We start from the raw sequence: 55300 nt of genomic DNA on the forward strand, positions 1-55300 counted from the left end.
GCGCCTTGAGTTTCCCGGCCTTGAGCTGCTCGACGACCTCACCGGGGTTGAGCGACGCGACCTGGATCTGGTTGCCCAGCAGCGCCGCGAGCAGTTCGTCGCCCGACTCGAACGGGACCCGGTCGAACTTCGCGCCGGTGGCCTGCTCGGTCAGCGTGAAAACCACGTTGTCCAGGCCGGTCACACCGGAGATGCCCGCGACGACGCGTCCGGACTTGCTGGCGTTCACGAGGTCCGCGCACGTCGCCCACGGCGAGCTCGCTGGTACGACGGCGAGGGTGAAATCGTCACCGACCTTCATGATCGGGGTGAACCTGGTGTAGTCGAAGCCCACCTTCGTGTTGAGCGGGAGGGCCAGCAGCGCCGTCTCGCTCGGCAGGAGGTAGTTCGGGTCACCCGTCTTGCTCAGGAAGTAGGAGTAGCCGACGGCGCCCGAGCCGCCAACGCGGTTCTCCGTGTTGATCCGGAGGCCGGGGACCACGGCCTCCAGGCCGGCCGCGATCGAGCGGCCGGACATGTCGCTGCCGCCACCCGCCCCGTACGGAACGACCATGGTGACGTTGCCCTTGGGCTTGAAAGCCTCTCCGTGGCCTCCGGCGGACTTCTGGCCCTTGGCTTCACCGCATGCCGTCAGGATGAGAACCGACGCGGCCACGACCGCGGTGAGCAACAAGCTGTTGCGCTTCATGGCGACCCTTTCGTTGGTGGTAGTGGTTAAGCTCGGTGTTGAGGTAGATGGGTGCGGTCGTGACCATTTCCCGCGCGGGTCAGCGCGGGACGTTCGTCGCGGACACCTCGCCGGCCTCCTGGGCCACGTCCGTCGCGGTGCGCAGCAGAAACAGGTATCCGTCGACGTTCCAGGCACTGCGCCCGACGAAAAGCCCGGTGACGCCGCGGATGTGCAGCAGGTCTCTCGCGTTCGCGGTGGTGACGGAACCGCCGTACAGAAGACCGCACGCCACGCCGCCGTACTCCACGTCGAGGACCTCGGTGATCTCGGCGACCTCGTCGACTGTGGGCTCCCGACCCCTCTCCCCGATCGCCCAGACGGGTTCGTAGGCGAGCAGCACGCGCGATCCGGCGGGTACCTGATGAAGAGCGGCAGCCACCTGCGAGAGCACGTGCTGTCTCGCACCACCGGCCGCCCGCACCTCGGCGGACTCTCCCACGCAGACCAGCGCTGTCAGGCCGTGGCGAAGAGTCGCCCACACCTTTCGGTTGACGGTCCGATCGGTCTCGCCGAAGTGCTCGCGCCGCTCCGAGTGCCCGATCTCGACGAGCGTCGCCCCCGCGTCGGCGACCTGCGGCACCGACACCTCGCCGGTCCAGGCTCCGGCGTCCTCCCAATGGGCGTTCTGGGCGCCGACAACGACGGGAGAATCCGGCCCCAAGGCGTCGCGTACCACGGATATCGCGGTCGCCGGGGGGACGACGAACGGCTGCACACCGGGCCAGCCGCCGCCGGCCGCCTCGTCCCTGAGCCGGGTGGCGAACGACACGGCCTCGGCCCGGGTTTTGTTCATCTTCCAGCTGGTGCCGACCCACAGGACCACGGTCAGTCACCCTCGTACGAGCAGATCGCCGCGACCTTGGCCGCGGAGGAAGAGTCGGGGTCGAAGGAGTAGGTGAGCCACTCCCTGGCGAGGCGGCGGGCCAGCTCAAGCCCGATGACGCGCTGGCCGAAGGTGAGCACCTGGGCGTTGTTGGACAGGATGGCTCGTTCGACGGAGAACGAGTCGTGAGCCGTGACGGCCCGTATTCCGGGCACCTTGTTCGCGGCGATGGCCACGCCCAGTCCGGTGCCGCACACGAGCAGGGCGCGGTCGGCCGTCCCCTCGGCGATCAGTCGCGCGGCGGCGACCGCTATGTGCGGGTAGGCGACGTCCTCGCCCGAGGCGACGCCGACATCGATGACCTCGCGCGCCCTCGGGTTGTCGGCCAGGTCGGCCTTGAGTGCCTCCTTGTAGCTGAAGCCGGCGCTGTCGGCGCCGACGACGATCCGAAGAGTCATGGCTGCTCCCGGGGCTGGTCGGTGGCGAAGTGAACAGCAAGAGCGCTGACGATCAGGGCGAAGGAAACCGCGCCCGCGTCGGGCGTGCCGATGCTGCCGTGGCCGTGGGTGCGCGCGCGGCCGAGACGCGCGGGTATGTGCGCGGTTGCCTCTGCCGCCTGCGTCGCCGCGTGCGCGGCGGCCGACCACGCGGCATCCAGTGGCGTTCCCGCTTCGGTCCTGGCCTCGAGCACCCGCGCGAACGGCACGGCGGCGTCGACCAGCGTCTTGTCACCGGGCTCGGCGCCGCCCAGTCGCATGACGGTCGCGACGGCCGCGCCGGTCGCCCGGACGATGTCATCAGGGGTCGGCACATTCTCGTCGTCCAAAGTTCCGGCGGCGGCGGTGAGTGCCGCACCCCACAGGGCGCCCGAGGTGCCGCCGGCCCGTTCGGACCAGGCCTCGGCCGCTTGTATCAGCAGTCCCCGGACACCCGCCCGCTCATCGGCCGCCATCTCGGCCGCCTCCATGGCGGCCGCGGTGCCGCGCGCCATTCCGATGCCATGGTCTCCGTCACCGGCGACCGCGTCGATCTCACCGAGGCGAGCCTCGTGCTGGAGCACGACGTCCCGAACATGGGCCAGTCCCCGCGCGACGCGGGCGGCGCAGGCCTGCGAGGCGGGCGACCCTGGCTCGATGCGCCGCGGAGGGCCGGCGGCCGCGAGTACGCGGCGGGGCTGTTCGTCGACAGGGCCGCGGTGGAAGGCGGGGGCGTCCGCCGGCGCGACCCAGTACTTTTCGAGGTCGTCGTCCAGAAAGGTTACGGTCAGTGAGAGGCCGGACATGTTCAGGCTGGTGACCTGCTCTCCGACCGTCGGCCTGACGATGGTCAGGCCGGCCTTCCCGAGTTGATGGGCGACTCGACGGTAGACGACGAAGAGTTCCTCGTATTTGACCGAGCCGAGGCCGTTGACCAGGACCGCCACGCGGCCGCTCGACCGGCTGGCCCCGGCCCCGGCCCCGTCGAGGACCTCGCCAACCAGCAGGTCCGCCAGCTCGTCGGCGCCGAGAAGCCGCTGCTTGCCGATTCCGGGCTCGCCGTGGATACCCAGCCCGATCGCCATGTGCCCCGATTCGACGGTGAACAGGGGGTGTCCCGCGCCGGGAAGCGTGCAGCCGTCAAAGGCGACGCCGAAGGAGAAGGTGGCCTCGTTGGCGCGGCGGCCGATCGCCTCCACCGCATTCAGGTCCAGGCCGTCTTCGGCGGCACCACAAGCGATCTTGAAGACGATCATGTTGCCCGCGACGCCGCGGCGTTGATCACGTTTCTGCGGCGGGGCGGAGACGATGTCATCCGTCACGGCGAGCGTGCGGACGTCGATGCCCTCGGCGCGCAGCCGTTCCGCGGCCTGACCGAAGTGCAGGACGTCGCCGGCGTAGTTCCCGAAGCCGAGGATCATGCCACCGCCGGCGTCGGCGACGCGGGCGACCGAGTACACCTGGCTCGCGGACGGCGATGCGAAGATGTTGCCGCAGACGGCACCGTGCGCGAAGCCCGGGCCGACCCAACCGGCGAAGGCCGGGTAGTGGCCCGACCCACCCCCCAGCACCACCGCGACCCTGCCGGCCGGGGTGGCCGATGCGCGGACCACCCCGCCAGGCACCGGGATGACGTGCTCGCGGTGCGCGGCCGCGAATCCTTCGAGGGCCTCCCCGGCGAAGTCCGGGGCCACGTTGACCAGGCGGGTCATCGCCGGGCTCCGAGCTTCGCCCGGAAGACGCCGCGCAGGTAGTCACGGTTGCGGGCCGACACGCTCAGCCCGTCACCGCCGTAGTGCTCCACGCTGATGGGGCCCTGGAAGCCCGCGTCGAGGGCGATCTCGATCGCGCGCCGGTAGCTGATCAGCCCGGACTCCGCGGGGGCGGGGACCGTGAAGTAGGCGCCGGTCGCCGGGTCATGGTCGCGGTAGTAGTTCTTGACGTGCCAGTAGTTGGCGTACGGGAGGGTCTTCAGGTGCATCTGCTCCCAGTCGTCGATGGGCCGGTGCAGCCGGATGAGGTTGCCGATGTCGGGGTTCAGGCCGACGTTCGGCAGGTCGATGGCCTTGACGAGCGCGACGGCGTCCTCCGCCGTGCCCAATAGGGTGTCCTCGTACATCTCGAGCGAAAGCTGGATACCGAGGCTTGCCGCATGCCGCCCGATGCGCGAGAAGCGCGCGACGGCAAGGTCGAAACTGGCCTCGTCCCGCTGCTGGTCGACGGCCCCGGGTTGGGTCCAGAACCACTCCGCGGCAAGCTGCTGCGCGGTCAGCGGCCGGTGCAGGCCCAGACTGACCACTCCGGTGCCGATGGCCGCCGCGGCCTCGACCGTACGCAGCGCGTAGTCGACATTGGCCTTGCCGTGCTCCGGGTCGAGGAGGCTGCGCCGGATGACCGAGATCGCGGTCACCCCTAGGTCCGCGTCCTTGAGCGTGCGGACCAGGTCCTCGCGCTGGCCATCCGTGAGGTCTCCCGGACGCAGCCAGGTGTCGGTGAGATCTACGTGATCGAACCCGCAGGCGGTGACCTCGCCGAAGACCCTGGCCCATTCGGCGGGGCCGGCGTCCTCGACGGGGATGCCCTCGCGAGTGCGTGCCGGGAACTGGATCAGGGCAGCGCCGATGGGCCACTGCTCTGCCGTCCAAACCATGCCTGTCTCCGATCGACGTTGCCATGTCATTGCCGGGCGGTTGCCTCATCGTTGCCCATAGATCCTGTAGGATCCATGACTATGCGGGCCATGTCCAGAGGTGCGGACGGTAGGATCTCAACCACCATGACAACGTCGATGACTTCCGATGGCGCCCCACTCGAGCCCGACCTCGGTCGGCCGGTCGAGCGACGCGCCCTGCGGGATGGCGTGTATGACGCGATCCTGGAACTTCTCCTCGCAGGCAGGGTCAAACCGGGCGCATCCCTGAGCATCGACGCCCTCGCCCGGCAGCTCGGCGTCTCCCCTACCCCGGTGCGGGAGGCGATGGTGCAGCTCGAGCACACGGGCCTGGTAACCCGGGCCGCGCTGAAGGGTTACCGGGTGGCCCCGCCGCTGTCGGCCGAGCGCATGTCCGAACTCGTCGACGCGCGCACCATCCTCGAGGTCGCCGCCGTGCACGGCGCCGTACCGATGTCGGACGCGGCGCTGCTGGAGCTGAAGGCCGCGCATTCGGACCACGTGCTCGCGGGCGACTACGTCAAGCGCATGCGGGCGAGAAACGACGAGCCGAGCTGGTCGGCCGTCCACCGGTACTACACCGCGGACTGGGCGTTCCACCGCGTGATCCTCAGCCACTGCGGAAACCAGTACCTGCTGCAGCTGGCCGAGTTCCTCTCGCCTCAGGTGCATCGACTGCGGCAGTTGCTCGGTCACGGCCTCACCGACGTGGACCAGGCTTTGGCCGAGCACGGCGACATCCTCGACGCGATCGCCTCCGGCGACAACGAGCGCGCCGAGAACGCCATGCGGACGCACCTGCTGGCCGTGCGCGCCCGCTCGCTCGCCGAGAGCTGACCCGTAGCGGCCGGGAGCCGCGAAAGCTCCTTGACTCGACGAGTTGCCGAGTAGATCCTATAGGAAACAGGGCCCGGGGCGGTGCGCGTACCGGATCTCCCGGCCGGAACGCCCAAGAGAGGAAGCAGATGCGCAAGACCGTCTCCGAGGCCCCGCCGCGGGTCGCGCTCACGATGGGCGATCCGGCCGGCATCGGCCCCGAGCTCACCGTTCGGCTCCTGGCCACGCCCGAGAACCTGCACAAGGCCGAGGTGTACGTCCTGACCGACGCAGCCGAACTCAAGGCGGTCGCCGCCGAGGTCGGCGTCGAGGTGCCGCTGACCGACGCGCCGACTCCCGGTCACGCCGTCCTTGTCGGCAGCGATCTGTCCGGGCGTCCAGTGGAGCGCAGGACTGTCAGCAAGGCGGCGGGCGAACGGGTGATGGCCGACCTGCTCAAGGCACTTAACCTCTACCGGTCCGGCATGGTGGACGCGATCATGTTCACGCCGCTGAACAAGGGCTCGCTGCATCTGGCCGGAATGCACGAGGAGGACGAGCTCCGCTGGTTCGCCAAGAACCTCGGCTTCGAGGGCACCACCTCCGAGTTGAACTTCATACCCGGACTTGTCACCTCCCGGGTGACCTCGCACATCCCGCTGAAGGACGTCGCCGCGCGGATCAACGCCGACTCGGTCCTCGCGGCCATCCGCCTCCTCGACGACGTGCTCAAGGCGTCTGGGATCGCGGCACCCCGCCTCGCTGTCTGCGCGCTCAACCCGCACGCCGGCGAGAACGGCCAGTTCGGCCGCGAGGAGATCGAGCACATCGCGCCCGGGGTGGCGGCGGCCCGGGCTCAGGGAATGGACGCGACCGGCCCCTATCCGTGCGACACCGTCTTCATCAAGGCCAGGAACGGTGACTTCGACGGCGTAATCACGATGTATCACGACCAGGGCCAGATCGCGATGAAGCTCATGGGCTTCGATCGGGGTGTGACCGTGCAGGGGGGCCTTCCCGTCCCGATCGCGACCCCGGCGCACGGCACCGCGTTCGAGATCGTCGGCAAGGGCGTCGCCAACCTCGGTCCCAGCCAGCACGCCTACGACCTGGCCGTCGCTCTTGGACGGCGCAACCGGCAGAACCGCCGATAGCGGGGCCGTACCGTCGACCGCCGTCGGCCAGCCCTCGGGATGTCGTACCGCGGCGGTCTCGGCACCGCGAACCGGCTCGCCGTCTCGGTCTCTGGGCCGGCGCCACGCATGATCCCCGGCGTGGTCGATCGGGCGGTGCCGCTGGTGCGGCAGGCGGCCGAGGACCTGGCCGGCCAACTCAGCTCCCCCGGGTCACCGGAGCGGATCGGGTCGCCGGCTGACCGCCCGGTAGGTCGTCAGAGCAGGGACGTCGCCACGGCGTGTGCCCGGGCCCGGTCGGCGTACCCCTCGGCGTTGCGCACGATGCTCGCCCGTTCCTCGGCGGAGAGGTCACGCCGCACCCGGGCGGGCATGCCGGCGACGAGCGAGCCGGGCGGAACCACCGTCCCTTCCAGCACCACCGCACCAGCGGCGACCAGCGACCCGGCGCCGATCCGCGCACCGTTGAGCACGATGGCTCCCATGCCGATCAGGACGTCGTCCTCGACCGTGCAGCCGTGCAGCACGGCGCGGTGCCCGGCGGAGACGCCGGTGCCGACGACCGTGGAAAAGCCCGGATCGGTATGCACGACGCAACCGTCCTGGATGTTGCTGCCGGCGCCGATCGTGATCCCCTCGGTGTCGCCGCGCAGCACGCAGCCGTACCAGACGCTGGCACGGGGCGCCAGCCGCACGGCGCCGACGATGGTGGCGCCCGGCGCCACCCAGGCGTCGGAATCGATGTCCGGCGTGCGGTCGCCGAAGTCGACGACCAGCGCTCGGGTGCTCACGATCGGGGCGCCTCCAGTTCTGCCATGGTGTCGGAGCGGGTGCGTCCGAGCCGCGCCAGCCAAGCCTCCGCCTCAGGGGAGCGGCCACCGACCGAGTCGCCGAGGTCGAGGACGAAGGTGTGCTGCCCGTGGTCGGCGAGCAGGCGGAGGACCTCCTGCGGGTCCCCGTGTTCCAGGGTCTCCAGGATCGCGCGGTGCCGTTCGACGTTTCCCCACAGTCCCTCGCCCGCCACCCGGGCCCGCTGGTTCATGCCCATGCAGAGGCGCATCTGCAACGACAGGGAGCGATAGGAATCCTCGAGCCTGCGGTGCCCGGCCAACCCCACCACGGCCAGGTGGAAGTCGAACGCGCGATCGGTCACCGTCGCGGCGTCGCCGGCCCGGGCGGCCTCCTCCAGCTCGCGCAACGCCGCCCGGCAGCGCTCGAGGCGGTCCGGCGACCGCACGGGCACGCCCAGCTCGACCGCCATCCGCTCGAGCCGGTCGCGCAGGGTGAAGATCTCGTACACATCGTGCAGGGTGATCGGAACGACGATCACCCCGCGCCGGGGCTGCTGCACCAGCAGACCCTCCTGCTCCAGCACCCGCAACGCCTCGCGCAACGGCGGGCGGGAGATGCCGAGCTGCTGGGTCAGCTGGTTCTCGACCACGCGGTCGCCGGGCCGCAACTCGCCGGCGAGGATCATCCTCCGGACGGCGTCCGCGGCGAGCAGCGACAGGCTCGGCGGAGGCGTGATCCGGCGCGGCGCGTCGTCCGGGCTCGTCGCGCTCGTCCTCTCCGGCATGGCGTACTCCTCGTCGCGTCGCGGAACATTGTCTTCTGTAGACAAGAGGCGACTCTACCGGTAACTTTCGGATCCGAACAGCCACTGCTCCCTCCCGACCAGGCATCCGCGCCGACCGGAGGTGGATGGATGACCGCCCAACGCACCCCGCCGCTGACCGGAGTGACCGTGCTGGAACTCGGGTCGTTCATGGCGGCACCCTTTGCCGCCATGCAATTCGCCGACCTCGGCGCTGAGGTCATCAAGGTCGAGCACCCGGCCGGCGGGGATCCCGTCCGCCAGACCGGTCCGTTCCTCGGCACGGAGAGCTCGCCCTTCGTCCGCATCAACCGACACAAGCGCTCGGTCGCCCTCGACCTGAAGTCGCCGGATACGCGTCCGGCGTTCCTCCGGTTGGTCGAGCGGGCCGACGTGCTGATCGAGAACCTCCGTCCCGGCGCCATGCGCCGGCTCGGCCTCGGCTACCCGGAGCTGCGGGAGATCAACCCTCGCCTGGTGTACGCCTCGGCGTCGGGCTGGGGGCAGGACGGGCCGCTGGCGAACCTGCCGGGGCTGGACATCATGGCACAGGCGCGCAGCGGTCTGATGAGCATCACCGGCCATCCCGGCGGTCCACCGGCGAAGGTCGGCGTACCGATCTGCGACCTGGTCTGCGGCCTCTACCTCGCCCTCGCGGTCACCGCCGCGCTGCGGGAACGGGACCGCTCCGGCACGGGGCAGTACATCGACGTCTCCCTGTTCGAGGCCGGCGCTTCCTTCGCCGTCTGGGAGGCGGGGAAGTACTTCGCGACCGGTGAGGTGGGCGGCCCGCTGGGCTCCGCGCACCAGAGCAACGCCCCCTACCAGGCGGTGCACAGCAGCGACGGCTACGTGACCGTCGGGGCCATCACCCCACGCAACTGGCAGGCCTTCTGCCATACCCTCGGGCTGACCCGCCTGCTCGAGGACCCCCGCTACGCCGACGCGTTCTCCCGGCTGCAGAACCGTGCGGAGTTGATCGAGACCATCGAGGCGGTGACGAGCACGCTGAGCACCGCGGAGATCGTCGAGCGGCTCAACCGGGCCGGGGTGCCGTGCGCACCGATCGCCGACTACGCCGAGGTGTTCACCGACGAGCACCTCACCGCCCGCGGCTTCTTCTGGGACGCCCCGCACCCGACCCTCGGGCCGGTACGCCAACTCGGCTCGCCGATGCGGCTGTCCGAGACCCCGCTGCGGCGCGCCCACGCCGGACCCGTCCTCGGCGCCGACACCCGACAGGTGCTGCTGGCCGCCGGTTGCAGCGCGGCGGAGATCGATCACCTCGTCGCCTCCGGCGCCGCCCTGACCGAGGACGTCGGCGACCCGACCAGCCCCGCCGTGACCACGACGCCCGGGAGGTAGCCCGTGTCCTCGTCGCCCGGATCCCACGCCGAACTCCTCGTGCAACGGCAGGGCCCCGCCCTCACCGTGACCTTCAACCGTCCGCGCCAGCGCAACGCCATGACCTGGGCCATGTACGACGGCCTGTACCAGGCCTGCGAACGCGCCGACGCGGACGACGACGTGCGGGTGCTTGTCCTGCGCGGTGCCGGCGACGAGGCCTTCGTCGCCGGCACCGACATCGGACAGTTCGTCGACTTCACCGGCGGAGACGACGGGGTCGAGTACGAGAAGAAGATCACGCGGGTGCTGGACCGGCTCGAGAACGTCAACGTGCCGACGGTGGCGGCCATCCGCGGATACTGCGTCGGCGCGGGCCTGGCGATCGCCTCCGTGTGTGACCTGCGACTGGCGACACCCGACGCGCGATTCGGCATCCCCATCGCCCGGACCCTGGGCAACTGCCTGTCGATGCCCACCTATGCGCTGCTGCTGCACCACCTCGGACCGGCTCGTACCTTGGATCTGCTGCTCAACGCGACGTTCTACTCCGGCGAGGAAGCGCACGCCGCCGGTTTCGTGGCCGAATCCACCGACGAGATCGACGAGGCCGTCACCCAGACCGTCGACCGCCTGGCTGGGCACGCCCCACTCACCATGTGGGCGACCAAGGAGGCGATCCGACGGCTGCGCCGGGGCCGCGTCGACGGCGACGACATCGTCGCCCGGGTGTACGGCAGCGCCGACTTCCGCGCCGCCGTTGATGCCTTCACCACCAAGCAGACGACGACGTGGACCGGACGGTGACCGCGATGCGACCAGGAAGCGAAGAAGTACTGCTGCCGGCCCTGTCCGGGGCGTTCGGCGACGACGCCGAGGCGATCCGGGTCGGGGACCAGCGGGCATCCCGGGAGGCGGTGCTCGCCGCCGCCACTGCCCTGGCCGACCGCATAGCCGGCAGCGGCGCGGTCGCGGTGTGGGCCACCGCCAGCATGGAAACCGTGGTGGCCGTCGTGGCCGGTCTGCTCGCCGGTGTCCCCGTCGTACCGGTGCCACCGGACTCCGGACCCACCGAGCGGGACTACGTGCTGCGTGACTCCGCCGCCACGCTGGTGCTCGTCCCCCCGACCAGTGCCGGCACCGCACCCCTGGCCGACGTGCCGGTCCCCGTCGCCACCGTCGACCTGACCGCCCGCTCGTCCAGCAGCCATCCGGAGCCCGCGCCGAAGAGCCCCGCGCTGATCCTCTACACCTCCGGTACCACGGGCGCACCGAAGGGAGCGCTGATCCCCCGGCAGGCGATCGCCGCCGACCTGGACGCCCTCGCCGACGCCTGGTCGTGGACGCCCGACGACCTGCTGGTGCACGGCCTCCCCCTGTTCCACGTGCACGGCCTCGTACTCGGCGTGCTGGGCGCACTCCGGGTCGGATCGCGGCTGGCCCACACCGGCCGACCCAAGCCCGACGCGTACGCCGCCGCCCGCGGCAGCCTGTACTTCGGCGTGCCGACCGTGTGGTCACGGGTCTGCGCCGATCCGTCCTCGGCGCGAGCCCTGTCGTCGGCCCGGCTGCTGGTCTCCGGCAGCGCACCGCTACCGCTGCCCGTCTACGAGCGGCTCGCCGAACTCACCGGGCAACCTCCCGTCGAGCGGTACGGGATGACCGAAACGCTGATCACCGTCAGCAGTCGCGCCGCCGGTGAGCGGCGGCCCGGGTTCGTCGGCACCCGGCTCGCCGGAGTGGAGAGCCGACTGGTCGGCGAGGACGGCAGCCCGGTCGGGCCCGACGGTGAGTCCCCGGGCGAGCTGCAGATCCGGGGGCCGATGATGTTCAGCGGGTATCTCAACCGGCCGGAGTCCAACCGGGAGTCGTTCACCGCCGACGGCTGGTTCCGCACCGGCGACATCGCCACCATCGGTCCGGACGGATGGCACCGGATCATCGGACGCGCGTCAATCGACATGATCAAGAGTGGCGGGTACCGGATCGGCGCGGGCGAGGTGGAGAACGCGCTGCTCGCCCACCCGGCGGTGCGGGAGGCCGCGGTGATCGGCGCGCCCCACCCCGACCTCGGGCAGCAGGTGGTCGCGTACGTGGTCGCCGACGCGGCCACCGAGGCGCAGCTCATCGAGTTCGTGGCCGCCCGGATCTCCGCGCACAAGCGGCCGCGGCAGATCCACCTCGTGGAACAGCTTCCCCGCAACGCGATGGGCAAGGTGCAGAAGAAGCTGCTCGCCGGCGGGTGATCAGCCGGCCACCGTCACCTGTGAAGGTGGAGGCGGAGGTGAGTGTGCACTGTTACCGTCGGCGCTGTGCCCGGCGACAAGATCCGGCAACGGGTTGGATCGGCCCGGGTGGCCCGGCTGGCCACCGTCGGGACCGACGGCCGTCCGCACCTGGTGCCGGTGTGCTTCGTCCTGCTCGGCGACGTCGTCTACCACACGGTCGACGAGAAGCCCAAGCGCCACCGGCACCTGCGGCGTCAGCCCGAAACCGCCGGCCTTGAGGCTGATCAGGAACACCGGCGCTGCGCCGTTCTTGAACTCGGTGAGCAACGTCGCGCGGTCGCGGGTGGCCCCGTCGAGGTAGTAGCAGCCGATGCCCGCTGCCTCCAACCGCTCCCTGGCGGCGTCTAGGAAGCGGGTGAACTGGCTGAACACCAGAGTCCGGTCGCCTTCGGCGACGAGATCGCTGATCTGATCGGTCAGGCATGCTGGTTCTGGAGGTGGAAGGGCATGGCACGGATGGCGCCGGAGATGCACAACGAGATCCTCGCGGCCGCGACGCGGCGTTTCGCATTCGCTGGTTACAAGGGCACCTCGTTACGGGACATCGCCCGCGACGTGGGCTGCTCCAAGGCGGCGGTGCTCTACCACTTCCCCAACAAGGAAGCCCTCCTGTTTGAGCTGATGGCCCCGGCGCTCGCGGCAATCCGGGCGCTCGAGGACCGCATCGCCGCCGCGGCCGATCCGGCGAGCGCGCAGCGGATCGCCATGGGGGGCTTCGTCGACCTCGCGGTCCAGTTCCGGCGGGAGATGGCCCTGCTGCGGGGCGAGTTCCGGGAGTTGCTCGAGAGCCCCGAGTTCGCACACCTCGAACGGTTCGCCGACCGACTCGTCGACGCGGTAGCCGGGCATCCCGAACGCCCGGCCGCCCGGATCGCTGCGCGGGTGATGCTCGCCGGGATCGCCGAGACGTCCGGCGACTTCGACGACGTACCCGACGACGAACTACGCGAGACGCTGTTGGCGCTGCTACGCGGGGCGCTCGAGCCCGCCGACTGACCATCCAACGACGTCGGAGGACACCAATTTGTGGCCACCCTGCTCTACCGGCTCGGCCGCGTCTCGATGCGCTGGCGGCGGCTCGTCGTCGCGCTCTGGGTCGTCATAATCGTCGGCCTCGGTCTGGCCGCCGCGACGCTGCGGGGCCCGACGGCGAGCCACCTCACAACGCCCGGCACCGAGTCGCAGCGCGCCCAACTCGACGGCCGGTACTCTCGGATCGAGGTCCAGTTCGCCAAAGATCTCGGCGAGGTGACCGCAGACCAGCGAACCGCGTTCGAGAAGTTCGGCGCGGCGGCCGTGATTCGCTCCGATCGGGGGTTCGCTTCGGCCGAGGCAATCGGTGCGGCGGTCGCCGCGATCGTCCTTGTGGTCACCTTCGAATCGCTGGTGGTGGCCGGGATGACCATCCTGCTCACCAGCCTCTTCTCGGGCTTCCTGCTCGCCGAGGTCAACGGAACCCTCCGCCGCCTCGCCGCCCTGCAGCCCACAGCCATCGAATCTGCCAGTGCGTCGAGCGCAGACGCCGACGGGATCGCAGCTTTCAGTTTGCGATCCAAGCCTCATCGCGGGCCTCGAGGCACGCCTTTCCTGATGATGGTCCGCTCACTTGGACTTGGGCATGCGACATGCCAGTAGCGGGCGGGAGTGGCATCCGCCCGGGCCGCCGGCAGGGACGGATACACGTGGCGCTAATCGGTTGCAGCCGACGAGTCGGAGGGCGAGCAAATTGGCCGGGGGTGGGTTGGCTCCCTTGTCTGCTTCCGCTAGAGCGTGGTCCGTTCCGGGTGCATCCCGTCGACCATCTTGTGCCCCGCAGATTGAGGCAGTGCGACCCTGGCTCGGCTCCGCACACCGGGCACGCGCGCCACTCCTGGACCGGGCCGGCGTCGTGACCCAAGATCATCGCGATCTCGCTGATCTCGTCGGCTAGTTCGTGCAGCCTCGGGTCGCGGTGCCGGACGGCAGCCATGTGGATCTCTTGAGCCGACTGTCGCGCCCGCTCCGGGTTGCGCCTTGCCGATGCGCCCGGGTCAGAAGACATACGTGGCGGCTTCCCGGGAGGGCGGGGATGAAACCGGCCAGCTCGGGACTGCGGTCGCAAGCTTCCGGTTAGCGGTGAGCATCCGCTCCCCATCCGTTCCTGCACCAGCGATGAGGGCGCCCATGTTTCGTCGGCTCGCTTCATCCGAGGCGCGGCGCTCGCGGTCGGGGCGACAAGCCATCGAGGACGGCGACGGCAACGGGGGTGAGTTTTCCGACGGAGCTGACAGCAGGCACGGCGGAGGTCGGGAATGACAGGTTTATCGCCTCCCGCCGCGGAAACTCCCCCTCGTGCTTCCTGGCCGGAGGTGTGAGATTGCCGAGGCAGGCGACCGCCGTGCGCGCCTCCGGCGGCGAACCAGACTGATGACGGATGGCTGAGCCAGGCGGCCAGCGCCTCGTACGCGAGGAGACCAGCTGGCGCCGGGCAACCATCCTCGAGCTGTTCTTCGATCTCGTCTTCGTCTTCGCGCTCAATCGGGTCAGCCTGCGGCTCCTCGAGAACTTCCACTCCGCGGGGCTCGGGTTCAGTGAGTTCGCTGGGACCCTTTTGCTGTTTCTGGGGCTCTGGTTCATGTGGCAGACCACGGCCGCGTTGACCAGCCGGGTGCATCCGGATTCGCGGCCGGGTCAGTTCTTTGTGTTCTCCTCGATGGCCGGTGCCACCGTGATGGCGGTTGCGGTGCCGCAGGGGTTCGAGGAACGGGCTCTGGTCTTCGCCGGTGCCTGGGTTGCGGTCCGGGTCAGCCGTCTGTTGGTTTACCTCTTCGCCAGGCAGGTGAGGAGCGGCAGGTCCGCACTACCGGGGCTGCTGTCGCTCGGCGGGAGCACGGTGCCGTGGATCGCGGGGGCGTTGGTGCACGAACCGCTTCTGCGGGGTGGGCTCTGGGCACTTGCGCTGGCCATTGAGTTCCCCGGGTTCGTGGTCGGCTTCAGCCGATGGGCCGGCAAACAGGTCGCCGGAGAACACCTGGCCGAACGGTTACAGCAGATTTTCTTGATCAGCTTGGGTGAGGCCGTCTTCGTGTCCGGCCGGGCGTTCTCCGACAGCGACCTCACGCTCCCGCATGGGATGGGGTTCGCGCTGGCCTTCGTCGGCATCGTGCAGCTCTGGCGCATCTACTTCTACCGGGCCGGTCTGGTCCTGCCTCTGGCTATCACCGCCGCCCGGGACCCGACCCGGCAGTCCGTGGCGGCCGCCTTGAGTCATCTGGTCATGATCTCCGGTGTTGTTCTCGCCGGGGTCGGCTTCGAGCTGTACATCATCGAGCCCACCGCCCGGCCGGGATCGAATTGGCTCGTGGCCATCCTCGGCGGTCCCGCACTCTTCCTGCTTGGGCGGGCACCCTTCGAACTGCAGGTATTCGGCCGGATCTCCCTGTCACGGCTGACCGGGCTCCTCGCCCTCGGCGTACTGATCCCGGCCGTGTGGCATGCTCCCCCGCTGGTCGCCGGTGCCGGCGCCACCGCCGTGCTGGCCGGCATCGCCATCGTGGACGCGTGGCGCGCCCGCGGGCGAGAACCCGAGCCACCCGCCCCGCTGATGTGATCCAGCGAAGACGGCACAGGTTCTTGAACTTCGCCTCCTCGGACTCAAACTTCGGCTGAGATCGAGGGCGATGTCCATGATCATGTCTTCCTGCCCGCCGATGAGCTTGCGCCGACCGACTTCGAGCAGGATGTCGCGGGCGTCGAGACCGTACTGCCGTGCGGCGGCTTCGGCGTGGCGCAGGAAGCTGGAGTAGACCCCGGCGTAGCCGAGGGTGAGAGTCTCTCGATCGACCCGGACGGGTCGGTCCTGCAGCGGGCGGACGAGGTCATCGGCGGCGTCCTGGAGAGCGAACAGGTCACAGCCGTGCTGCCAGCCTTGAACGGTGGCAAGCTCCGCGACGAGGCGTGACTGAAGGCGGTTGGGCAGCGCTCGACGCGCTCGCGTCGAGCCTGTTCGCCTGACGGCCCCCGGAGATCGAGACTACTCCGCTGGTGTTTCCCTTTTTCCGCATCGGGTAGCCGCGCCCGGTGAGGGACGTCGACGACCGGTCCACGGCGCGCCGGACGCTGATCGTCATCGGTCTAGTCCTCGCCACCCTGGTCGGGCTGGCGTTGGTGTGGCAGACCCGGCGGGTGCTGATGTGGGTGGTGGTCGCCGTGTTCTTCGCGGTGGCCCTGAATCCGCTGGTGGATCGGGTGCAGCGACGGCTAGTTCGGCGTCGGGCGGCAGCCACGCTGGTCGTGTTCGTGGCCAGCTTCGTGGCTCTCGCCGCGCTCGGGGTGCTCATCGTGGTGCCCCTGCTCGACGAGTTGGTCCGGTTCGCACAACGGGCGCCGGACCTGTTGCGCGAGAGTCGGGCCGGGCGCGGGCCGGTCGGCGAACTGCTGGAGCGGTTCCACCTGCGGCGGTACGCCGAGACCCATGTCGACCAGTTTCAGCGCTTAGGGGGCCAGCTCGGCCGGTCGACGGTCGGGCTGGTCCGTGGGACGGTGCAGGGCGTCGCCGGAGTGCTGACGGTGGTGGTGCTGGCGTACCTGATGGTGGTGCAGGGGCCGCGGATCACCGCCGGGACGCTGGCCCTGGCCGGCGGCGCCCGGGCCGAGCGGCTGCGCCGCATCGGCCGGGAGTCGGCGCGCACCATCACCGGCTACCTGAGCGGAAACCTCCTGATCAGCCTCATCTGTGGCCTGGCGACCTTCGTCGTGCTCGCGCTCACCGGCGTGCCCTTCGCCGCGGTGATCGCGCTGCTGGTCGCCATCGCCGACCTGATCCCGCTGGTGGGGGCGACCCTCGGCGCCATCGTCGCGGGCGGCGCGGGCTTCCTGCACTCCCCCACCGCCGGGGTGATCGTGTTGGTCTTCTTCGTGGTCTACCAGCAGGTCGAGAACCACCTGCTGCAACCGGTCATCATGTCCCGCGCAGTAAGGCTGAACCCACTGACCGTGCTGGTCAGCGTGCTGCTCGCCGCGGAGCTGGGCGGCCTCCTGGGAGCCCTGCTGGCCATCCCGGCCGCCGGCATCGCGCAGATCCTGCTCCGTGAGTTCGTCCCCGCCAACCGGCAAGCCGGCTCCGTTCCGGCAGAGGCCGGCTCCGCAGACCGCGCGGGGGGCGGCGGGCCGGACCAGCCGGCGGGCGACCACCCGGGGGACGGTGGGACGGCCGGCAGCCGGCACTCCGGCCACCGGGAACGGCCACCGGCCGCCGAATGACCGGTCTGACCGGCGGCGTGCCGCGATCTCATACGCCCGTCCGGTCCAAGTGGAACGGTGGGCGGAAACGGCAGAAACGGGCGACCGATGACGACGGGTAGGTTTCACGCCCTGCTGAGAAGACCTGAGCAGGGGCGGACGGCGTTCCTGGAACTGTTCTTCGACCTGGTGTTCGTCCTCGCGTTCTTCCAGCTCTCGCAGCAGCTGTTGGAGCATCTGAGCTGGACCGGCGCGTTCCAGACACTGGTGTTGCTGCTGCCCGTGTTGCATCTGTGGGCCGCTACGACGAGGTTGCTGGACGCGTTCGACCCGCGACATCCGCTGGTACAACTGCTGACCATGCCGATCATATTCGGCACCCTCGTGCTGGCGGCTGCGGCGCCGGAGGCGTTCGGCCGGCGGGGCCTGGTCTTCGCCGGTGCGTACCTCACCATCCGGCTTGGTGGCCTCGCCATCGCCATTCACGTTCTGCGTGGCCACGAGGCACAGCGCAGCGCGGTGCGGATATTTTTCTGGGTCGGCATGTCTGCGCCGGCATGGATCGCGGGTGCGCTCCTACCCGACACGGTGCGTGCAGCGCTGTGGATGACGGCGACAGTCGCGGAGTACGCCGCGCTCGCACTCGGGTTCCCCACGCCGAAGCTGGGCCGCCACGGCCCGCGTCGACTCGAGATTGTGGTCTCCGAGGAGCACCTGGCCGAACGGTACCAGCAGTTCTTCATCATCGCCCTCGGCGAGCCGATCCTGGTGACCGGACTGACGTTCGCGAACGGAGAGTTCGGGGCCGACCGCAGCACTGCGACGGTACTGGCGTTCGCCACCACGGCACTGCTGTGGCGCATCTACATCCACCGCGCCGGAGAACTGCTGGCCGGCGCACTGGCAGCAAGCCACAACCCACTCCGTGTTGGGGTCCTGGTGCTCTACGCCCATGTGATCATGGTCGCCGCCATCGTTGCCGTCGCGGTCGGCGACGAAATCGTCATCACCCACCCGCTCGGACACCCGGATCCGGCCTGGATCGCCGTCATCCTCGGCGGACCCGCCCTGTTCCTCGCCGGACGGGCCATCTTCGAGTACGGGGTGTTCGGGCGCATGTCTCTCCCCCGCGTGATCGGCGCACTCGCCCTCCTCGCCCTCACCCCAAGGATGAGGCCGGCACCGCCGCTTGCCGCAGCCACCACCGCCGCTCTCATCCTCACCGGCGTTGCCGTAGCCGACGCGCTCCGCACCCGAAGACTCCCATCCGAGCAGCCGTCACCACCCGGTTAGACGATCGCGAGCGGGCAGACAATCTAGCGGTTGACCGTGCCGGGTGCTGCAACAGCTCGCGGCCGGCATCGTGGGTGATCTGAGGCGGTCGCAACGCGATAAGCCGCCCGGCGTTGCCGGACGTCTGCCCTGGGCGCGGAGGCAACCGAAGCGCCTCCGACAGGGAGAACGGGGGGCAGGTTTGTGAGGGCCGGGCGGGGTAACCGTCGCCATGGCTGCTGACCGGGAAGAGCCGTCTGGCCGCAGCGCTGCTGCCGGGCGCGCCAAGGACCTGGCGGCGAAGACTCGGCGGCGCGGTGGCGAGGCGGGCCGGCTGAGGCTACATCTGCTTACCATCATTCTGGTCATCGCAGCGCAATGTGGGCTTGCCGCCGCCTTGTCCTGGTGGCTGGCGCACGACGTCCTGGGTCGCCCAGCACCGATCTTCGCACCCAGCGCGGCCGTCGGCACAATCGTCGCCGCCCTCGGGCAGCGCACCGTACGTACCGCCGAGCTGATGCTCGGCGTCTTGCTGGGCCTGCTCGTCAGCGATCTTCTCGTTCGCTCCGTCGGCTTCGGGCTCTGGCAGATCGGCCTGGTGGTGGCGCTGTCCATCGCCATCGCCCTGCTGATGACCGGGCGCAGTGGCGCTCTGGTCGCTCAGGCCGGCAGCACCGCTGTACTGATCGCCGTCTTCTCCCCAACCAAGCAGGGCCTCGAATGGGCCCGGATCGTCGACGCCGGGGTGGGCAGCGCCGTCGGGCTGGCGGTGGTGGCGTTGCTGCTACCGATCAGCCCGATGCGCGTTCTCGACAACGCCACCGCACCGGTCACCGCGACCCTTCACACGCAGCTTCGGGAGGTGGCACATGCACTCGCCAAGCGTGACCCGGACCGCGCGACACGGGCGCTGGACCAGCTCAGTGGGATGGACCCCGACCTCGCCCGGATGCACGAGGCCAGGGCTGGCGCCGAGGAGGTCACGGCGATCGCGCCGGCACGCTGGAAACGCCGAATCGATGTCGAGCGCTACGGGCGCGGCATCCAGCACGTCGATCGGGTGAGTGTCCATTGCCGGGCGCTGGCCCGCTGGGCCGCGACCACGCTGCAGTACCACGAGCCGGTGCCGGAGGAACTCCCCGGCGCCGTGGACAGGCTCGCCGAGGCGATCCAGTTGCTGAGGCGGGAGGCACGAGCGGGCCGCCCGTTCGACCAGACCCGCAACGCGGTGTTGAACGGCGCGCGCCTGGCCGGCCAGGCGTACGGCACGGGCGGCAAGCCCTTCTCGGACGCCGTGGTGATTCAGCTGCGCACGATGGCGAGTGACCTGCTCCGCGCGACCGGTTGTGAGCCGGAGACGGCCAACCGGATGGTGCGCGAGGCGGCCACTTCCTAGGCTCGGCCGGCGCGGGTGGACATCCGGTCTACGGGCGATGGCCGTCGAGGTCGGGCAGCGGGCGCTGGCAGATCTCGTGAGCCTCGTCGGGCGGTAGGCCGAGCGTGCGCAGCACGTCCTCGGTGACCTGGTCGGTGGCTGCGGCGTCGTCACGCTCGGGGTGGTCGTGCAGCAGTTGCCCGAGGCACAGCGCGGCGCCGGCCACGATCACCATCGCCAACTCGGGGTCGCGCACGCGGAACCGGCCGGCACGGACGCCGTCTCCGATGTCGCGCCGGGCTCGCGGCGCGAGCCCCCGGTCTGAGCCGGCCAGAGCCAGGCCGTTGTTGAGCAGGACCTTGCTCAGCTCGGGATTCCGGCGGTGGAGGCGTCCGGTCAGCCGGAAACTCTGCGCGAAGACGTGGGCCGGGTCGTCCAGGCCGACGGTCAGCTCGTCGAGGAGAGCACCGTAGCGGTCGAGCGCGTCCTCCACCGCAGCCTGGAAGAGCTGCTCCCGGCTGTTGAAGTGGTTGTAGAACGAGCCCATCCCCACGTCCGCGGCCTGGGTGAGCTCGAGGATCGGGACATTCACCTTTCCGGCGGCGAGGAAGGCCTGGGCTGCCCGAACAAGAGCAAAGCGGGTGCGGGCTTTCCGTCGTTCCAGGCGGTTCGCGGCGTGCCTGATCTGCTGCTCCATGCCGGCTCGATCACCTCTCCCAGGTCGGTCTGCACCCACTCTAACCAAGACGGGCCTCAGAGATGACGAAATCGTCACCGACCTTGACTGAGGTTAGCCTCGTAAGTGACGATTTCGTCATCACATGGAAAGGAGCGGGACATGATCGACCGGCAGGACCCGCACACCGGTCTGCACAGCGAGCAGGGCGCCCTGCCGGGCGAGCACCCGGGCAGGGGGCGCATCCCGATCGTGAAGGTGCACGACCTCGCATGGCTGGAGTTCCAGAAGCCCGATCTTGAGCGGGCCGAGCTGTTCGCCCAAGCCTTCGGCTTCACGACGTCGCTGCGCACCGATGACGAGCTGCACCTGCGGGGCACCGACCCCGGTTCGCCCTGCGTACTCATCCGCCGCGGCCCCCGGTCAAGATTCGTCGGCCCCGCCTTCCAGGCTGCCGACCCGAAGGACGTGCTGCGCCTCGCGGACACGACCGGCAGGACGATGGCCGCCCTGCCGGAGAGCCTCGGCGGGGTGACGGTGGATCTGGTCGACCCGAGCGGGGTGCGGGTACGCGTCGTCGCCGACACGCACGAGCTCCCCGCACTGCCCACCCAGCAGCCACTGACCTTCAACGTCGGGCACGACGTGGCGCGGACGAATGCCACCCAGCGGCCGCCGCGGGAGCCGGCCAAGGTGCAGCGGCTCGGCCACGTCGTACTGCAGACGACCCGGTACCTGGAGACGCTCAACTGGTACCTCGAGCACCTGGGCCTGATCGTCAGCGACTTCCTCTACCACCAGGGACAGCGCGAGCGCGGTCCGGTCATGAGCTTCATCCGCTGCGACCGCGGCAGCACGCCCACCGACCATCACACCCTCGCGATGACCCTCGGCCCGGCCAACCGGTACGTGCACTCCGCCTACCAGGTCCCCGACCTCGACTCGCTGGCCGCCGGCGGGGAACACCTGCTCGACCGCGGCTACCAGCGGTCCTGGGGAATCGGCCGACACATCCAGGGCAGCCAGATCTTCGACTACTGGCGCGACCCGGACGACTTCCTGGTCGAGCACTTCACCGACGGCGACCTGTTCGACTGCACCCTCGAGCCGGGCTGGGCACCGATGACGGCCTCCGGGCTCGCCCAGTGGGGTCCGCCCGCCACCAAGGACTTTCTCGGCATGAGACCCGGCCGGGAATCGCTTCGCGAGCTGCGCGCGGTCATCGGCGCCCTGCGCGAGGACAACGAATTCGACCTCCCCCGCCTGCGCGGCCTGATGAAAGCGTTTACCTCATGAGCACCTCCGTCCTGCGCACCGCCGACGCCTGGTGGGTGCTCACCCCTGCCGGTGCCGCCAAGGTGCACACCAGCGCCACCACCACGGCCGAACTCCTGGCCGACCGGCCGGCGATCGCCGCGGCCGCGGCGAGCAGCGACACCGTTCCGGTGGACGACCTTGCGCTGGTCTCCCCGGTGACGGCGCCCTGCCGCGTCGTCGCCCAGATGACGAACTTCGCCTCGCACGTCAAGGACACCAACGGCAACCCCGAAACCATCCCTCTGACGTTCTTCCGAAAGACCTCGGGCTCGATCAGCGGGCCGTTCGCCGACGTCGTCCGGCCCGGCCACGTGCGGCTGCTGGACTACGAGGTGGAGATCGGGCTGGTCTTCGGTCGGGAGATGCCGGTCGGCACTTCGGTCACCGAGGACAACCTCGCCGACTACGTCGCAGGCCTGGTCGTCACCAACGACGTCTCGGCACGCGACGTCCAGCTTCCGCAGACCCAGTTCTACGAGGCCAAGTCCTACCCGACCTTCACCCCGGTCGGCCCCGCGCTGGTGCTGCTCGACGCCGACGAACTCAAGCGGTTCACCGACCTGCGGCTGAAGCTGTGGGTCAACGGCGAACGCCGGCAGGACATGCTCGCCACCGACATGATCTACACGCCGGTGCAGGCGGTGCAGGCGCTGACCCGCTTCCAGCGGATCGACCCGGGTGATCTGCTGCTGACCGGCACGCCAGTCGGGACCGCCCTCAGCGCGCCGCCGAAGCCGGTCATGTTCCTCGTCTCGCTGCTCCCGCCAGCGGTGAAGTGGAAGATGTTCTTCAAGGGCCAGGTTCAGAACCCCAAGTACCTCCAGGACGGCGACGTCGTCGAGGCCACCGTCGCGACCGACGACGGCGCGATCGACCTGGGCCGGCAGCGCACGGTCGTGAGGTACGCCGGATGACCGAGGACCTGCTGTGGCCGGACTACGCCACGCCCGCCGACCTGGCCGCCATCGAGGCCGTTCCGCTCGAGGCGCGGGGCCTGCCCGAGTCGACGTACGCGCTGCTCTCGCGAGCGGCGACGTGCTGGCCGGGCCGTACGGCGCTCACCGTCCTGCCGGATGCCGGCCGCTGGCGGGAGCCGCTGCGCCGCACCTTCGCCGAACTCCTGGCGGACGTCCACCGGGCCGCGAACCTGCTCCACGACCTCGGCGTCCGGCGGGGTGACGCGGTTGCCCTGATGTCGCCCAACTGCGCCGATCTGATCACCGCGACGCTGGCCGCGCAGCTCGCCGGGATCGCGGCACCGCTGAACAGTGGACTGTCGCGGCAGCACCTCGCCGAGCTCCTCCGGCGCTCCGGTGCCCACGTGCTGGTCACGGCCGGGCCCGAGCTCGCACCCGCCACCTGGGACACCGCGCAGGCGCTCGCCCGCGACGGCCTGCTCGACGCGATCCTCGTGCTCCGGCCGACCAGGGCGACGGGTACGCCCCAGCCGCTGCCTGCCATCGACGGCGTACGCGTCGGCTACCTCGGCGACCTCGCCGCGGCCCAGGATCCCGCCGCCTTCGGCGATGACCTGCCTCGATCCTCCGACCTGGCCGCGATGTTCCACACCGGCGGGACCACCGGCGCCCCGAAGCTGGCCGCGCACACGCACGGCAACGAGGTCGGCGACGCGTGGATGCTGGCCGCCAGCTCCCTGTTCGATCAGGAGAGCGTGGTCTTCGCCGCCCTTCCGCTGTTCCACGTGAACGCTCTCGTGGTCACCCTGCTCACGCCCCTGTTCAAGGGGCAGACCGCGCTGTGGGCCGGTCCGCTCGGCTACCGCGATCCCGCGCTGTACGGCTCGTTCTGGAAGATCGTGGAGCACTATCGGATCGCCGCCATGAGCGCCGTGCCCACGGTGTACGCCGCGCTGGCGCAGATCCCGGTTGACGCTGACATCAGCAGCCTGCGGGTTCCGTTGGTGGGGGCCTCGCCGCTGCCCGCCGCGGTCCGCGACAACTTTCAGGCCCGCACCGGGATCACCCTGACCGAGGGCTACGGGCTGACCGAGGCGACGTGCGCGAGCGCGCGCACCTTTCCCGATGTGTCGCGGCCCGGCTCGGTCGGCCAGCGCCTGCCCTACCAGGGGGTGCGGGTGATCAGCACGGACGGCACGTGGGAAGACGTGCCCGTCGGCGAGCTGGGTCTGCTGGCGATCAGCGGCCCGACGGTCTTCCCCGGCTACGTCACCGATCGGGACGACAACGGCCCGGTTCTGGACGGACTGGGCAAGCTGGTCGACGGCTGGCTCGACACCGGCGATCTGGCGCGCATCGACGAGGAGGGCTTCATCCACCTCGCCGGCCGGGCCAAGGACCTGATCATCCGCGGCGGGCACAACATCGACCCCGCCACCATCGAGGACGCGTTGCTTGCCCACCCGCAGGTCACCGCGGCCAGCGCAGTCGGGCGCCCCGACGTCCACGCCGGTGAGGTACCCGTCGCCTACGTCACCCTCGCGTCCGGCGCCACGGTGACCGAAGATGAGCTGCGCGACTGGGCGAGCGAACGGGTGCCGGACCGTACCGCCGCGCCCAAGACCGTGACAGTCCTCGACGAGCTGCCCGTCACCGCAGTGGGCAAGCTCTACAAGGTCGCGCTGCGCAGGGACGCGATTCGCCGGGAAGTCCGCGGCGCACTCGACCAGGTCCCAGGGGTCCACCACGTCGACGCCACGATCGAGGGCGGCTCCATTGTGGCTGCCGTCACCGTTCTTCCCTCCGCCGACCAGGCGGCCGTCAAGGCCATTTTGGGCCGTTACGCCATTGAATGGCGATTGGTGGTCACGTCATGACGCTCGCTGCGGCCATCCTCGCGGTGCTGCTCGCCCTGATCTTCCTCGCCCTCGGCACGGCCAAGATCCTCGCCGTGCAACCCATGCGCGAACGGGCCGCCGAGGCCGGTTTCTCCGTCGCCGCCTACCGCCGCATCGGCCTGCTCGAGGTCGCCGGGGCGATCGGGCTCCTCCTCGGCCTGATCGAGCCGCTGATCGGCACCCTCGCCGGCGCCGGGCTGCTGCTCCTGCTCGCCGGAGCCCTCGTCGTCCACCTGCGCAAGGGTGACGGCCCGCAGAAGTACGCCCCCGCCGTCGTCTGCGGACTCCTCGTCGCCGCCTACCTCGTCCTCCATCTCGCGGCGGTCCGATGAAGACGGCTCCGGTGGTGATCGTCGGCGCGGGCCCCACCGGGCTCACCGCCGCGACGCTGCTCGCCCAGTACGGCGTCGAGTGCCTGATCCTCGAGCGCTGGGAGTCGATCTATCCCCAGCCCCGCGCCGTCGCCCTCGACGACGAGGTCCACCGCATCCTGGCCCGCCTCGGGCTCCGGGACGAGTTCGCCGCGATCTCCCGGCCGCACCTGGGTCTGCGCCTCCTCGACCGGGACATGCGGGTGTTGGCCGAGTTCCGGCGCGACGTCGCGGAGGGCCGGCACGGCTACCCCCAGGGGAGCCTGTTCGACCAACCGGAACTCGAGGCGATCCTCCGCGGGAATCTGGCCCGGTACCAATTCGCTACCCTGCGCGGCAACGCCGAGGTCACCGCGCTGACCCAGGACGCCGACGGGGTGCGGGTCGAGTTCACCGACACCGCCACCGGCGAGCACGAGTCCGTCCGCGCGGCGTACGTCCTGGGGTGCGACGGCGCCAACAGCCTCACCAGATCCTCCATCGGCGCGAGCATGCAGGACCTGGGCTTCACGCAGCGCTGGCTCGTCATCGACGTGGTCACCGAGGCCGACCTCGACCAGTGGGAGGGCGTGCACCAGTTCTCCGACCCGGCCCGCGCCGGCACGTACATGCGAGTCGGGAAGACCCGCTACCGCTGGGAGTTTCAGCTGTTGCCCGGCGAGACCGCCGACGACTACCGCGACCCGGCCCGGCTGCACCCGTTGATTTCGCGGTGGACCGGGAACGTCCCCCTCGCGGAGCTGGAAGTCATCCGCGCCGCCGAGTACACCTTCCGCGCACAGCTCGCCGACCGCTGGCGCGACCGCCGGGTGTTCCTGCTCGGCGACGCCGCTCACCTCACCCCACCGTTCATCGGCCAGGGCATGTGTGCCGGGCTGCGCGACGCGATGAACCTCGCCTGGAAACTCGCCGGCGTGCTCGACGGGACCCTCGCCGAGACCGTGCTCGACACCTACGAGATCGAACGCAGGCACCACGCCCGCGCCATGATCAAGCTGGCGAAGTTCATCGGCACCGCGATGACAGCCGGTGGCGAGGCGGGGAACATCATCCGTCGCGCGGTGGCGCCGCGGCTGCAGCTCGTGCCCGGCCTCACGGACCTGGCCACCGACAGCCAGACACCCCCGCTGCGCCGGTCCGACCTGGTGATCCGGCCACGGTTGCGCCGCACCCTCGCCGGCCGGCTGTGCCCGAACGCGATCATCGACGGCGACCGCCGCTTCGACGACGTGGCCGGCGGCCGATTCGCGATCGTCACGTCCCACGAACCGTCCGCCACCGAACGAGCCGACATCGAACGGCGTGGAGCAGCGCTCATCACCGCGGAACCCGGCAGTCAGCTACACCAATGGCTGAGGACAGGTGGGGCCCGGGTGGCCGTCGTCCGCCCCGACGGCACCGTCCTCAGTGCCGGCCGGCAACTGCCCACCTGTGACTGACTCACATCGCCCTGTCCGCCGCTCGCATTCGACACCGGACCGCCCAGCCGGAGGCCCCTCCCCCGCCGCCCCGAAACGGACCGTGGGGGAGGAGCCGACGCCGGACGGTTCCGATCCTCGCGATCTTGCGCCTGGGCGGAGCGGCTGCGCCGCTTCGGCCGGGAGTCGGCCCGCACCATCACCGGCTACGTCAATGGAAATCTGCTGATCAGGCTCACTTGCGGCCTGTTGACCTTCGCCGTGCTCGCGCTCACCGGTGGACCAGCGCGGGGGACGGCCGCCCCGACCAGCAGGCGGGTGACGGGGCAGCAGGAGAGCAGGCGGCCGCGGTGCCGAGACCCGCCACCCGCCGGCTGACCGGACGGGCCGGGACGCCGCCACCTGCTTGGGCGAGTTGCTCGGCCAATGGCAGGAATTGGCTAGAGCAACGGTCACAGGTGACGCAGGCGTGGGCCGCACGAGCGAGCCAGCTGGGTTTCATTCCCGCAGGGCGGGGAACCGGCGATGGCATGTCCCTTGATCCCGGCGCATCGGCGAGGCGCACGCTGGAGCGGGCGCGAGACACGGTTCAAAGGATTCACCAGGCTGCCATCCGGCATCGAGACCCGAGCCTGCACGAACTGGCCGACCAGATAAGTCAGATCGCCCTGACTCTGGGGCACGACGCCGGCGCGGTGCAGGACTGGCGGCCATGCCCCGTGTGCGGAGCACAGCCAGGGTCAAACTGCATCAGGCAGCCGGGACACGAGATGGTCAACGGGATGCACCCGGAACGGACCAGGCTCTAGAAGTGCCAAGTGCGGTCATCTCCGCCTGAGATCGGTCTCCAAGACTGTCTTGGTCGGCCCTGACAGCAAGCCGCCCGGGCCTCGGTCGTAGTCGTGCGGCTGGCTGCGTGATCAGCGGTAGGCGAGGCGGGCCTGCTGCGGGACGGAGCCAAACTTGCCGGAGTGGAAGTCTTGGTATGCCTGGAAGATTTCCGTCTTGGTGTTCATGACGAATGGGCCGCCGAACTCGACGTGCTGGCGGATCGGCTCGCCGCTGTAGAGCATGGACAGCATGGGGAGGCGACGAGGCGCAATCTCGAGACCGATCGGTCGTGGAAGTCTCGAGAACGGATATCCGGTCCTTCGTTTCGTGATTGAGTGTCAGCACCGACGGGTGTGTCTGCGAGCCTGCCCGAAGTGCCAAGCGGACTGCGGCTCGACCTCCTCGACATCGAAGCCTCGTCTTGGTCGCAGCAGTGGACGGTGGTGACATGCGGATCGCGCTGGCACTCGGCGCAGGCGGGGCGCGCGGCTATGCGCACATCGGAGTGGTACAAATCCTTGAGGAGCGTGGGTTCGACATCATCGCGGTCGCCGGCTCCTCCATGGGCGCCCTCGTCGGGGGGCTGTACGCGGCGGGCAAGCTGGACGCCTACGCCGACTGGGTGCGCACCGTCGGCCAACGCGACGTGCTGCGCCTGCTGGATCCGAGGGCGGGTGCGCCCGGCGCGATCCGGGCCGAGAAGCTCATGGCTCGGGTCAGGGAACTGCTCGACGGCGTACGGATCGAACAGCTGCCCGTGCCTTTCACGGCGGTGGCGACCGATTTGTTGGCCCGCCGGGCCGTGTGGTTCCAGCGCGGCCCGGTGGACGTCGCGGTGCGGGCCTCCATCGCGCTACCACCCGCGATCACTCCGGTCATGGTCAACGGCCGGCTACTCGCCGATGGCGGCCTGATGGAGCCGGTGCCGATGGCGCCCACCACCACCATGCCGGCCGACGCGGTCGTCGCCGTATGCCTCAAGACTGCCGGAGCCGATTTCCGCCCTCGGGCAGCTGCCGGGGAATCGGCCCACCCGCCGGAACCAGGGGGGCGGAATCACCCGCGGGGCCCCGCCGGACTCGTCGACCAGCTGATCTCCCGCGGCGGCCCATCCGGTGACGGCAGCGGAGCGGCGGACGCCGCCGCGGAGACCATCACCACAGATGACGGCGGACCTGGCCAACTCCCCGCCAACCTGCACGTATCCGACGTCATCAGCCTGTCATTGGAAGCCGTACGGGATCTCCTCATCCGATACCAGCTGGCCAGCTACCCGCCGGACGTGCTGATCGAGGTACCGACGGAAGCCGTCCGGACGTACGAGTTCCACCGCGCGACCGAGATGATCGAAATCGGCCGGCGGGCAGCGCTCGACGCCCTCGCGTCGAGCCCGCTCGCCTGACGGGCCGCGCGGGCCACGAGCGCGCCACGCGATGCGGTCGGAGACACTCAGACGATGAAGGGTATCCCCACGGAGACGTGGTATCACCGCTCGTTGGGCTGGCACGCCCCCGCCCTGCGCCGAGCCGCCATCGTCGCCTCCATCGGGCTGATCGTCGCTCTCGCACTCCTGCCCTTCATGCCCTGGGAGCTGGCCGTGGTCGCGGGCTGGGACGCCGCTGCGCTCGCCTTCCTCATCGCCATCTGGCCGATCGTTATCCGAGCCGACCCCTCGCACACCGAACTGCTCGCCACACGTGTGGACAAGACGCGAGGAACCGCCGCGGTGCTGCTGGTAGCGGCAGGCGTCACCAGCCTGCTGGGGGTCGGCTTCGCACTCAGCCTTGCCGGCCGGCAGAGCGGCTCAGTGCGCATCCTGCTCATCGGCGTCGCGACCCTGACCGTCCTGCTGTCGTGGACCAATATCAACACGGTCTTCACACTGCGCTACGCCGACCTGCACTTCCAGTCAACGGCCGGGGGCATCGACTTCGCCGGCGAGTCTGTGCAAGGGCGCCCCACCTACCGCGACCTGGCCTACGTCTCCTTCACGATCGGCATGACCTATCAAGTCTCCGACACGGCCATCAGCGATCCCCGGGTCCGGGGGACGGTGCTCTCCCAGGCCATTCTGTCGTACGTATTCGGCGTGGTGATCGTGGCCGGTGGGGTGAACCTCATCGCCGGGCTGGCTCGTTGACCACACACCCGCGCGGGGACTGGCGGCCTCGCCGGCCGCATCGACCTGCCGGAAGTAGGCCACGAGCGGCACCGTCCCTGACCCGGAGCCCTCGGCTGTCCGCGATCAGCGGCGCACCAACGCCAGGCGGCGCGAGCCCGCCGGGTAGGGAAGGGCTTCTGCCAAAGCGGCCGCCCGCCCAAACGCGTCAGCCGCCTCCCGCTCGCGGCCCAACTCTGCGAGGGCGGCGGCATGCACGATCCGCGCGTCCGTCTCCGCAAGCCGCTCCCCGGCCCGATCCGCGCGCGCCGCCTCCGCCGCCGCCACCTCGACGGCCTCCTGGACGCGCCCGAATGCGAGCCACGCGCGGGCTGTCAGGTGCGCCGACCTCGTCTTTCGGTCTGCGAGGAGCGCCAAGGCGTCCTCCGGGCGCTCCTCCTGCAGCGTCAACTCGACCCGCACCGACCGCACCTCGTCCTGCGCCTGAAGGTCTCCCTGCGCGTGCGCCGCGCGCTCGGCCTCGTCCAGCAGCGCGCCCACACCCGGCTCTGCCATCCGGATCCGCACCCGGGCGAGGGCTGCCATAGCGTACGGCACGCACCAGCCGGGGCCCGCCGGCCCCGTCTCCCGCACCGCGGTCTCCGCCAGGTCCCGGGCCTCGGCCGTCTCCTCCATCAACAGGTGGAGCTTGGCCAGGTTCGCCCGCTCGAAGACCGTTGCCGTCCGGTCGCCGGACCGCTCGGCGAGGTCCAGCGCCCGCCGCCCCGTTTTGATGGCCTCCCGTAACCGGCCGGACCGAAGAGCGGTTTCCCGCAGGACCGAAAGGACCAGGGCGAGTAGTTGCGGATCTCCGTACGCCTCTGCGTGCGGTAGTGCGCGCTGCGCGACCAGGCCCGTCTCCCCGAAACGACCGGCCAGGCCCAGGGACGTCGCACGCATCGCCAACGCCCGGGCGAGCAGGCCCCACTGCTCCGGGCCGGCCACCGCCCGCGCTGCGGTTTCCGCCGCCCGCGCGGCCGCCGCTCCCTCCTCGTACCTGCCGGCGACGAAACAGAGCACCGCCCTGGCCAGATGATGGGCGCTCGTCGTCGCCGCCGGTGTATGGGGTGCGGGCGAAGCGGCGTCGAGCAGCCGGAAGCCTTCGTCCGTGCTCCGGGTCTTCGCCATCAGTTCGGCGAGCCGGGCTGCGGCGAGAATCCGTCCGTCCCGGTCGCCGTGGCGCTCCATCTCCGTCAGCGCCTCGCGGAGCAGCCGGGCCGGCTGGCTCTGTGAACTGCTGATCCCGACCTGCACCGGCCCCGGCGACCATCCTCGCCGGGGCCGCTGGCGCATGCGCCTCAGCGGGCCGGCGTATCAGGACATTCCTGCATGCGGTGGTGATCGTCGCGGGCCTGGTAATCGGACTCGTTGGGACGGCGCTGCGCGCCGGCGCCCGCCGCCCGGACTGCACCATCAACGTCGGCGCGCCGCACTGGCTCAGGCCATCGACCGCGCCATGTAGGGAGTCTTCCTCGAGGACATCAACCACCCTGCGAGAGGTGACCGTGCACGGCGATGCCGGCGTGCGCGACGCGGGGGCGGCGGCCCGGAACCTGCTCGGCCCCGCTCGGCGTCCGCTAAAATGAGAATTCCCCTCAATTCAGCGTAAAGGGTGCGTAGCCTCTAGGCGGAACGTTGCGAAGGCCCGAGGGGCCCGTCCCGCGGAGGAGCAACGCGATGCGAGATGCCGTCTGGGCACTGGCCCTGCGGGGAGTTGCCGCCATCGTGTTCGGAGTAGTGGCCCTGGTGTGGCCCTCCGTGACCGCGCTCGCCCTCGCCCTGCTGTTCGGTGCGTACGCGCTCGTTTATGGAGCGGTTCAGCTGGCGGCGGGGTTCGGCCGCGGTCAGTCGGGTAGAGCTCGGACACCGCTGATCCTGTCGGGTCTGCTCGGCGGAGCGATCGCCCTGGTGACGCTGCTGTGGCCCACGATCACCGCGTTGGCGCTGGCTGTGCTGATCGGCATCTGGGCGATCGTCATCGGCGTCATCGAGATCTGGGCCGGGACGCGCGTGCGCGGCTGGGGACTACTGGCCGGGGTCGGCATCCTGTCCGTCCTGGCCGGGGTGCTCATCATCGTCCGCCCCGACGCAGGCGCGGTGGCCATCGCGCGGGTGATCGGCGCGTACGCGGTCGTGGCCGGCATTCTGATGGTCGTGGTGGCCTGGCGCCTGCGGCGCTCGCCCCTCTACCAGGCGCGCCCGGCTGGCTGACCGCCGGGGGGTCATCAGGTGATGCCCGTAGCGCCAGCGGCCGATTGCTTCGCCGGAGGGGTGGCGGTTGGCGGCGATGTCGGCGTGGCCGGCTTGGCGTGGTGCGCCGATGGCGGCGTCGCGAAGCCGGGCTACTCGCCTGGTTCGCACCCGACGAGGCCGCGTTGGCCGGACTCATCGCAGGCCCGGGTTGGTGGGTGAGGCCCGCGCCGCCACCCAGGCCAGCGGCAGCCTGACCCTCGCCAACTATCCGGCCGGCTCGGCGCGGATCGACGCCTTCCTCGGCGAGCTGCGGTCCGCGTACGCTGCGGTCGTGCGACCCGATGCCGAAGTACCCGCGGGACTCGTCGGGCGCGCGGCTTCGTGGCGCTCGGGTTGCACGGCAACTGGCCACCGCCGCCCATCAGCGCACGACCCGCGTCCACGCGCCCGTCGGATACGGCGTGCCCGGCTATCGACACCCGGTGGCCGTGCAGACCGGCCGGGACCGCATGACCATCGACGACGTTGTCGTCAAGACCGCGTCACTACTCAGCGCCACGGTCATCGCCGCAGCGCTGACCTGGGCGCTCGTACCGGCCGCCGGGCTGGCGCCCCCTCGAGGTCATGGAATGCTCTCCCGCGCCGCTCACCCGCCGCGGCCCTGACGAGATCCACCGCGTCGTAGAGGCCCTGGGAAACATCGCCGCCGTTCTCCGCGACGCTGACCCCGCCGACAAGGCATTGGTCTACCGCGAACTGGGACTGAGCCTGACCTACCGGCCGATGGCCGCATCGGTATCCGCTCAGGCGACCCCAAGTGGATCATGTACTAAATTGTGTCCGAGGACCGACACGAACCGATCCCCAGCACGGGCTGCGCCTTGACGACGCCATCATGGTCGGCCGATAGCCACCCGGCCTGCCAGCATGATCAAATCGCTGCCGACGACCCATGCCGTTGCCGCTCATGCGACGCCTACCGTCTGCCGCTCGGGTTCGATGACCGCAACGACTCGCTCTTCGCCTCACGTATACGGCTGTCCGGTGTACTTGATGGCCAGCCGGTCAACGATCGTCCAGGCCACGTCGCCTTCGAGCCACTCGATGACGCGGCCTCGGACGATGACCGGCCGGAACGGATCATCGGCTGGTGTCAGGGAGAGCGCGACCCGCGGGTCGCGGCGCAGGTTGCGGGCCTTGCGAGTGCGCGGGCCGGTGAGGATCACGACGTGTTCGTCGTGCGTGCCGATCCAGACCGGGACGGAGTGGGGGGCGCCGTCGGGCAGGACGCTGGCGAGGTGGGCGATCGAGGTGCCGTCGAGCACGCGGCGCACATCGGGGTCAAGCATCGTAGTCATCTCCTGGCTTGGGTTGTGGGTGGGCTTCCAGCGGTGGTTGTCGGCGAGCGACGCGACTTTGCCGGTGGCGAGGGTCATCGCTCGACCTCGTAGTGGAGGTGGGTGACGCCCGGTGCCGGGACGGCGTCGACGAGGCGGAGGCGCACGTGCTCGGGGAGAGACTGGATGAAGGGCCGGCCGCCGCCGAGCAGGATCGGCACCTGGTGGAGGACCAGCTCGTCGACGAGCCCTGCCTTCAACGCCTCGGCCACGACGCCGCCGCCCATGAGGCCGACGTCCTTGTCGCCGGCGGCCTCGCGGGCCGCGGCGACCGCGTCCTCGATCCCGGTGGTGACGAGGGTCTGTCGCTCGGTCAGCTCCGGTGCCGGCCGGTGGCTGAGGACGAACAGCCGGGCTGTCGGATGGGGGCTGCCGCCTCCGAAATGGTCGGAGTCCTCGTAGGTGTTGCGCCCTGCCACGACCGCGCCCACGCGCCCGGCGAGGGCGTCGAAGACCTTGGCGCTCGGGGCGCTCAACCTGAACCCGTCGAACACCTGGCTGGGCGTGTCGCCGTCGAAGTACCAGTCGAAGAGCGTCGTCCCGTCGCCGAGCCCACGCCCGGCGCCGGGATTGCGGCCGGTGAGGTAACCGTCGACCGACACCGCGTGGGCGCTGAAGACCTTGCTCATCTCCGTGATCCTCTCCTGGAGTTCCTTCAAGAGATGCTGTGACCGTAGCAACTTCAGTTCCCTGAGGGAACCCCGATTGCTAGACTGGTTCCATGCAGCGCACCGACTTCAGCAAGATGGCGTGCTCCATCGCGCGTACGCTCGACGTCATCGGGGAGCCCTGGTCGCCGCTGATCCTGCGTGACGTATGGGTGGGGCTCACCCGGTTCGAGCAGCTCCAGGCCGACCTGGGGATCTCGCGCAAGGTCCTGACCGAGCGGCTGAACCACCTCGTCGACCAAGGCGTGCTCGAGCGCCGTCCCTATGACCGGCGACCGCGTTACGAGTACGTCCTGACGGAGAAGGGCGCCGAGCTGGTCGACCTGCTCATGGTCATGGCCGGCTGGGGAGACAAGTGGCTCGCGGGCGAGGCTGGCCCGCCAGTGCTCTACCGCCACCACGCGTGCGGCGAGGTCAGCGGTGTCGACCTGCGCTGTGCCCACTGCGGCGAGCCGATGCACGCAAACGACGTCGACCCGCTGCCGGGCCCCGGCGCAGCCGTGTGACCGAGACGAGCCCGGAGCCCCGGCCGGCCTCGACGGCCCGACAGCATCCGCGACGGCCGTCGGGCGCGCCCCCGGTCCGTCGACCCCGGCATACCCTGCGGGTGGGCCTCCCCGCCACGACGGGGATCAGCGCACGACGGCGTACCGCACATGAACGGCGTACGGCGAGTGGTGGACCGAAAGGATCTTGAGGTCGATATCGCCGTCGAAGCCCTCGAAGAGCCGCTTCCCCCGGCCGAGGACGACCGGAGCGGTGGTGATGCCGAGCTCGTCGACCACCCCCGCCGCGAGCGCCTGCCGAATGATGTCAGCGCCCCCGCCAATGGCGACGCCGCTGTCGCCCGCCGCCCGCCGGGCCGCCGCCAACGCCTCCTCGAACCCGTTGACCATGAGGAAACCGGTGCTCGGGTCGGGCTGGTCCGCAGTGCGATGGGTGAGCACGACCATGGTGCCTCCGAACGGATTCCGCCCGCCCCAGGCCCCGGCGCTGTCGTACATGCCTCGGCCGCACAGGCCGGCGCTCGTCCCCTCGAGCAGCGCGTCGAAGTACGCACGGTCCGCGTCGGTCATGCCGGCGCCGGGTTCGCGCTCCGTCTCATAGGTCCACGGCCCACCCATCACCCAGTAGTGGAGTCGCTCGCCGCCGACGCCGAGCCCCTGGCCCGCACGATCGTCGGGACCGGTGACATAGCCGTCCAGTGACACGGTGATGGCGGCCTTCACCGGGCCTCGCCGCTCGGTGGTGCTCATGATTCCTCCTGTTACGGATATCGGAGACATCGGACATAGCAGAGACTGCCCGCCAGCGCTGGACTCATCGGTCCGCTTCGTCGAGCTTGGGTCAGGTCGAGCCTGGCTGCGCATTCGCAATCCTCGGTCACCCTGGCCGACACCATCCTCGGCCTCGTCAACGGAGTCACGCCAGGGATGTCACTCAAGCTCGGCGGCAATGACTGCGGTCCACAGAAGGTCGCGAAGCGTCCAGACGCCGACGTCGACGGCGGCCGGGTCGAGTCGGCCGTCTTGGTGACGTAGGAGTTCTTCGTGCCCGCGGTGCCGGCGGTCGAGCACGTGCCGCAGGTTGCTTGCGTGGTGTGAACGCGTTGGTCGGCCTGGCGGATGCGGGCGTCAGGTACGAGGTATTCGCCGATCTCGCGGGTGGTCACCCCATCGGCGACAGTCCGCCAACGTCGGTCCCGATCGTCACCCAATGCCATCCCAGGTGGCGTTGCCACATCGCCCCAGGCCCATAGCGCTGGGCACCTCGGAGCGACAGTGTCATCCACTAAGCTCAGTCATCCCGTGTGAGCTCACCATCAGGAACCGGGTGAATGCACCGTGCAGGCCTGGATTGACAGCATCGCCACCGCAGTAGCCGACGTTGCCGAGCTCAATGCGATCCTCGGCCCCGAACCGCCCAAGGGCGTGACTCTCGTCAGTGACGACGGCCGGCGGACCCTGCATATCAACTTCTACGGAGCTCGGTCCGACCTGTACTGGGAGACCGAAACCGACCTTCTACTCGCGTGGGGGCCGGTACCGCCTGCCGCCCCGGCCAACCAGGTCGTCGACGACGCCGAATACGCGTACGACAACCCATGGTTCGCCCTTCCCGACGGCGCCGAGCCCTTCGAGATCACAGCCGCCCAGGCCCGCCAGGCAGCCCACGAGTTCCTGCGCACCGGTGGACGCCCCACGAACGTCCAGTGGGTCGTCAAACCCTAGAACTCGTGGGCTGGAGGCGTTCGGCCGTGTCCGCCTGGTGAGATGTTCATGAGTTTCAACAGCGCTGGGCTCCGTCCTAGCAGTGCTGTCGAGCACGAGCTCATGCAGACGGCGTGACCGGGGACCGCATGCCGAGCCACTGCTCGGCGTCCCAGGCCTGGAACCGCTCTACCTCGGTGAACCCCAGCTTTGCCGCGAGGCGCATCGAGCCGACGTTGGCGGTTTGGGTGGTGAGCACCACCGGCTCGCCGGGAAGGACGCCGTCGAACCAGTCGAGTGCCGCCGCGCACGCCTCGGCGGCGTACCCGAATCCCCACGCCCGCGGCAGAAACAGGTAACCGAGATCGGCCTTCCCCACGGCAGCCGGACGACGGTGCCCCGTTGCTCTCCTGAGCAGGATCTGGCCGATCATCGCCCCGTCGAGATCAACGACGAAACTCCCGGGCCACCGCTCGGGCGCCCCGGGCATCTCGCGCTCAAGCTCGTCACGCGGCCGGGGGCCGCCGAGGTAGGTGTGCACCTCTGGCGACGCCAGCAGCTCGATGAACGCCGAACGGTCCCGGGCCTCGGACTCACGGAGCACGAGCCTCTCGGTCCGGATCGGCTCAGGCGGCCAGGCAACGGGTCCGAGCTCAGTCATGCCGGCAGCTAATCAGCAGACTCGGCAGCGATCAAGACTCGCGGAAGGCTGAATAGGCGCGTGGCACTCCGCCGTTGACGGAGGACGAGATCGAGAAGAGACGCAAGCTGTACTCCGGCATTCCCGGCCTCGCCTCTGATGAGGTCGTAGGCGCGGGTACGCCTCGGCTACCGCCCAGGACCGCTGACCGGCGTACCGCGGGCGGCTCAGCGTCCCGGTACCGGGGCCGATCGAGGTCGGTCTGACGACGCTCGGGCCGTAGCGCGCCACCAACGGCGCGACGCCAGCGCGGCCAGCCCGGCGCCGGCGGCGTTGAGCAGTACGTCGTCCACAGAGGACACGCGGTCCAGCTGCAGGACGTACTGCGCGGCCTCGACCAGGACCGAGCAGCCCGCAGCGAGCGCCAGGATCCGCGGCACCGACCTCAGCGCCGCGAACCGCACCGGGGCGAGGAACCCCAGCGCCGCGAACACCAGAAGGTTGCCGACGACCTGGCCCATCGCCGTCACCGGGTCGCCTGCGAGAATAGTGAGAAGATCCCGTAGCGGTACCAGGCTCACCCGGCCGGGGACGGCCCCGGCCCGGTCGCCCGGCAACATGATCATCCATACCCACGGCACCGTCCCGTAGACCATGCCGACCTCGGCCAGCGACATCCGCCACGCCGGGGTGGTGTCGGTGACACTCCGACGGCGCGCCAGGGCCCACACCGCCAGCGCGGCCAACGGCAGTGCGGCCACCGTGATGAGTGCCACGCCCCTGAACGTACCGATCCAGCCGTGCCACCCCTCGACCATGCCACCTCCGCTTCCGTCCGACCGCGAAATCTACCCGGGCCCGAGCCGGGCCCCGTCGTGATGGTCGGGCGGCTTCCGGTCGGTGATGTAGTCACGGAGCCCTGGCCGGCGTAGTCGGTCCTCTGACCGGAGCCCTCTCACTGGCCCGGCTCGGGGTCGAAGAGATCGGCCATCTTCACAACGGTCGCATCGTTCTTCGCCATGGGGCAAGTCTGGCGCTGCGACGATCCTGACCGCAGCCGAGGGGACATTCACGTCACGGACTGACAGCTACCCCCGCCGCCTGCGCCGGCGACGCATACGCCTCGAAGGCGGCAACATTTTCGTCGCCACGCGACCGCCTCCGCCCGGTAACGGTGATGCCGGTGCCGCAGAGTCATCCGGGTTGACCCACGACAGGAATACCAACCCGGTCACAACCAGGCCAAGGATTCCAAAGATCAATGGTTGCTGCCACTCATCGCCCGGTGGCCACGCCTCCCAGGCCCCCGGCCCAACCACGCGAGCGTCAAGGTCGAGCCGCTCCCCCGCCACGCGGGGGTCCTCGTCGAACATGCTCCCGTACTCGACGTCGCTGATCCGCAGTGTGCCGTCAGTGGAGACGAAGGTCCCGTCACACCACCAACCATGAACCTTGGACCCCTTGTCGAAGGCGCACCGGCTGACCGTCAGGGTCCCGTCGACTCCCCACCTCTGGGCCCGCATTTGCTCGATGCCGTTCCAGAGCGACGCGGCGGTGACGAGTAGCAGGAACCCGACGAACGCCACCCCGACGACGTTGAACCAGCCAAGGTCCCGCACGTGCTCAACCCGTCGCAGCAGCCACCCACGCACCCGTGACATGCCGCCCAGGGTAGGCAGCCCCCGCCATTCGCAGCAGCGCCGCGAACGGTAGCCGAACTCCGCAAGCTGCTGCGGCACAACACATCGCTGAGGTAGCAACGATCCCTTGACCCCCAGGCAACCAACACGGCTCGCTGACCTGCATGGCCAGGAGGCTCTAGCGGCGGCAACCGTTCCTGGGGTCCGTAGACGTCCTTAGCCGCTCGTACCGTCGTCACTCAGATAGTCAGCCACGATCACCGTCGGCCCGAGCAATTAGGGACGGCCCGTCGGGTTCCAAGACACCTGTCGCCGCGACGGTGCCCCGTCGCGTCGCCGAGCCGCCGGCTCGGCGTAGCTCCAGCCGCGCGAGGGCGGGCTCCCCGGCCGGGCCGTCTACGCAACTGTGCCCTACATCGAGAGCGCAAGCCCCACCGACGCCGATCTGCCGTGCCCGAGTTTCCGACCGCTCGCTTGTTAGGCGCTTGCGGCAAGAGTCGCTGTGTCCACCGACTTCCACCGGGTCTGGCTGCGGAGCGCGCCCCTGTCCGTACTCAGGGGGTTCGGCCGACCTGGCCGATGCGATCGACGGCGTCCGGGCCGCGCATGAGTCCCGGCTGGCCGAGCTGGAGAAGTCAGCCCAGCGTGGCCGCCTTGCGCAGCAGCACTGAGCGTTCGCGCTGGTTGGCGCACAGCCGGGCCGCCAGCTCCAGCTCGGCGCGCGCCTCCGGTCGCCGTCCAAGCCGGGCCAGCAGTTCACCGCGTACGGTCGGAACCAAATGCGAACCGGGGAGCCGGTCCGAGGCGATCAGCTCGTCCACGATGGCCAGGGCTTGCGCCGGGCCCGAGGCCATGGCCACCGCGACGGCCCGGTTGAGCTCCACCACCGGCGAAGGTGCGACTCGGCCGAGCGCCTCGTAGAGGACGACGATCCGGTCCCAGTCGGTCGCCTCGACGGAGAGCGCCGACGCGTGGGCGGCGGCGATCGCGGCCTGCAGGCCGTAAGGGCCGAGGCCGCGAGTCGATGCCATGGCCAGCGTGGCCAGCCCACGACGAATCGCCGAGAAGTCCCACCGCCGCCGGTCCTGGTCTTCGAGCAGGATCGGCGAACCGTCCGGGGCGGTCCGGGCCGGGAAGCGCGCGGCCGTCAGCTCCAACAGGGCGAGCAGGCCGTGCACCTCCGGCTCGGCCGGCTGCAGCGCGGCCAGCGTGCGAGCCAGCCGGATTGCCTCGTACGCGACCTCAGGGCGCAGCAGCCGGTCACCCGACGTGGCCGTCGACCCCTCGGTGAAGATCACGTAGAGGACGCTGAGCACGCCGCCCAGCCGTTCCCGGCGCTCGCCGGCCGCCGGCAGCTCGAACGGCACCCCAGCCGCCGCGATCGTCTTCTTGCCCCGGGTGATGCGGGCCTGCACGGTCGGCACGGGTACGAGGAACGCGCGGGCGATCTCCTCGCTGGAAAGCCCGCCCACCACGCGCAGGGTCAGCGCCACTCGGACCTCGGGGGACAGCACCGGGTGGCAGCTGATGAACATCAGCGCCAGGACGTCGTCGTCGATCTTGTCGGGGTCGATTTCTTCGTCGACCGCCGGGTCGGCCGCCAGCAGGGCGTAACGGTCCTGGAGGGCGGTCCGGCGGCGGATCGCGTCGATGGCCCGCCGCCGGGCCGTGGCCATCAGCCAGCCGGCCGGATTCGCCGGAGCGGCGAGCGGCCACGACACCAGCGCCTCGGCCACCGCCTCCTGGGCCGCGTCCTCGGCCAGCCCGAAATCGCCGGTGAACCGGGTCAGCGCGGCGACGATCCGCGCCGACTCGATCCGCCAGACGGCTTCGACATCGGCCGTACCCATCAGATCTGGCCGTTGCTCTCGCGCCCGGCCCAGTCCTTGGCGATCACTCGTCGACCTGCGGGACCTCGTCGCTCCCGGGCACCCGCCGGACCTCGATCTTGGACCCGGGGGCCGCCGGGACCCGCTTGGCCCACTCGACCGCCTCCTGTTTCGAGGCGACGTCGAGCAGGAAGAAGCCCCCGAACAGTTCCTTGGTCTCGCCGTACGGCCCGTCCGTGACCACCGGGGCCTCGCCGCTGAAGTCGACCACGACGCCCAGGCCCGGATCGTCCAGCCCTTCCGCCGCGAGGAGAACGCCAGCCTTGACCGTCTCCTCGATGAACTGGCGGGTCGTGGCCATCATCTCGTCGATGTTGGCCATCATGGCCGCGTTCGACTCGTCGGTGCCCCGCATGATCAGCAGGTACTTCGGCATCGCGTTCTCCTCGTCCGGCGGGGCCGCCTCTCGGCCCTCGCATCCACGTCGAACGAGCGGCCCGCGGATCGACACGGCCCCGGAGAAATCTCTCGCCGCGACGCAGCCGATCCCTCCGACCCGCGTTTCGCCCGTCAGAGCGGCCCCTGAGCGATGGCTGACGCGGACGCCCTGCTGGTCAGAAAGCTTATCGTCGCATCCGAGTTCGCCAAGATCGACGAAAGTCCTCACCGCTTGGTCTCACCACGCCTGTGGAGGTCCAGCTCACCGGCAGATGCCAACCGAGGAATTACGAGAAAAAGATTCCGGCTCAGATCTGATCCGTAGCCTCGGCATGGTCGTCCGCCCCCGTGCAGAAGGGTTTGCGACTACAGGCTGCAGCGCTTCAGTCGTCCATCGCGGCGGCGGTCCGTTCAGCGCCTTTGCTGTCATTCGTTGCTGTCACCAAGCCGGTCTCGCTTCCCCTGGGGCATACGGCTGTCGCCGGGGACGTCGGTCGGCTTGGCTGTACGGATGACTCACCTGCGCCCGCGTGCCGGGGGCGACGTCCAGGCGATGACCGCCGTTAACGCTCGGCTCCCGTCCCAACGGGCACGCAACGGGCCCGCGGCCGGGTCATCAAGCCTCATCCCGCAACCGGGCTCGTGCCTGCTCGACCAGCTCGGCGTACCGCGGCGAAAACGGCTCGACCAGCTCCCGTTCCAGTAGGCAGGTGAGATTCCACAGCGCCCGTTGCTCCGCCTGATCCTCGACCAGGCCGGCGAAGTCGTTGGTCATCTCGTCGGTGCGATACAGCCACTCGAACAGAACCAGCGCCTCGTCGCGGCTGAGCCGCAAGACCACCTCGTCCTCTGCCACGCCAGTAGCGTACGGACACCGTCAGTTTGGAAGGACGAAGATCACCGCCCCGAATTGGCCGAGACGCCTGCTGACGGCAGGGGAATGGGTCACGGCTGATGCCCGCTCGTGCCCCCTCGGGACACGGGCTACTGGCACGTGGCTGGCACGGGGCTCGTTCGCTTAATGCCCTTGCGCTGACTTGTACTGTCCCTGGCGTGACTCGTGATGACACTCTGAACTTCCCTTGTCAGACAAGGGCGTCTCGGTGAGCAATACACCGCATCTCGGTCCCGTGCCCCAACGCATCGCCGTCGATGCCGAACTGGTGCGTCGGCTCGTCGCCGACCAGTTCCCCCAGTGGGCCGACCTCCCGGTTCAGCCGGTAGCCAACGGCGGCTGGGACAACTGGACCTTCCACCTCGGCTCCCGGATGTCGGTACGTCTGCCCAGCGCCGCCGAGTACGCCTTGGCGGTCGACAAGGAGCACCGGTGGCTGCCGCAACTCGCCCCCCGGCTCTCGTTGCCCATCCCCGTCCCACTGGCCAAAGGGGAACCCGGCGCGGGCTACCCCTACCCGTGGTCGATCTACTCATGGCTCGACGGCGAGCCTGCGAGCGCGGACCGCATCACCGATCCCGTCGGATTCGCCATCGACCTGGCCGAGTTCCTGTCCGCGTTGCAGAGCATCGATCCCACCGGCGGCCCCCTCCCCGGGCAGCACAATTGGTTCCGGGGCGGCACGCTGCGCACCTACGGCCGCGAAGCCCAGCGCGCGCTCACTGCGCTGGACGGCCACGTCGACGTCGACCTGGCCCGCGAGATCTGGAAGAACGCACTGGACGCATCCTGGGACGGAGCGCAGACCTGGTTCCACGGTGACGTCGCCCAGGGAAATCTCCTGCTCAACGACGGGGAACTCGCCGCTGTCATCGACTTTGGGACCTGCGGCGTCGGCGATCCGGCCTGTGACCTGGCGATCGCATGGACATTGTTGACCGCCGAGGGTCGGCAGGCGTTTCGGCAGCGACTGTCCGTCAGCGGGGCCACGTGGGCGCGCGGGCGCGGCTGGGCCCTCTGGAAGACGCTCACCGCCTGTGCCCGCACCTTGGGCAGGGCCGACGAACAGGCCGCGATCGCACTGCGCGTCCTCGGTGAGATCTTCGCCGAATACCTGGCGGACAGCCGGCGGCAGCAGTACCAGCCTTGATCATGGCACGCGGATGGCGCGCAGGATCCAACATAGGAGAGCAATCGCGATACTCGTGACGGCAGCCCGCCAGGTAGATGGGGTCAGGGTTGGTAGTGCCGGTGCGGAGGCGCTCTTCTCTAGTCTGGAGGTGCGCGACGGGCCGATAGGTGTCTGGCTACGATCGCCGGGTGCGTAGCAGGGAGAGCCTGGTCGCTCTGGTGACTGGGGCGAATCGCGGTATTGGCTTCGAGGTTGCCCGACAGCTCGGGCGGTTGGGATACGTGCCGATCGTCGCTTCGCGTGATCGCGGGCTGGGCATGGCTGCGGTAGAGCGGCTAGCCGGGGATGGCGTGGCCGTCGAGTATGTCGAGCTGGAGCATTCCCTCCTCGCAGCCATGACCCGCCCGTTCCGTGAGTAGCCCCCGGCGTGGGCCATCGGGTCGGCGTTTGAAGGATAATCGGGGGCCGCAGCAGGCCCGGCAAACCGGCGGAGACAGCGGCGAGCGGTAACGACGCACCTTCTCGGCACGTCTGCGCGCCCCAGCCGTGGGAAGTCGGCCACGCTCCGTGCCGCGCGGTCTGCGGCAAAAGCGGATGCCGGCAAGCAGATCACCTGGCACGACACCTGCGAACCCCGATCTGCTCGTGGCCGTGCGGCATGATGGGCGTTCATGGGCGCCACCGATCCCTACGTGATCATCACGGAACCGACATTCGTGGCACGGTTCCTTCTCGGTCCCGACACGACCGAGGAGTGTGTGGCCAACGTGGATGCCTTCGTCGACCTTCCTGACGGCTCCAGTTGGGCGCTGACGATCTTCACCGTCGACGAGGTCCGCCGCCTGCTCGCTAGATGGAAGGAGACCGGTGAAGTCGCGGACGGCAGCTACTTCTGGGCCGTTGACCAGCTAATCGTGGCGGAGCCGGGCGTGCCGGCCATGACTACAGCTATCCGAGAACTCGTTCGCAGCGGGGAGATAGCAAGAGCCGGTGTCCGATGCGAGGATCCGGGCTGAAGCCGCCTGAGCGCACCCACGAGGAGCGATGGCTCCGACCGGCGCCGCGCACGGCTCGCGGCATCAAAGGTTGCTGGCATCTGAGGCACCGCCTTGGCCTCAACATCGCATCTCCTATGGGATGACGCAGTCCCATGAGCCTGAGGCAACGGCGCCTGGGCAGGTTCGCCGAAGAACGCTGTCCTCGCCGAGCACCGATAACCCGTCATTACTGCCCGGCCAGCACAGGGCGACACGGCGGCTACTTCCAGCCGCTTCGAAAAGGCGGTCCACCTCAGCGGCGGGCTCGACAGAGCAGTCCATCCACGGGTCTTCGGTTGCTGGAACTCCGGGCTCGTCCTCGGCGAACGTGTAGAGATTGAGCGTCGTGCCGTTCACCCGCACTGAGTAGCCGGCCGAGCCCACTTCGAAGGGACCCAGGGGTCGAAGCGTGTGCGTCAAGCGATGATCGGTGGCAATTGCCCACGGGGCACGCCGGCCGGACCGCTCAGCTCGGCCAGGAGGGCGTCCACCGCAGGCCGTTGCGGCGCGCCGCCGAGGGCGCGGGTGACCGCGAAGATGCGTCGCTCGGTGACCGGCTCGGCCAGTGGCTGCACGTGCACCCCGGGTGGTACGTGGCGCAGCGCCAGCTCCGGCACCAGCGCGGCGCCCAGGCCGGCCGCGACGAGGTCCAGGGTGAGCGCGAAATCGACGGAACGGTGCCGGATGTCCGGTTCAAAGCCGGCGAGCCGACAAGCGTGCAATGTGGACCGCAGGCACGGCGTGTGCTCGGCACTGGCGATCCATGGCACGTCGCGCAGCTCGCTCAGCCGGCCGGTGCGACGGCGCCACCCGACCGGCGTGACCAGGTGCATCGGGTCGGTGGTGACCGGGTGCCGGTCCAGGTCGTCGACCAGCGGCGCGGGCACGTGGTCGTACTCCTGCAGCACCACCACGTCGAGGGTGCCGGAGCGCAGGTCGAGGCGGCTCTGCTGGTCTTCAGCCTCGATCACCCGCACGTCCAGCTCCGGGTGCTTCGCCCGCGCGCGGGCGGCGGCGGGGGCCACCAGCGCGCCGGCCGCGGACGCGAAGGCGCCGACCCGCACCGTGCCGCTGACCTTGTGGTGGAGCGCGGCGAGCCCGGCCACCGCCTGCTCCACCGCGCCCAGCACGTCCTTCGCGTGGCTGGCCAGCACCTGGCCGGCCGGGGTGAGCACGATCCCGCGCCCGGCGCGCTCGACCAGCTCGTGCCCGGCCTCTCGGGACAGCTGGACGAGCTGCTGGGATACCGCCGACGGGGTCACGTGCAGCGCCGCGGCCGCGGCTGTGACGCTGCCGCGCAGCGCGACCTCGTGCAGCACCCGGAGCCGGCGTACGTCAAGATCCATGTAGCTACGCTACAACAGCGATGAAGAACGTTGAACTGGTCCTTAAGCGTTCGCTCGGGCAGCCTGGCCAGCATGAAAGCATCGCACCGAGCTCTCGCCGTGCTCGTCGCCGCCATTTGGGGCGTCAACTTCGTCGCCATCGAGCTGGGCCTGCGCGACCTGCCGCCGCTCGTGCTGACCGCGCTGCGCTTCGTCGCTGCGGCGGTGCCGCTGGTCTTCCTGGTACCGCGCCCCAGCGCCCGGCTCCGCTACGTGGTCGCCTACGGGCTGGTGCTCGGCGTCCTGAAGTTCGGCGCCCTCTTCACCGCGCTCGCGGCTGGCATGTCGGCCGGCCTGGCCTCGCTCGTGCTGCAGGCGCAGGCGCTGATGTCGGTGCTGCTGGCGGCGGCGGTGCTCGGCGAGCGGCCGGCGCGGGCGCAGGTGGCCGGCGTACTGGTCGGATCGGTCGGGATCGGCGTGCTGGCGATCGGCAGCGGCGACCACGCCACGGTGATCGGCTTCATGCTGACGCTGTTCGCGGCGGCCAGCTGGGCCGTGGCAAATCTGGTCATGCGGGCCAGCGGCGAGAAGCGACCGCTGTCGCTGCTGGTCTGGTCGAGCCTGGTGCCGCCGTTGCCGCTGCTCGGCCTGGCCGGCGTGGTCGACGGCGGACAGGCGGTGCTGGATGCGATCACCGGCCTGTCGTGGCGCGGGCTGCTCGCCGTGGCCTACGTCGCGTACGTGTCGACCCTCGTCGGCTTCGGGATCTGGAACCGGCTGATCGCCCGGTACTCGATCGCGCGGGTGGCGCCGTTCAGCCTCCTGGTGCCGGTCTTCGGGCTCAGCGCGGCGTCGCTGCTGCTCGACGAGCCCGTCGGCCCGACGGAGCTGGCCGCAGCCGCCATCGTCCTCGCCGGGCTGGCGCTGGTGGTCCGGCGTTCCACAGCGGACCGCAACAACGTCACGGGTGAGAGTGAGGGTGGCGAGCCCGAGTACGCCCGGGCCATGGCTGCCTAGATCCTTGGTCGCCAGATTCTCGACGTTTGTGTCAAGTTTTTGAGCGGGCGTAACGTTGTGTTGCCCGCTCCACATTTTGCAGACATGGGTTCTGACCAGCCACTTGGGTGGCACAGCCGGTCGCCACGGCGGCCGGACATCGGCGCAGCGGGTGGCGGCGGCCGGCCAAAATCGGGCCGCGGGTCCCTGCGTGAGCCTGGCCCGAGGTAGGGCCACAGGCTGTTTATCCAGCTCGACTGGCCTGCTCGGCGGTCCGAGGCGGAGCCTCTCTGGTGCTCTGAACGGGAACGTTTACCGGGTTGGCGGCGGCGGGGCCGGAACCGGTTGGATGAGACGGACATCCGACGGGTTTGGGGGCGTGGTGGCGGAGCTGGTCAAGATCAGGAGGCTGACCGACCAGGAGGGCCAGCAGTTACACCGGATCGTGCGCCGGGGCAGCACCAACACAGTGCGCTATCGACGGACCATGATGCTGCTGGCCTCGGTCGGCGGCAACCGAGTTCCAGTGATCGCCCAGTTGGTGCAGGCCGACGAGGACACGGTGCGGGACGTGATCCACCGGTTCAACCAGATCGGCCCGGCCTGCCTGGACCCTGTGGGCTTGACCCGTTTCGACGGACAGGGTCGATGTGGTGATCTCACGCTACTTTGTTGGCGGTTACCGGGCTTAGACCGGTGGCTTCGTAGGTGGCGGGGCTGAGGTAGCCGAGGCTGGAGTGCCGGCGGCGGGTGTTGTACCAGCCTTCCACGTACTCGAATATCGCCTGGCGGGCGGCTTCGCGGGTGGGCCAGGCCTGGCGGTGTAGCAGTTCGGTCTTGATGGTGGCGAAGAACGATTCGGCGACGGCGTTGTCCCAGCACTGCCCGCGCCGGCTCAGCGACAGTCGGATCCCGTGGCGCTTGGTGAGGCGGGCGTGCTGGGTGCTGGTGTATTGACAGCCGCGGTCGGCGTGGAAGATCAGCCCCGAGGTGGGTCGGCGGCGGCGGATGGCGTTGGTGAGGGCGGCGTCGACCAGGTCGGTGCGCAGGTGATCGGCCACCGCCCAGCCGACGACCCGCCGGGAGGCCAGGTCGATGACCGCGGCCAGATACAGCCAGCCCTCCCACGTGTTGATGTAGGTGATGTCCCCGCACCATCGGGTGTCGACCGCGGCCGCGTCGGTGTCGAAGTCCCGGCCGACCAGGTCAGGACGCGCTTCGGCGGCCGGATCCGGCATGGTGGTGGTGCGCCACCGTCGTGGACACTTGCCGGCGATCCCGGCCGTGCGCATCAACCGTGCGACGCGTTTGCGGCCGTGCCGCAGCCCAGCCGCGACGAGTTCGGCGTGCACCCGCGGCGCCCCGTAGGTGCCCTTCGACATCGCGTGCACCGCGGTGATCTTCTCGGTCAGGGCCTGGTCGACCCGTTCACGCTCGGACCGCTCGCCACGGACATGCTGGTAATAGGCGGACCGGGAGACCTGCATCAGCTCACACGCACGCTTGACGCTGCGTGAGCCGGCCTGCTCCGCCTCGATGAACGGGTACACGTTCACCGGGTCTCCTTCGCGAAGAAAGCCGTCGCCCGCTTCAAAATCTCGACGTCCTCGCGCAGCCGCCGGTTCTCCCGGCGCAGCTGCGCCAATTCGGCCCGCTCGTCACTGGTCAACCCGTCGCTACGGGCGCCCGCGTCGACCTCAGCCTGCCTGACCCACTCCCGTACCGCGGTCTCCGTCAGGTCGAAATCCTTCGAAACCTGCCCGATCGTCCGATCCCCACGCTGACACAACTCCACGATCTCGGCCTTGAACTCCGCCGTGAACGACCGACGAGGCCGCGACCGCTTCCTACCCATGCTCTCCATGATGCTGGACATCCTCCCGGAGCCCTCCAGCTCCTGATCTCAGATGTCCGTCAAAGCGGGTCAGGCCCACCTGGGTGGGCGGGAGGCCGTCCCCGCCTGCTCAGCCCTGACGACGAGGACTTCGTCGTCCAGACGGCCACCACCCGCCCGACGAAGCTCAGCCAGCCCTTCACCCGCTGGTCCATCCGCAAACTGCTCGCCTACCTGCGTAAGGTGCACGGCCGGCTGATCCGCATCGGCCGCGAGGCCCTGCGCTTACCCTGGGCCCAGTGGCGCCCACACAAGCGCGCACACAACCGACAGATGCGTCACAAGTGCGCGTTTTACGCGTTCGGGTCCCAGTCTGCGAGCTGCTCCATCGGCTCGGTGTCGCCGGTAGTCTCCAGGCCGTCGAGCGGGACGCGCTCGTAGAAGTAGAGGACCAGTTCGCTCGCTGCGCCTCGCATCGCCATGTCGCCCGGCTCCGCGTCGGCGGCGAGGTCGTCGCAGCGGACGCCGTCGGCGTTGAGGGTCAGGCGCCAGGAGCGGCCCTCGGTCGTGTGCAGGTCGATGGTCGCCGGCTTGAACGGCCAGGGGACGGTCGTCGCCGCGACGGTCGTCAGGAACTCGTCGACGCCCTCGACCGCGACGTCCGTCGGCAGCGGCTGTGCGGCCCCCTGGGTGAGCTGGGCGTCGTAGGTGTGGACGGCGATCTCCTGGATCTGGTGCCGGGCCACGGCTCCGCTGGTCTCCGGGGCCTGCGAGCGGCCCCACCAGGTCCAGCAGCCGCGGTCCGGGCCGGCCTCGCGCATCGCGTCGAGCATGAGCTCGGTCGACTCGGCGAGCCAGGCGTCCAGGGCTTCGCGGTCGCGGGGCGCGGTCGGGGCGCCCTTCGGGTCCGTCCTCGCCGGTGGCTCAGCGCCTGGGCCCGCCGCGATGATGGCGGCCTGGCGGCGGCGGCCGTCGCCGAGGTGCTGCGCCAGTTCGCGCAGCGTCCAGTCCGGGCAGGTCGGGACCTGGACGTCAAGGTCGGGGGCGGACGCGATCGCGGCGCGGAACGCGGCCGAGCGGTCTTCGATCAGCCGCAGGACCTCGGGGAACTCCAAAATGTTTTGCACCTCGGTTGTGTATCACTGCGCTCCGGCCGCCGGGTAGCGAATTTGTCGGACGAACGCGTCGACAGCCGGGCGGAGCGCCGGCGCCGAAGCCGTGAGCACTAGTCCGTGGCCAGGCCGTGTTTCAGGAGTGGAGGGCAGGACGTGCATCGCCATCAAGGTCAGAGGTTGCCGCCGGGACCGAGAAACGCCAGCGCTCGAGCAGCCCGAGCTGGTCGGACTATTGCCGAGAATCATTCACGAGCGTAGGAAGAACATCCCGCCCCACCGGACGACTCGTCCCACCACCTCGGCTCCGTGCCTCCGTCCACCATCGAAGGAGATGCCTGTGACCATCCCCAGGCGGCTGCCTTTCGCCGTGTCCGTGCTGGTGATCGCAGGTGCCGTACTGCTCGCCACCGCCGCCGCCGCGGCGCCGCCCACGGTGCCGCCGCAGCCGGCCGCGCACGGTGCCTGCGACCCGATCGACCCGACGGCGTGCCTGCTGCCGTTCCCGAACGACTACTTCACCGTGCCCGACCCGGTCAGCCCCACCGGACGGCGGGTGCAGTTCGCGGACGCCTCGATGCCGGCCAACATCCGCGGCGTCCCAATTGACCCGACCGAATGGAACCGGCAGGACGGGTACAGCCCCGGCACGCCGATCCTGGTGCACGTGCCCGGCCTCGACGCCGCAGCCACCGGCATCGCGCCGGTCACCGACATCGGCCGCTCGCTGGCGCCGGACGCGCCGATTGTGCTGCTGAACACCACCACCGGCCAGCGCACACCGTACTGGGCGGAGCTGGACGCGCACGCCGCCGGCCAGCCCGACCGCCAGCTGGTGATCATCCGACCGGCCGTCGCGCTGGCCGAGGGCACCCGGTACGTCGTGGGGCTGCGCGGCCTGCGGGACCGGAACGGGGCGCTGATCCCGGCGCCGGCCACGTTCCAGGCGTACGTCAACGGCGCCAACCCCAGGGACCGCCGCACCCCCCAGATCAAGCGGATCCTCGCCAGCCTGACCACCGCCCACGTCGAACGGCACGACCTCTACCTCGCCTGGGACTTCACGGTAGCAAGCCGGCAGGGTTTGACCGGACGGATGCTGGCGCTCCGCGACGACGCGTTCGCCACCCTCGGTGTGGCCGCGCCCTCGTTCGCCGTCACCCAGATCGTGAACTACCCGCCAGAGCAAGATCCGCGGATCGCCCGGCAGGTGAGCGGCACCATCGCCGTACCGTCCTATCTGACCGGCAACGGCGGACCCGGGTCGCGACTGCACTACGGGCCGGCCGACGGCGACGGGAAGGCGCACACGGCGGACGCCCGGCCCACGCCGTCCGGCGCGACGCTGCACGCCGACTTTGTCTGCAACATTCCGCGCAGCGCCTCCGCCGCCGACCCGGCGCACCTCTCGCTCTACGGCCACGGCCTGCTCGGCCGACCCACCGAGATCAACGCCGGAAACGTCAAGACCATGTCGGCCACCCACAACTTCACCTTCTGCGCCACCAGCTGGATCGGCATGGCAAACGCCGACGTCCCGTATGTGGCCGGTGCCTTCACCGACCTCAGCGCCTTCCCCGCAGTGGCGGACCGGCTGCAGCAGAGCTTCCTGAACTTCCTCTTCCTGGGCCGGGCGATGATCCACCCAGACGGTTTCACCGCCGACCCGGCGTTCGAGGACGCCGCCGGGCAGCCGCTGATCGACGGGCCGGGCGGGCTGCACTACGACGGCAACAGCCAGGGCGGCATCAACGGTGGCGCCCTGACCGCTATCGCTCAGGACTGGACCCGGTCGGTGCTCGGCGTGCCGGCGATGAACTACTCGACACTGCTGCAGCGCAGCCTCGACTTCGCTCCGTTCCAGACCATCATGGACCAGTCCTACCCGGACAAGGTCGACCAGCAGCTGATCTTCGCGCTGCTGCAGATGCTGTGGGACCGGTCTGAGGCCAACGGGTACGCCCAGCACATGACCGACAAGCCGCTGCCGGGCACTCCGGCGCATCAGGTGCTGATGCACGTGGCCTTCGGCGACCACCAGGTCTCCCCGGCCGCGGCCGAGGTCGAGGCGCGCACAATCGGCGCTCGCCTGCACACCCCGGCACTCGCCGACGGCTGGTCGCTCGACGTCAAGCCGTACTGGGGCATCGCGCCGATCCCCGCGTATCCGTACGCCGGCTCGGCGATCGTGATCTGGAACAGCGGTGCCGCCTCCGCGCCACCGCCGACGAACCTTCCGCCTGCCGGAGCGGAGTACGGCGACGACCCGCACGAGTTCCCGCGTGCCCAGCCCGCGGCGCAGGAGCAGAAGGCGACGTTCCTGCTCACCGGCGACATCGTCGACGTTTGCGCGGGGGCACCCTGTTCGTGACGAGCCAGCGTAAGCCGGGTCTGGACCACCGAGCAGCAGCAGCGCCAAGTGCCGCCGCCGCTGCGCCATGTCCACGTGGTCGAGGTAACCCGCCATCTCCGGGTCGGCGAGCACCTTGTCGTAGAACAAGCCGACGGCCGCCGTCACTGAGGCGGCGCCACCACCGATGCGCGGCCTGAGACCGCCGGGCTTTCCGTGCCCGGCGCCCCGCCCCGGCGGCCGTGCTCGGTGGACGCCCATTGTCAGATAGAACTGGCTGAGAGTGTGACGCGTTCCCGACAGGTCGGCGGGCGGCTTCTGGTCTGATCGCCGGCTGGCGGCGGGCCTATCGTGGCGGTCAGTACACCATCGCCGTCTTTCTGGACGGCGGGGTGTGAGGATCGGGACGGTGGGCTATGGCCGAGACTCTCGATGAACCCCTTCCCCGCCTGTGGTCCGAGCCGTGGGCCGCGCAGGCGGCGGTGCAGGCCGAGGCCGTCCGCACGCAGATGCAGGTGGCGCTCGCGGCCGAGCCGCCCGACCCCCGACGGCAGGCAGCGGCGGACGCGGTGGAGAAACTGCTCGCCGCGGTCGACACGGCCACCCAGGCACAAGGCCGACGGCGGCGCAGGAGCCTGGCCGACCGGTGGCGGGGCGGCGCCGTCGAGCACGCCTACCAGAGCCTGCACGCGGCGAAGATCGCTCTCGTCGACCTGCTTGCGCCCGAAGACCTGGATGCCCTCACTCCCGGCGTGCTGGCCAAGTTGGAGACGTGCTTGCCGCCGGAGGATGTCCGGCGGCTGAAGTTCGAGGCGCTGATCCGGCCCAACCCGCGCGTGGACCAGCGGGTCGACCGGGCGCAGGGCCGGGTGCGCGCTGATGTTGCTCGGCACATCGAGGCCAGGAAGCGGGCCCAGCTCAAGCAGGCGATGGAGATCGCATATGACGCGGCCGACCAGTTGCACGCGCGGGTGCGTGGATTCCGTAACGTGCTGCTGGCCGCCGCCGTCTTCATGGCGCTGTTCATGACGGCGTTGGTGGTCGTGGTGGCCAGGTACCCCGACGCGATGCCGCTGTGCTTCACACCCAGCATCACCGCCCCCCAGGCGACGCCCAACGGCCCCGCCACCCGCACCGTATGCCCCAGCGGGGAGGACCCGCCGCTGGCGGTGCCCGACGCCGACCAGCCGCAACACCCCGAGCCGGGCGACGTGATCATCGTCGCCGGCCTGGGGCTGCTCGGCGGTGCGCTGGCTGCCGCGTTCGCCATTCGCAAGCTCCGCGGCTCGTCCACCCCGTACGGGGTGCCCCTCGCCCTGACCTGGCTCAAGGTGCCCACCGGCTCCCTCACCGCGGTCGCCGGAATCCTTTTGCTTGGCGGAAACTTCGTACCCGGGCTGTCCGAGCTGGACTCCCAGCGGCAAATCCTGGCCTACGCGCTCGTCTTCGGCTACGCCCAGCAGCTGGCCACCCGCTTCATCGACGACCGGGCACAGTCACTGCTCAACAGCGTGCCCAGCACCGACCCCGAGGCCAAGCAGCCAACGCCACCGACCAGAGGCGAACTACCGGCCACAGACGTCCCACCCGCGACCGATGGCGGCGCTCAGGAACTGCCCGAGGCCGTCCCGGCCATGGTCGAACCCCTTGGCCCTGCCGGACCTGCTGGCCGGGTCGGACCAGTTGATCCGGCCGAACCGGTGCCCGAGGAGCCGCAGCAGACAGCCGTCACGGAGGAGGCGGAGCAAGACAGCCCTGATCAGGTGGAGGTCACCGAGGATCGGTCTGAGGACGGCGTGGTTGACGACGAGGACGTGACCCACCAGGACGAGGACGAGGACGCCGAGGAACTTGCCGGCGAGGCGGTGGAGTATGACCTCGGCGATGAGAAGCGAGGGGGTGCGTGATGGCGGTGCTCGCCGCGAACCTCGTAACACTTCGTCAAGAGATCTACCGACGGTGGCCACATCACCAGAAGCGCTTCGACGGCTGGATCGGCGACGTCAGCCATCAGCGCCGCAAGTCCGACCACAACCCGGACTCGCGGGGCGTCGTGCACGCCGTCGACGTCGACGTCAACGGCATCGACCCGCGCGCTTTGGTCCGTGTGGCGATCCGCCACCCCACCACGCAGTATGTGATCTTCAATCGAACCATCTGGAGCCGTACCCGCGGCTTTCAGCCGCGCAGGTACACGGGATCGGATCCGCACACCGGGCACGTGCACATCTCCGGCCGCTACGGCAGCGCATTTGAGAACAACCGCAGCGCCTGGGGTGTGGCCGCGGCACCGGCCCCGGCCGCGAAGGCTTCACAACCGGCTTCGCGGGCTCCGGCGCGCAGACCAGCGGCTGCACAGCCGGGCAAGCCCGGTTCCCGGTCGCTGCGACTGACCCGGCCGCCGATGCACGGCTACGACGTTCTGTTCGTGCAGCGGTTCATCGGAGCCAAGCAGTGCGGCGAGGCGGACGGATTCTACGGCTCACGCACGGAGGCCGGCGTTCGCTGGTACCAGCACATGCGCGGCATCAAGGCCACCGGTGTCTGTGACGCCACCACATTTCGCCACATGGGCATCACGGTGTAACCAAGACAGCTCTGGGGCACCGAGCCCGCGGAAGGACCAGGCATTCGTCAGGCAGGCGTTCGGTTGCGTCCCGCTGGGTGGTGTAGAAGCTGACTTGCTCCGGCCGCGCACGACCGGTGCAAGGGCCGCCGGCGGAAACTCCGCGGCCTTCGGGGTCCTGCCCCAACGGAGACCGGGTCATGTGCGACCGGTTGCCTGTCTCCCCCGGCGCGCTTCTACTCGTGGGCGAAGGTGTGGCGCCACCGGTGTGCGTGCAGGTCGGGCCGCGTGACGGCTACGGTCAGGCGCTCTACAGCCGGACGGCGTGACTCGCCGTTCCCGACGCTCCGGCGGCGATCGCGATGACGTACACCCATGGCGCGCCGCCGACGAGCGCACGTTCATTTCACGAGGCCACGTTCTGCATGGCCCTGGCGAGTTGGGCGAGGTCGATCCCTGTCAGGTGGTCGAGAAGGTGCCGGCGAAGGGCGGCGAGGTTGGTCGGCCACGCAGCCTCAAGACGGGCGAAACCGGCATCGGTAAGAACGGCGTTGCAGCCCCGCGCGTCCTGCGTGGATCTGACTCGCCGGATCAGCCCTTCGCTCTCCAGGCGTTGTGCCACGCGGGTCATGCCGCTGAAGGACATCTCGCAGGCGGCGGCGAGTTCGTTCATGCGCATCTGCCGGTCGGGGGCCTCGGACAGGTGCATCAGCGCCGTGTATTCGGTGAGGGAGAGCCGCTGCTCGCGGACCATGTCTGCGTCGATGGCACGGGGCAGCGCGCACATGGCGTGGGTGAGGCTCCGGACGAGTGCTTCTTCGTCCCGATTGAGGGGTTGTAGACCTTCTGGGGCCGGTGCCCGGCCGGGTGTGACGATGGACATCCTCCCAGCATAGTTGCTTGACGAAGGAAGCATCACGACCAATAGTTGCTTGACTAAGCAAGGACATCGATCGGGTGCCGCCAAGCAACAGAGGAAGCGCAATGACAAAAGATCAGGACCCTCATCGGCAGTACCCGCGCGGGTTGGAACGGCTGCGCGGCGGCGCGCTGGGTACACGGCATCGCCGTGCAGCGCACGGATACGGAGTTCGAACTAGTCTGGAGGAAGGTCTCATGAGCGACGCCGGGACCACCGACGGCGCCGAACCGGTGCTGCCGGGTGACCTGATGACCGGCCGCCAGCGGGTGTGGCTGGTGCTCATGCTCGGTGCCTTCATCGCGATCGGTCCGTTGACCGTCGACATGTACCTGCCCTCGCTGCCCGCCGTGACGGCCGCATTCGCGACCACCCCGACGGCGGTGCAGCTCACGCTCACTGGGACGCTGCTCGGATTGGCCGTCGGGCAGCTGTTCGTCGGGCCGCTGTCCGATGCGGTAGGCCGCCGCCGCCCACTGCTGGCCGGGCTGGTCCTGCACGTGGCCGCGTCGGTGCTGTGCGTGTTCGCGCCCACCATCGCCGTACTCGACGTGCTGCGCGTGCTGCAGGGGCTCACCGTGGCGGCCGCCACGGTGATCGCCATTGCAGTCGTGCGGGACCTGTTCAGCGGATCCGCCTTCGCCCGCATCTTCTCGCGACTGATGCTCGTCACGGGCGCGGCACCGATTCTCGCACCGTCCCTGGGCAGCGCGGTGCTGCGCTGGACCGACTGGCAGGGCGTGTTCGTGACGCTGGCGGTGCTGGGCGTACTGCTGATCGCAGTTGCTTTC

Annotated in this window: 56 protein-coding genes and 2 pseudogenes (2 of these 58 running past the window's edge); 32 read left to right on the forward strand and 26 right to left on the reverse strand. The window is 69.9% G+C overall.

From position 1 onward, the window contains the following. From Q2K19_RS30595 to Q2K19_RS30615, 5 genes are all read right to left on the reverse strand, one after another. Positions 1-688: the 5' portion of a tripartite tricarboxylate transporter substrate binding protein gene (locus Q2K19_RS30595; RefSeq protein WP_302765709.1), read on the reverse strand. 296 nt of this gene lie to the left of the window's left edge; only the first 688 of its 984 coding nucleotides appear in the window; its start codon is at positions 686-688; the stop codon falls past the left edge of the window. 79 nt (positions 689-767) lie between these two features. After that, positions 768-1553, reverse strand: coding sequence for a triose-phosphate isomerase (locus Q2K19_RS30600; RefSeq protein ID WP_302765710.1), 786 nt, complete (start codon positions 1551-1553; stop codon positions 768-770). 2 nt (positions 1554-1555) lie between these two features. Further along, entirely contained in the window at positions 1556-2011 is a 456-nt protein-coding gene (locus tag Q2K19_RS30605; protein WP_302765711.1) for a ribose-5-phosphate isomerase, read from the reverse strand. Continuing rightward, entirely contained in the window at positions 2008-3741 is a 1734-nt protein-coding gene (locus Q2K19_RS30610) for a dihydroxyacetone kinase family protein (protein ID WP_302765712.1), read from the reverse strand. The genes Q2K19_RS30605 and Q2K19_RS30610 overlap by 4 nt, the downstream gene beginning before the upstream one ends. Beyond that, a complete protein-coding gene (locus Q2K19_RS30615) occupies positions 3738-4709 on the reverse strand; it encodes a sugar phosphate isomerase/epimerase family protein (RefSeq protein ID WP_302765713.1) in 972 nt (323 codons plus the stop codon). Before Q2K19_RS30615 ends, Q2K19_RS30610 begins: the two co-directional genes overlap by 4 nt. A 96-nt stretch (positions 4710-4805) precedes the next feature. Between Q2K19_RS30615 and Q2K19_RS30620 the strand changes: the two genes are divergently transcribed. Both Q2K19_RS30620 and Q2K19_RS30625 read left to right on the forward strand, forming a co-directional pair. Beyond that, positions 4806-5537: a GntR family transcriptional regulator gene (locus Q2K19_RS30620; protein ID WP_302765714.1), complete on the forward strand. Its 732-nt coding sequence runs from the start codon at positions 4806-4808 to the stop codon at positions 5535-5537. A gap of 128 nt (positions 5538-5665) precedes the next feature. Further along, positions 5666-6670 carry a 4-hydroxythreonine-4-phosphate dehydrogenase PdxA gene (locus tag Q2K19_RS30625; RefSeq protein ID WP_302765715.1) on the forward strand — a complete coding sequence of 335 codons (1005 nt, stop codon included), beginning with the start codon at positions 5666-5668 and terminating at the stop codon, positions 6668-6670. A gap of 236 nt (positions 6671-6906) precedes the next feature. On the opposite strand, the gene Q2K19_RS30630 is transcribed toward Q2K19_RS30625, so the two are convergent. After that, entirely contained in the window at positions 6907-7440 is a 534-nt protein-coding gene (locus Q2K19_RS30630) for a gamma carbonic anhydrase family protein (protein WP_302765716.1), read from the reverse strand. After that, a complete protein-coding gene (locus Q2K19_RS30635; protein ID WP_302765717.1) occupies positions 7437-8225 on the reverse strand; it encodes a GntR family transcriptional regulator in 789 nt (262 codons plus the stop codon). Before Q2K19_RS30635 ends, Q2K19_RS30630 begins: the two co-directional genes overlap by 4 nt. 129 nt (positions 8226-8354) lie before the next feature. On the opposite strand from Q2K19_RS30635, the gene Q2K19_RS30640 reads away from it, so the two are divergent. From Q2K19_RS30640 to Q2K19_RS30650, 3 genes are read left to right on the forward strand one after another with little or no spacing between them, the layout of a single operon-like run. Continuing rightward, the gene (locus Q2K19_RS30640; RefSeq protein WP_302765718.1) at positions 8355-9608 is read left to right on the forward strand and encodes a CaiB/BaiF CoA transferase family protein; all 1254 of its coding nucleotides are present in this window, start codon (positions 8355-8357) and stop codon (positions 9606-9608) included. A 3-nt stretch (positions 9609-9611) separates the two neighbouring features. Continuing rightward, positions 9612-10394 carry an enoyl-CoA hydratase/isomerase family protein gene (locus tag Q2K19_RS30645; RefSeq protein ID WP_302765719.1) on the forward strand — a complete coding sequence of 261 codons (783 nt, stop codon included), beginning with the start codon at positions 9612-9614 and terminating at the stop codon, positions 10392-10394. Positions 10395-10399: 5 nt separating this feature from the next. Then, positions 10400-11833, forward strand: a complete 1434-nt coding sequence (locus Q2K19_RS30650) for an acyl-CoA synthetase (RefSeq protein ID WP_302765720.1) — start codon at positions 10400-10402, stop codon at positions 11831-11833. Here Q2K19_RS30650 and Q2K19_RS33575 read toward each other — a convergent pair whose 3' ends face one another. Continuing rightward, positions 11834-12349 carry a helicase-related protein gene (locus Q2K19_RS33575; RefSeq protein ID WP_446839742.1) on the reverse strand — a complete coding sequence of 172 codons (516 nt, stop codon included), beginning with the start codon at positions 12347-12349 and terminating at the stop codon, positions 11834-11836. It abuts the gene before it with no gap. On the opposite strand from Q2K19_RS33575, the gene Q2K19_RS30660 reads away from it, so the two are divergent. The 3 genes and pseudogenes from Q2K19_RS30660 to Q2K19_RS30670 all read left to right on the forward strand — a co-directional run bounded on the left by Q2K19_RS30660 (position 12323) and on the right by Q2K19_RS30670 (position 15464). Then, entirely contained in the window at positions 12323-12871 is a 549-nt protein-coding gene (locus tag Q2K19_RS30660) for a TetR/AcrR family transcriptional regulator (RefSeq protein WP_302765722.1), read from the forward strand. The genes Q2K19_RS33575 and Q2K19_RS30660 overlap by 27 nt on opposite strands. A gap of 30 nt (positions 12872-12901) precedes the next feature. Then, positions 12902-13285 (forward strand): annotated as a pseudogene (locus Q2K19_RS33440) (hypothetical protein); the annotation flags it as partial. Between the two features lie 1003 nt (positions 13286-14288). Beyond that, a complete protein-coding gene (locus Q2K19_RS30670; RefSeq protein WP_302765726.1) occupies positions 14289-15464 on the forward strand; it encodes a low temperature requirement protein A in 1176 nt (391 codons plus the stop codon). 54 nt (positions 15465-15518) lie between these two features. Here the strand turns inward: Q2K19_RS30670 and Q2K19_RS30675 are convergent. Further along, a pseudogene (locus Q2K19_RS30675) lies at positions 15519-15797 on the reverse strand (4-hydroxy-2-oxovalerate aldolase); the annotation flags it as partial. 137 nt (positions 15798-15934) lie between these two features. Here Q2K19_RS30675 and Q2K19_RS30680 point away from each other — a divergent pair. The 3 genes from Q2K19_RS30680 (at position 15935) to Q2K19_RS30690 (ending at position 19763) form a co-directional block, all read left to right on the forward strand. Next, positions 15935-17116, forward strand: coding sequence for an AI-2E family transporter (locus Q2K19_RS30680; RefSeq protein ID WP_302765727.1), 1182 nt, complete (start codon positions 15935-15937; stop codon positions 17114-17116). Positions 17117-17203: 87 nt separating this feature from the next. Then, positions 17204-18388 (forward strand): low temperature requirement protein A, encoded by a 1185-nt coding sequence (locus tag Q2K19_RS30685; RefSeq protein WP_302765729.1) that lies wholly within the window; start codon positions 17204-17206, stop codon positions 18386-18388. Positions 18389-18599: 211 nt separating this feature from the next. Beyond that, the gene (locus Q2K19_RS30690) at positions 18600-19763 is read left to right on the forward strand and encodes an FUSC family protein (protein ID WP_302765731.1); all 1164 of its coding nucleotides are present in this window, start codon (positions 18600-18602) and stop codon (positions 19761-19763) included. Between the two features lie 28 nt (positions 19764-19791). On the opposite strand, the gene Q2K19_RS30695 is transcribed toward Q2K19_RS30690, so the two are convergent. Further along, complete coding sequence (locus Q2K19_RS30695; protein WP_302765734.1) at positions 19792-20439, reverse strand: TetR/AcrR family transcriptional regulator; 648 nt, start codon at positions 20437-20439, stop codon at positions 19792-19794. Between the two features lie 141 nt (positions 20440-20580). Between Q2K19_RS30695 and Q2K19_RS30700 the strand changes: the two genes are divergently transcribed. The 6 genes from Q2K19_RS30700 to Q2K19_RS33580 all read left to right on the forward strand — a co-directional run bounded on the left by Q2K19_RS30700 (position 20581) and on the right by Q2K19_RS33580 (position 27148). Beyond that, positions 20581-21714 carry a VOC family protein gene (locus Q2K19_RS30700; RefSeq protein WP_302765735.1) on the forward strand — a complete coding sequence of 378 codons (1134 nt, stop codon included), beginning with the start codon at positions 20581-20583 and terminating at the stop codon, positions 21712-21714. Continuing rightward, positions 21711-22649: a fumarylacetoacetate hydrolase family protein gene (locus Q2K19_RS30705; RefSeq protein ID WP_302765736.1), complete on the forward strand. Its 939-nt coding sequence runs from the start codon at positions 21711-21713 to the stop codon at positions 22647-22649. The genes Q2K19_RS30700 and Q2K19_RS30705 overlap by 4 nt, the downstream gene beginning before the upstream one ends. Then, on the forward strand, positions 22646-24529 hold the full coding sequence (locus Q2K19_RS30710; protein WP_302765737.1) for an acyl-CoA synthetase: 1884 nt from the start codon (positions 22646-22648) through the stop codon (positions 24527-24529). The genes Q2K19_RS30705 and Q2K19_RS30710 overlap by 4 nt, the downstream gene beginning before the upstream one ends. Beyond that, a complete protein-coding gene (locus tag Q2K19_RS30715) occupies positions 24526-24882 on the forward strand; it encodes a DoxX family protein (protein ID WP_302765738.1) in 357 nt (118 codons plus the stop codon). Before Q2K19_RS30710 ends, Q2K19_RS30715 begins: the two co-directional genes overlap by 4 nt. Beyond that, positions 24879-26360 carry a bifunctional 3-(3-hydroxy-phenyl)propionate/3-hydroxycinnamic acid hydroxylase MhpA gene (gene mhpA, locus Q2K19_RS30720; RefSeq protein WP_302765740.1) on the forward strand — a complete coding sequence of 494 codons (1482 nt, stop codon included), beginning with the start codon at positions 24879-24881 and terminating at the stop codon, positions 26358-26360. The genes Q2K19_RS30715 and mhpA overlap by 4 nt, the downstream gene beginning before the upstream one ends. A 509-nt stretch (positions 26361-26869) precedes the next feature. Further along, entirely contained in the window at positions 26870-27148 is a 279-nt protein-coding gene (locus tag Q2K19_RS33580; protein WP_446839741.1) for a zinc finger domain-containing protein, read from the forward strand. A 111-nt stretch (positions 27149-27259) separates the two neighbouring features. On the opposite strand, the gene Q2K19_RS30725 is transcribed toward Q2K19_RS33580, so the two are convergent. Then, entirely contained in the window at positions 27260-27421 is a 162-nt protein-coding gene (locus Q2K19_RS30725) for a pirin-like C-terminal cupin domain-containing protein (protein ID WP_302765741.1), read from the reverse strand. A gap of 197 nt (positions 27422-27618) precedes the next feature. Between Q2K19_RS30725 and Q2K19_RS30730 the strand changes: the two genes are divergently transcribed. Together Q2K19_RS30730 and Q2K19_RS30735 are read left to right on the forward strand one after the other, a co-directional pair. Beyond that, complete coding sequence (locus tag Q2K19_RS30730; RefSeq protein WP_302765742.1) at positions 27619-28572, forward strand: patatin-like phospholipase family protein; 954 nt, start codon at positions 27619-27621, stop codon at positions 28570-28572. 54 nt (positions 28573-28626) lie between these two features. After that, a complete protein-coding gene (locus Q2K19_RS30735) occupies positions 28627-29310 on the forward strand; it encodes a DUF1345 domain-containing protein (protein ID WP_302765743.1) in 684 nt (227 codons plus the stop codon). Between the two features lie 105 nt (positions 29311-29415). Here Q2K19_RS30735 and Q2K19_RS30740 read toward each other — a convergent pair whose 3' ends face one another. After that, positions 29416-30582: an ATP-binding protein gene (locus Q2K19_RS30740; RefSeq protein WP_302765744.1), complete on the reverse strand. Its 1167-nt coding sequence runs from the start codon at positions 30580-30582 to the stop codon at positions 29416-29418. Between the two features lie 423 nt (positions 30583-31005). On the opposite strand from Q2K19_RS30740, the gene Q2K19_RS30745 reads away from it, so the two are divergent. Together Q2K19_RS30745 and Q2K19_RS30750 are read left to right on the forward strand one after the other, a co-directional pair. Beyond that, complete coding sequence (locus Q2K19_RS30745) at positions 31006-31539, forward strand: HdeD family acid-resistance protein (protein WP_302765746.1); 534 nt, start codon at positions 31006-31008, stop codon at positions 31537-31539. 464 nt (positions 31540-32003) lie between these two features. Further along, positions 32004-32186, forward strand: a complete 183-nt coding sequence (locus Q2K19_RS30750) for a Bax inhibitor-1/YccA family membrane protein (RefSeq protein ID WP_302765748.1) — start codon at positions 32004-32006, stop codon at positions 32184-32186. Positions 32187-32546: 360 nt separating this feature from the next. On the opposite strand, the gene Q2K19_RS30755 is transcribed toward Q2K19_RS30750, so the two are convergent. Together Q2K19_RS30755 and Q2K19_RS30760 are read right to left on the reverse strand one after the other, a co-directional pair. Further along, positions 32547-32957 carry a TIGR03618 family F420-dependent PPOX class oxidoreductase gene (locus Q2K19_RS30755; RefSeq protein ID WP_302765750.1) on the reverse strand — a complete coding sequence of 137 codons (411 nt, stop codon included), beginning with the start codon at positions 32955-32957 and terminating at the stop codon, positions 32547-32549. Continuing rightward, a complete protein-coding gene (locus Q2K19_RS30760; protein WP_302765751.1) occupies positions 32954-33547 on the reverse strand; it encodes a dihydrofolate reductase family protein in 594 nt (197 codons plus the stop codon). The genes Q2K19_RS30755 and Q2K19_RS30760 overlap by 4 nt, the downstream gene beginning before the upstream one ends. 92 nt (positions 33548-33639) lie before the next feature. Between Q2K19_RS30760 and Q2K19_RS30765 the strand changes: the two genes are divergently transcribed. Then, complete coding sequence (locus tag Q2K19_RS30765; RefSeq protein ID WP_302765753.1) at positions 33640-34092, forward strand: winged helix-turn-helix transcriptional regulator; 453 nt, start codon at positions 33640-33642, stop codon at positions 34090-34092. Between the two features lie 126 nt (positions 34093-34218). Here the strand turns inward: Q2K19_RS30765 and Q2K19_RS30770 are convergent, their stop codons facing one another. Continuing rightward, the gene (locus tag Q2K19_RS30770) at positions 34219-34842 is read right to left on the reverse strand and encodes a dihydrofolate reductase family protein (protein ID WP_302765754.1); all 624 of its coding nucleotides are present in this window, start codon (positions 34840-34842) and stop codon (positions 34219-34221) included. 588 nt (positions 34843-35430) lie between these two features. On the opposite strand from Q2K19_RS30770, the gene Q2K19_RS30775 reads away from it, so the two are divergent. Further along, positions 35431-35817: an Imm1 family immunity protein gene (locus Q2K19_RS30775; RefSeq protein WP_302765755.1), complete on the forward strand. Its 387-nt coding sequence runs from the start codon at positions 35431-35433 to the stop codon at positions 35815-35817. A gap of 100 nt (positions 35818-35917) precedes the next feature. Here the strand turns inward: Q2K19_RS30775 and Q2K19_RS30780 are convergent, their stop codons facing one another. From Q2K19_RS30780 to Q2K19_RS30805, 6 genes are all read right to left on the reverse strand, one after another. Continuing rightward, positions 35918-36457 (reverse strand): GNAT family N-acetyltransferase, encoded by a 540-nt coding sequence (locus tag Q2K19_RS30780; protein ID WP_302765756.1) that lies wholly within the window; start codon positions 36455-36457, stop codon positions 35918-35920. 206 nt (positions 36458-36663) lie between these two features. Then, positions 36664-37254 carry a VanZ family protein gene (locus Q2K19_RS30785; RefSeq protein WP_302765757.1) on the reverse strand — a complete coding sequence of 197 codons (591 nt, stop codon included), beginning with the start codon at positions 37252-37254 and terminating at the stop codon, positions 36664-36666. A gap of 270 nt (positions 37255-37524) precedes the next feature. Continuing rightward, complete coding sequence (locus tag Q2K19_RS30790) at positions 37525-38097, reverse strand: hypothetical protein (RefSeq protein WP_302765758.1); 573 nt, start codon at positions 38095-38097, stop codon at positions 37525-37527. Between the two features lie 614 nt (positions 38098-38711). Next, the gene (locus Q2K19_RS30795) at positions 38712-39926 is read right to left on the reverse strand and encodes an RNA polymerase sigma factor (RefSeq protein ID WP_302765759.1); all 1215 of its coding nucleotides are present in this window, start codon (positions 39924-39926) and stop codon (positions 38712-38714) included. A gap of 43 nt (positions 39927-39969) precedes the next feature. After that, positions 39970-40341 carry a YciI family protein gene (locus Q2K19_RS30800; protein WP_302765760.1) on the reverse strand — a complete coding sequence of 124 codons (372 nt, stop codon included), beginning with the start codon at positions 40339-40341 and terminating at the stop codon, positions 39970-39972. A gap of 618 nt (positions 40342-40959) precedes the next feature. After that, positions 40960-41199: a hypothetical protein gene (locus Q2K19_RS30805; protein WP_302765761.1), complete on the reverse strand. Its 240-nt coding sequence runs from the start codon at positions 41197-41199 to the stop codon at positions 40960-40962. Positions 41200-41446: 247 nt separating this feature from the next. On the opposite strand from Q2K19_RS30805, the gene Q2K19_RS30810 reads away from it, so the two are divergent. The 3 genes from Q2K19_RS30810 to Q2K19_RS30820 all read left to right on the forward strand — a co-directional run bounded on the left by Q2K19_RS30810 (position 41447) and on the right by Q2K19_RS30820 (position 43386). Beyond that, a complete protein-coding gene (locus tag Q2K19_RS30810; RefSeq protein WP_302765763.1) occupies positions 41447-42388 on the forward strand; it encodes an aminoglycoside phosphotransferase family protein in 942 nt (313 codons plus the stop codon). Positions 42389-42558: 170 nt separating this feature from the next. Further along, positions 42559-42789: an SDR family NAD(P)-dependent oxidoreductase gene (locus Q2K19_RS30815; RefSeq protein WP_302765764.1), complete on the forward strand. Its 231-nt coding sequence runs from the start codon at positions 42559-42561 to the stop codon at positions 42787-42789. 252 nt (positions 42790-43041) lie between these two features. Next, positions 43042-43386, forward strand: coding sequence for a hypothetical protein (locus tag Q2K19_RS30820; RefSeq protein WP_302765765.1), 345 nt, complete (start codon positions 43042-43044; stop codon positions 43384-43386). 437 nt (positions 43387-43823) lie between these two features. Here Q2K19_RS30820 and Q2K19_RS30825 read toward each other — a convergent pair whose 3' ends face one another. Further along, the gene (locus Q2K19_RS30825; RefSeq protein WP_302765766.1) at positions 43824-44753 is read right to left on the reverse strand and encodes a LysR family transcriptional regulator; all 930 of its coding nucleotides are present in this window, start codon (positions 44751-44753) and stop codon (positions 43824-43826) included. Positions 44754-44825: 72 nt separating this feature from the next. On the opposite strand from Q2K19_RS30825, the gene Q2K19_RS30830 reads away from it, so the two are divergent. After that, positions 44826-45749: an EamA family transporter gene (locus Q2K19_RS30830; RefSeq protein ID WP_302765768.1), complete on the forward strand. Its 924-nt coding sequence runs from the start codon at positions 44826-44828 to the stop codon at positions 45747-45749. Positions 45750-46107: 358 nt separating this feature from the next. After that, the gene (locus tag Q2K19_RS30835; protein ID WP_302765770.1) at positions 46108-46449 is read left to right on the forward strand and encodes a helix-turn-helix domain-containing protein; all 342 of its coding nucleotides are present in this window, start codon (positions 46108-46110) and stop codon (positions 46447-46449) included. Here Q2K19_RS30835 and Q2K19_RS30840 read toward each other — a convergent pair. The 3 genes from Q2K19_RS30840 to Q2K19_RS30855 form a co-directional block, all read right to left on the reverse strand. Continuing rightward, positions 46388-47284, reverse strand: a complete 897-nt coding sequence (locus Q2K19_RS30840; RefSeq protein WP_302763311.1) for an IS3 family transposase — start codon at positions 47282-47284, stop codon at positions 46388-46390. The two genes, Q2K19_RS30835 and Q2K19_RS30840, sit on opposite strands and share 62 nt — an antisense overlap. Next, complete coding sequence (locus tag Q2K19_RS30845; RefSeq protein ID WP_446839594.1) at positions 47281-47583, reverse strand: transposase; 303 nt, start codon at positions 47581-47583, stop codon at positions 47281-47283. The genes Q2K19_RS30840 and Q2K19_RS30845 overlap by 4 nt, the downstream gene beginning before the upstream one ends. 332 nt (positions 47584-47915) lie before the next feature. Beyond that, on the reverse strand, positions 47916-48689 hold the full coding sequence (locus tag Q2K19_RS30855) for a maleylpyruvate isomerase N-terminal domain-containing protein (RefSeq protein WP_302765773.1): 774 nt from the start codon (positions 48687-48689) through the stop codon (positions 47916-47918). A 319-nt stretch (positions 48690-49008) separates the two neighbouring features. Here Q2K19_RS30855 and Q2K19_RS30860 point away from each other — a divergent pair, with 319 nt between their 5' ends. The 3 genes from Q2K19_RS30860 (at position 49009) to Q2K19_RS30870 (ending at position 53611) form a co-directional block, all read left to right on the forward strand. Further along, positions 49009-51045 (forward strand): hypothetical protein, encoded by a 2037-nt coding sequence (locus Q2K19_RS30860; protein ID WP_302765775.1) that lies wholly within the window; start codon positions 49009-49011, stop codon positions 51043-51045. 395 nt (positions 51046-51440) lie between these two features. Then, positions 51441-52931, forward strand: coding sequence for a hypothetical protein (locus tag Q2K19_RS30865; RefSeq protein WP_302765777.1), 1491 nt, complete (start codon positions 51441-51443; stop codon positions 52929-52931). Then, on the forward strand, positions 52931-53611 hold the full coding sequence (locus Q2K19_RS30870; RefSeq protein ID WP_302765779.1) for a peptidoglycan-binding domain-containing protein: 681 nt from the start codon (positions 52931-52933) through the stop codon (positions 53609-53611). The genes Q2K19_RS30865 and Q2K19_RS30870 overlap by 1 nt, the downstream gene beginning before the upstream one ends. A 385-nt stretch (positions 53612-53996) precedes the next feature. Here Q2K19_RS30870 and Q2K19_RS30875 read toward each other — a convergent pair whose 3' ends face one another. After that, positions 53997-54473 (reverse strand): MarR family winged helix-turn-helix transcriptional regulator, encoded by a 477-nt coding sequence (locus Q2K19_RS30875; RefSeq protein ID WP_302765781.1) that lies wholly within the window; start codon positions 54471-54473, stop codon positions 53997-53999. A 287-nt stretch (positions 54474-54760) separates the two neighbouring features. Between Q2K19_RS30875 and Q2K19_RS30880 the strand changes: the two genes are divergently transcribed. Continuing rightward, positions 54761-55300 carry the start of a multidrug effflux MFS transporter gene (locus Q2K19_RS30880; protein ID WP_302772851.1) on the forward strand. Its footprint extends 666 nt past the window's final position, so only the first 540 of its 1206 coding nucleotides appear in the window; it begins with the start codon at positions 54761-54763; its stop codon lies off the right edge, out of view.

Source organism: Micromonospora sp. NBRC 110009 (assembly GCF_030518795.1).
Taxonomy (GTDB): Bacteria; Actinomycetota; Actinomycetes; order Mycobacteriales; family Micromonosporaceae; genus Micromonospora.

Bases quoted from the DNA above. Each gene is read 5' to 3' on its own strand.
- Q2K19_RS30605 (WP_302765711.1), bottom strand. From the start codon at position 2,011: ATGACTCTTCGGATCGTCGTCGGCGCCGACAGCGCCGGCTTCAGCTAC.
- Q2K19_RS30610 (WP_302765712.1), bottom strand. From the start codon at position 3,741: ATGACCCGCCTGGTCAACGTGGCCCCGGACTTCGCCGGGGAGGCCCTC.
- Q2K19_RS30615 (WP_302765713.1), bottom strand. From the start codon at position 4,709: ATGACATGGCAACGTCGATCGGAGACAGGCATGGTTTGGACGGCAGAG.
- Q2K19_RS30620 (WP_302765714.1), top strand. From the start codon at position 4,806: ATGACAACGTCGATGACTTCCGATGGCGCCCCACTCGAGCCCGACCTC.
- Q2K19_RS30625 (WP_302765715.1), top strand. From the start codon at position 5,666: ATGCGCAAGACCGTCTCCGAGGCCCCGCCGCGGGTCGCGCTCACGATG.
- Q2K19_RS30635 (WP_302765717.1), bottom strand. From the start codon at position 8,225: ATGCCGGAGAGGACGAGCGCGACGAGCCCGGACGACGCGCCGCGCCGG.
- Q2K19_RS30640 (WP_302765718.1), top strand. From the start codon at position 8,355: ATGACCGCCCAACGCACCCCGCCGCTGACCGGAGTGACCGTGCTGGAA.
- Q2K19_RS30650 (WP_302765720.1), top strand. From the start codon at position 10,400: ATGCGACCAGGAAGCGAAGAAGTACTGCTGCCGGCCCTGTCCGGGGCG.
- Q2K19_RS30660 (WP_302765722.1), top strand. From the start codon at position 12,323: ATGGCACGGATGGCGCCGGAGATGCACAACGAGATCCTCGCGGCCGCG.
- Q2K19_RS30670 (WP_302765726.1), top strand. From the start codon at position 14,289: ATGGCTGAGCCAGGCGGCCAGCGCCTCGTACGCGAGGAGACCAGCTGG.
- Q2K19_RS30685 (WP_302765729.1), top strand. From the start codon at position 17,204: ATGACGACGGGTAGGTTTCACGCCCTGCTGAGAAGACCTGAGCAGGGG.
- Q2K19_RS30690 (WP_302765731.1), top strand. From the start codon at position 18,600: ATGGCTGCTGACCGGGAAGAGCCGTCTGGCCGCAGCGCTGCTGCCGGG.
- Q2K19_RS30695 (WP_302765734.1), bottom strand. From the start codon at position 20,439: ATGGAGCAGCAGATCAGGCACGCCGCGAACCGCCTGGAACGACGGAAA.
- Q2K19_RS30700 (WP_302765735.1), top strand. From the start codon at position 20,581: ATGATCGACCGGCAGGACCCGCACACCGGTCTGCACAGCGAGCAGGGC.
- Q2K19_RS30705 (WP_302765736.1), top strand. From the start codon at position 21,711: ATGAGCACCTCCGTCCTGCGCACCGCCGACGCCTGGTGGGTGCTCACC.
- Q2K19_RS30710 (WP_302765737.1), top strand. From the start codon at position 22,646: ATGACCGAGGACCTGCTGTGGCCGGACTACGCCACGCCCGCCGACCTG.
- Q2K19_RS30715 (WP_302765738.1), top strand. From the start codon at position 24,526: ATGACGCTCGCTGCGGCCATCCTCGCGGTGCTGCTCGCCCTGATCTTC.
- mhpA (WP_302765740.1), top strand. From the start codon at position 24,879: ATGAAGACGGCTCCGGTGGTGATCGTCGGCGCGGGCCCCACCGGGCTC.
- Q2K19_RS33580 (WP_446839741.1), top strand. From the start codon at position 26,870: ATGTCCCTTGATCCCGGCGCATCGGCGAGGCGCACGCTGGAGCGGGCG.
- Q2K19_RS30725 (WP_302765741.1), bottom strand. From the start codon at position 27,421: ATGCTGTCCATGCTCTACAGCGGCGAGCCGATCCGCCAGCACGTCGAG.
- Q2K19_RS30730 (WP_302765742.1), top strand. From the start codon at position 27,619: ATGCGGATCGCGCTGGCACTCGGCGCAGGCGGGGCGCGCGGCTATGCG.
- Q2K19_RS30735 (WP_302765743.1), top strand. From the start codon at position 28,627: ATGAAGGGTATCCCCACGGAGACGTGGTATCACCGCTCGTTGGGCTGG.
- Q2K19_RS30745 (WP_302765746.1), top strand. From the start codon at position 31,006: ATGCGAGATGCCGTCTGGGCACTGGCCCTGCGGGGAGTTGCCGCCATC.
- Q2K19_RS30755 (WP_302765750.1), bottom strand. From the start codon at position 32,957: ATGACCCTCGCCACCGGCAAAGTCGCGTCGCTCGCCGACAACCACCGC.
- Q2K19_RS30760 (WP_302765751.1), bottom strand. From the start codon at position 33,547: ATGAGCAAGGTCTTCAGCGCCCACGCGGTGTCGGTCGACGGTTACCTC.
- Q2K19_RS30765 (WP_302765753.1), top strand. From the start codon at position 33,640: ATGCAGCGCACCGACTTCAGCAAGATGGCGTGCTCCATCGCGCGTACG.
- Q2K19_RS30770 (WP_302765754.1), bottom strand. From the start codon at position 34,842: ATGAGCACCACCGAGCGGCGAGGCCCGGTGAAGGCCGCCATCACCGTG.
- Q2K19_RS30780 (WP_302765756.1), bottom strand. From the start codon at position 36,457: ATGACTGAGCTCGGACCCGTTGCCTGGCCGCCTGAGCCGATCCGGACC.
- Q2K19_RS30785 (WP_302765757.1), bottom strand. From the start codon at position 37,254: ATGGTCGAGGGGTGGCACGGCTGGATCGGTACGTTCAGGGGCGTGGCA.
- Q2K19_RS30790 (WP_302765758.1), bottom strand. From the start codon at position 38,097: ATGTCACGGGTGCGTGGGTGGCTGCTGCGACGGGTTGAGCACGTGCGG.
- Q2K19_RS30795 (WP_302765759.1), bottom strand. From the start codon at position 39,926: ATGGGTACGGCCGATGTCGAAGCCGTCTGGCGGATCGAGTCGGCGCGG.
- Q2K19_RS30800 (WP_302765760.1), bottom strand. From the start codon at position 40,341: ATGCCGAAGTACCTGCTGATCATGCGGGGCACCGACGAGTCGAACGCG.
- Q2K19_RS30820 (WP_302765765.1), top strand. From the start codon at position 43,042: ATGGGCGCCACCGATCCCTACGTGATCATCACGGAACCGACATTCGTG.
- Q2K19_RS30825 (WP_302765766.1), bottom strand. From the start codon at position 44,753: ATGGATCTTGACGTACGCCGGCTCCGGGTGCTGCACGAGGTCGCGCTG.
- Q2K19_RS30830 (WP_302765768.1), top strand. From the start codon at position 44,826: ATGAAAGCATCGCACCGAGCTCTCGCCGTGCTCGTCGCCGCCATTTGG.
- Q2K19_RS30845 (WP_446839594.1), bottom strand. From the start codon at position 47,583: ATGGGTAGGAAGCGGTCGCGGCCTCGTCGGTCGTTCACGGCGGAGTTC.
- Q2K19_RS30860 (WP_302765775.1), top strand. From the start codon at position 49,009: ATGCCTGTGACCATCCCCAGGCGGCTGCCTTTCGCCGTGTCCGTGCTG.
- Q2K19_RS30865 (WP_302765777.1), top strand. From the start codon at position 51,441: ATGGCCGAGACTCTCGATGAACCCCTTCCCCGCCTGTGGTCCGAGCCG.
- Q2K19_RS30870 (WP_302765779.1), top strand. From the start codon at position 52,931: ATGGCGGTGCTCGCCGCGAACCTCGTAACACTTCGTCAAGAGATCTAC.
- Q2K19_RS30875 (WP_302765781.1), bottom strand. From the start codon at position 54,473: ATGTCCATCGTCACACCCGGCCGGGCACCGGCCCCAGAAGGTCTACAA.